The sequence below is a fragment of the Gilvimarinus algae genome, assembly GCF_030518215.1.
Lineage (GTDB): Bacteria > Pseudomonadota > Gammaproteobacteria > Pseudomonadales > Cellvibrionaceae > Gilvimarinus > Gilvimarinus algae.
Map to the genome: position 1 here is coordinate 1 of NZ_JAULRT010000027.1, position 57671 is coordinate 57671.

Below are 57671 nucleotides of genomic sequence, written 5' to 3' on the forward strand. Positions count from 1 at the left end.
CCGTATTACCCTTTGTGGTTGTCATAATAGCCCTTACTTGCTAAATTCGGGCTTTGAAGCCCATTCGACTGTTCGAGTTTAAATCGGGTCGGAGAAGCATCCAGGCTTGTTAACGGTATCGAGTACCTGGCATGCATCGGATTACTTCTCCGGTAACTAGTTGCCGCTAGCTACGGGCTTCAATTTACCCGCCAACAGTCGCAAGGAACAGCGTTTCTATGAATATTCAACCATACAAGGCTATCAAATTGACGGCTTTTCCGTCGCTTGTTTTGTGGCTTAACGCTACGCTACCACAAAACAATCAACTCCAAAGCCGCAATTTATAGCGGCGTTAGGCAGTAAAACTGACGAGAGGTTGAGAAAGATGGCTCTGATTATCGGACGACTTACGATTGCATGGGCAACGGTGGTACTGTTCCTCATCTTTGGCGACTCGTGGCTTACTGATCTCAGCTCTACGCTACGTTCGTCTATGCTATTTGTTTGGCTTTTCGCTGTCATTCTGTGGTGTGCTTCTGGGGTCGTTAAGGAAGCAGACCACCTTGCCGAACTACTCGGTGAGCCCATCGGAACGCTCGTTCTCACACTCTCAATCGTGATAGTCGAAGTCGTACTGATTGCTGCTGTGGTGTTTGGCAGCGAGGCCGCGTCGACTCTTGGGCGCGACACGATGTTTGCAGTCCTTATGATCGTGCTGAACGGGGTCGTCGGTCTGGCCTTGCTCTTAGGTGGGTGGCGTCACCGCGAGCAAGCGTACAATCTCCAAGGGGCAGTAGCCTACCTCGCCGTTATCATTCCGCTGTCGGTGATTGCGCTCGTCCTGCCTAACTTCACGCAAGCAGAACCTGTAGGCAGTCTGACGACCACACAAGCAGCTTTCTTTTCCGTATTTACTATAGCGCTCTATGGCATTTTTCTGATGATCCAAACCGGACGCCACCGGCTGTTTTTTGTAGACTCCCTCAAAGAATGCGAAGTGGCAGACGACGGGAACACAAAAATCGAGAGGCATGGTTCGGCGGGTCGCGCGATCGGGGGGCATACGTGCTTACTTGTCCTTACGATGTTACCCATCGTGCTTTTGGCCAAGCAACTCGCCATGTTGATTGATCATGGCATTGTCGTGCTTGGTGCCCCTCCTGCACTGGGCGGGGTACTCATCGCCCTCATCATATTTACACCGGAGGCAATCGTTGCGCTGCGGGCTGCGCTCGATAATCAGCTGCAACAATCTATCAACTTGTGTCTCGGCGCATCCGCATCAACCATTGGTCTGACCGTGCCAGCGATTCTCGGCGTCGGTATCATAACTGGAAAAACGATGGTGCTCGGTCTCGACCCGGCTGGCATGACACTGCTTGCTCTTACGCTCCTACTCTGCTCGCTCACTTTCTCCGGACCTCGCACAACCGTACTAGAGGGGGCCGGGCACTTGGTCATCTTCCTTGTCTACATTGTTTTGATCTTCAGTCCCTGAGGCGACCGGGATTGCCTAATTGCAGTATTAAGTGGATGGACGAGAACTACATACTTCCCGGCGAGTTGATGCTGCTTTTCGCGGTTTGGTATTTTCCGCCACTGGCACTTTGCCTTTCGATCCAAGCTTGGCATTTTCGCCTATCTAGCTTGTGGCGCAAAGCTCGTCGAGATGTTCTGATTGCAATGTTCGGCACTGCCATAAGCTCAGTTATAATTGGCTTTCTAGCATTGCCTGTGCCGCTTCCTAGATGGCTGGGTGTGTCAGATAATCTTATAGTGTTACCTTTAGCTTTTCTAATTGTATTTGTAGTTGGCACTGGGTTTGGGGGTTGGGCACTTAGGCATGTGCGTATATCCACTTAACAAGTGCTTCTTGGCGCCTGCGCCTGGGGCTTCCGTTCCACTAACGCTACACTGCGGCCCCATAAGTAGGCGTCAAGCTACCAAGGAGTCTTTAGTGCGATACCTAATCATGGCCATGCGAACCCCCCGATTCCAGCAGTCGGTCGTTGATGCTCATAAGCAGTTTTTGGCCCAACTCAAAGCCGATGGTGTCCTCGAACTCGCAGGCCCGTTCACCGACAAGTCTGGTGGCGCATACATCGTTTCGGCTAGAGATCTAGAAGCGGCGCGGGCCATTGCATTGAGTGACCCGGTTCATACGAGTGGGTCATCCGAGGTATCGGTATACGAGTGGAATGCCGTCTAGTCGCCTAACAATAAAATTCTGTTGCCCCGTGGGCGTAGAGCACCTGCAAGCTTGCGCCCCCTATTTTGGCTCACACGTCAAGATGAGCACTTCCCCATTGGAGCGGAAAGCCCGATAAGACCCGACCGGCAATTAGAAATCTGGAATCCACCCCATGCCAAGTATCCGAGCAAAAGCTGTCTGTGTATTTCGCCACCAAGACACCACTTTACTTTGTGAGGGCTATGACCCCTTCAAAGATGAACACTACCTGACACCGATTGGCGGCGGCATCGAGTTTGGCGAGACCTCTGAGCAGGCGGCTCGACGTGAAATCCGGGAAGAGATCGGCACCGAGATTGATAACCTAACGCTATTGGGCGTACTTGAAAACCTGTTCACATTTGAGGGCAAAGCCGGGCACGAAATTGTTTTTGTTTATGAAGCCAGCTTCGCCGATGCGGCTTTTTATAGCAAAACTGACATCCAAGGTGTCGAGTCAAACGGTGCTGCATTTAAGCTGCGGTGGTTCAATCAGGCGCAAGTTAATAGCGGCGCCCTAAAGATTTGCCCGGCGGGGCTGGCCGATATAATGTGCGACGAGGCCACACAAACGCCCGCTCATTAAGATGAGTACCTGCAAGACCACCGCTTAACTCATTGATTTTATTGAACTGTCATAGCCGTTTCGCCTATATTTCGTGGGCGTGTCGTTTTGCCAGGCCCTTACTTCGGTAACACTGGGGCCACCTCAAGCAGCAAGGGTAGAGTCATGATTGTCAGAAAACTTCGCCTTAAAAAAGGTTGGTCACAGAGCCAGCTGGCCGAGATGACGGGGGTAACCACCCGCACCATTCAGCGGGTAGAACAAGGCCACCGTCCAAGTATGGAAACCTGCAAAGCTCTTGCTTCTGTGTTTGAGGTAGACCTATCTCTATTACAACCGGAGGACGAGCAGATGCAAGACGACACCGAATTAAAGCTGGATGAACAGCGCGTGCTCCTGTACGCCAAGCGCATGAAGGAGTTTTACGAGCACCTGATCACCTACCTGATTTTGGCGGCTGTGTTTCTCTTTATGTTCCACGGAGAGCCGGTGGTTTACATCGTCTTCGCGGGCCTGGGTGTCGGGCTGGTGGTGCATGGCCTGATCGCCTTTGAGGTCATCAGCTTTATGAGCCCAGGCTGGGAGCGGCGCCTTGCCGAGAAAAGGCTGGGGCGCAAGCTGTAAAACCTCACTAGATCAGCCAGTACCTCTCAAGCGGGAACGGGGCTTAGCCGCACGCCAGCTAAGCTCTGCCCAAACAACCTTAGAGTACCCAGCGGGGAGCCCATGCCGAATAATGCATCCATCACAACAACCCCACCCGACTCACCAACAGAAAGCCAGATCAAAGACGCCTGCATGGTCATTTTACTGACGGTGCTGCCGGTTACCCTGGTTCTTGAGGTCGTCATTATTCATGCGGTGATCTCTGCGAACACCTCCTCTGAGCTACCGCTCCGGCACGCTCAGTGTATGCGCCCACAGGTAGAGAGATATCTAAAGGACAGTTATTAGGCAACGTCAGCCGCTATTTCAAAATGGAATTATAGATAGAAAATTTTACAATGACTGGCATTGAATCAGTAACGCTGCCGAAGCTCGGCTTGAGCCACTTGGAGTTTTTGTGCGCCAATTCTCATCCTGACCAACCTGCTTAATTTTTATATCCAGCCCAGTGATCCATCAGTTTCGACCCGCGTACCTCCCACGGGCTCAGTACAAATATTGAGTTGTCTTCAGGTCTAGCTGCGCTCCGCGGCTGGCCATTTTTGGCTTTTTGGCTCTATTCACTTGGTGATTGCCAGTTAGCCGTCTTGTAAGGGAGTTTTACTATGAGAATACCCACCCTGGCGCCGCGGCAGGCGCTCAAGCATTTTCTTATCGTCGCAACAGCATTTGGCGTATCCGCCTGCGGCAGTGACAATGATGACACCCCCCTTCCAGACCCCGAGCCCACACCGGAAATATTGAGTTATGACGTGATGCTTGAGGGCAACCAGGAGGTGCCCATGGTAGAGACCGAGCAGTCGGCCATGGCTTCGGTTACTGTGAATGAAACCGACATGATGGTGATGGCCGAAATGGACCTGAGTGAGGTTGACGGCGTTACCTCGGCCCACATTCACAGCGGTGAGGTTGGTACCAATGGTCCCGTAGCGTTTGGTTTTTCAGACGCCGACGAAAATGGTGTATGGGAAATTGAAAATGAATCCATCACATCAGAACAGCACGAAGGTTTACTCTCAGGTCAGTGGTATATCAACGTGCACACCGACAGTTTTCCCGACGGTGAGTTACGCGGACAACTCCTCACCGACACCCAAAGCGTTCATGTCTTCACTTTATCCGGGAAACAGGAAGTGCCTGGCGTTGAAACCGATGCTCACGGCCAGGGTTATCTGTTGCACGACAGTGACGATGATGCGCTGACTCTTAATGTATGGACCTGGGATCTCACCGCGACCGCAGCCCATATTCATCATGCCGAGGCTGGCATAAATGGCGATGTCGTTGTGGGCCTGGAGGCAAGCACCGACACCGAAGGACTGTGGCAGTTACCGAGCGATGCTGTGCTCGGCTCGGATGCAATCACCGCTTTAGGCATGGCCAACTTGTACGTCAACGTACACACCGATGCCCATCCAGAAGGAGAAATCCGTGGACAGATACTGCCCGCGAATTACTCACTGGTGCTTTTTGATCTTTCTCCAGGACAAGAAGTGCCACGCATTGACTCCGAAGCCACCGGCTTGGGCTATGCGACCCTCAACACCGGCTCGGGGGGCTTGCGCCTCAACGCCTGGGCCATGAATATGGAGACATCAGCCGCCCATATCCACCAAGCCCCTATTGGTGAGAATGGAGATGTGGCAATTGGTCTTGAAGAGAGCATGGACCACGATGGACTTTGGCAAACGCCGGAGAATACCGCTTTGGACGCAGACACTCAGACCTTGCTGCTCTCCGGCGGCCACTATGTCAACATGCATTCGGAAAGCTTTCCAAATGGTGAAATCCGCGGTCAGATTACACCTGCCCCTTGGGATGTACTTGCCTTCTCTTTAAGTGGCTCTCAAGAAGTGCCAGCGTTAGACACCCAGGCGGAGGGCGATGGGTATGCCATGGTCAATACTGTTGCTGGCGATATTATGCTGGTTGTGCATACCCGCAACCTTGATACAGCCTCAGCGGCGCACATTCACGCTGGTATCGCTGGTAGCAATGGCGATGTCGTGGTGGGACTGGAGCAGGATGAAGGCAGCGTTTCAACCTGGCGACTACCAGCCGATACGTCTCTGGACATGGAGACCTTGGCGCAACTTTTGGATGCTGGGCACTACGTCAACGTGCACTCACCAGAAAACCCTGGTGGAGAAATTCGCGGGCAAATACTGACCCCCATGCACGTTATGTTTCCTCTGATGCTTTCCGGCGATCTCGAAGTACCTATGGTAGAGACTTCGGCATCGGGCCAAGGCGCTTTTACCCTGAATACTCACACCGAAAGTCTGCGCGGAGCATTCACAACAAGCGGCCTAACCAGCACAGCCGCCCATATTCACCAAGCACCAGCAGGTGAAAATGGTGATGTCGTGCTCGCACTTGACGCTACCGACGAGGGGTATATGGTGCCTGCGGATACCATGTTAACCGATGAGCTTGAAGCTATTATGTTGGATGGCGGGCATTATGTGAATGTTCATAGCGCCGCCTTTCCCAACGGTGAAATTCGCGACCAGATCGACCTGTAACAGAACGACCCAACCTGGGGGCGAATTTATCGCCCCCTTATCCTTTCCTGAAGAACCGTATTCAACCCATCCTAAAAAGCATCTTATCAGCCATTATCCAGCCTTTACGTGTTCTATAATTGTTAGACAGGACAGGCGGGTTACACGGAACTGAGTGACGTTCCCCTTTTAAGAGACTACGAGTAATAGAGCGATTGATATTTCGCGACTATATACGAGCAGACTTTCCAAAGATAAAAAAGCGAACATCATGCCTGAGCCCGATCCAGATAAAACCCTACCCTTTGCAACACCTCAAGCGCTGGCGCATTGAGGGAGTTGACAACAAGCTTCGAAAACTCAATGATGCGGAGGGACGCGCATTCTTCTGCAAGCTGAAAGCCGACTTTCCAGCAACTGGCGCCAGTGAAACGGATGCTTGATGTCAAGTGCCATGTCCAGAGCCTGCTTTCTTACGCAAGCCACTGCCGGGCAATAATCCACGACCCGCTGTCTGACCCGTTGCAGGGCGGAAAACTTTGGAGCCTCCATGACCAGTAAACCAAAAGCCGTTAAAGAGTACCTCTCTTCCAAGCCTAGAGAGGTACAACAAAGGCTAGAAGAGCTGCGTTCTTACTTGCAACTGGCTGATCCAAAAGCGAAAGAAGAGCTTAAATGGGGAAAACCGGCGTTTACAAACAACGGAATCCTTTACGTGTACGCGGGCCTAAAGAAACACATCAGTCTCCACCCCACACCGTCTGTGATAGCGGCTTTTCACGAAGATCTGAAAGGATACACCTGCTCAGAAAACACCATTCAGTTTCCATTGGACAAACCGATACCTAAAGCGCTTGTTATTAAGCTTGCCAAGTTTCGAGTATTTGAGAAACTCGAGAAAGGAATCGGCTGGAAGTGAGAAATCAAAGTTCATCGAAACCACTAAAAAAGCGCCACACAAATGTGGGGCATTCCATTCTCTCCGCAACGGACCCAATCAATAACATCAACCACCTTAGGGATAGCTATTAATGGATCTGCTATTTTTGCTTTTTGTATTTCCGCTGGCCATTCTCATCGGAGCCATTATTTTATCGTTAAAGTATTCGTTTTTAGGGGCCACCATATCATCGGTTATCGTCACTGTCTATTTCCATATTCTCGCGATGAAAATGAATGGCTATGGCAACCCGACAGGCTATAAAAGCAATATTAGCGTATTCGCTCAATTGCGGGACGACATGATCGTTCTATTGGTAAGCTTGGTACTTTTTAGCGCAATCGTTTTTATCAAAAAGCAGATAAAGTAAAGATAAGGGACACTGTCAGACAAACCACAGTTAGGAATTGATGTAATCGGGAACAGAAAGTGACAAATACCAGATCAACCTCCACACAAGGAACGATTCGTGGCCTGGAACGACCCGGCGATGACTTTCCGTTTCATGCCCATCAGACAGTGACTCTTTCTGTAAGTCAGTGGCTAATTGTTCTCGCGGCTGTGGGCGCAGGCTTTGCTTGCCTGACCGTTAACGTACCGGTTCTGACCGGTGATTTTGGGCTTCTCATTCGCACTTTGTTGTTTCCGCTGGTACCGCTCGTTACCCTGCGCGTGGTGGCGGGTCGCCACTGGCTGGGCTTGTTTCGCCGCGTGCGAGGCGCCGACGTGGGCTTGATGCTGGGGTTTGCGCTTTTGAATCTACTGGTCAGCTCTTTGGTAGGCTTACTGGTAATGAGTCTGTATGGCGCCGATTTGAACCTGGCCGTGCAGGCACTGGCCAGTCAGAGCACCGCAGAGAGAGAATGGTTTTTCCTGCGCAGCCTCCCCCAGCTTTTTGGCGAGGAAATCCTCACGGTTCTGCCCTTCCTGGCGGTTCTCTACGTCGCCCATGACCGGCTTAATTTCACCCGAACCCAGTCCGTCCTGCTCGCTTGGCTGATTTCTTCTGTTCTTTTTGGCCTGGTACACCTGCCGACGTATAACTGGAATCTGATCCAGTGCCTCCTCGTTATCGGTAGTGCGCGTCTGGTGCTGTCATTGGCCTACATTCGCACTAAAAATATATGGGTTTCTACGGGCGCACACATTATCAATGACTGGACCATCTTTGGCATCGTACTGTTGTCTTCGCCCTCTTAGGCCGTCTTCGGTCACAGGTGGCCGAAGCAGGATCTAGCAAATGGCAGTTAACACCACACATTCGGCGCCATTCTCCTCTACAACACTCCTAAGTGCCCCTTGATGGTGTATTCTGACCACCACTCATTATTAGAGTATTCGGTGAACAAAAAGCTCTTCTACTCTCGGTAAAGCACAGGGAAGCCCAATGAAAAAGCAGTCTGTTGTAACTACTTTACTACTTTCGGCCATGGCAATGGCCAACTCCAGCTATAGTCAGCAAAGTACCCTTCCTCTGACAGGCCCTTACCTTGGACAAAAATCACCGGGCGCAGTCCCCCAAGTGTTCGCGCCGGGCACAGTCTCCTCTGCAGGCTGGGAAACGGGGGGCGTATTCTCACCCGACCTCAAAGAGTTCTATTTCATTCGGAAAAACCAAGAAAGCAACCAGCAGGAGATTGTTGTAATAGAAAATGAAGGCAGCCGCTGGAACGAATCTGTTTTCTCTCCCAGAACAGGAACCCCTCTATTCTCTCCAGATGGAAACACCATGCATCTGGGCACACGTTATAGAACGCGCACAGCAGACGGCTGGTCTGAAATGGCTGAGCTGGACCCGCCACTGAACAACTATCCAATCATGCGTTTGACGGCCTCCTCGGAAAAAACCTATTTTTTTGATGAGTTTAAGCAGGATTTAACAGGCGACATTCGCTACTCAAAAATCGTCGATGGCAAGCATCAAGCCCCCCAATTGCTAGGCAGCCACATCAATAGCGGCAAGAGTTTTCACCCCTTTGTCGCACCTGACGAGTCTTATTTGATTTTCGATAGTAAGAGAAGCGGTGGCTATGGCGATTCCGATCTTTACATCAGCTACAAGCTAAAAAACGGATCATGGAGTAACCCAATTAATCTAGGCGAGAAAATTAATACGGAAGGCTGGGAAGCGGTAGCAAGCGTTACATCGGATGGAAAGTACATGATATTCAATAGAAACCCGACTCCAGGCAATCACGAGAATGTCGATATATTTTGGGTCAACGCGGACTTTATTCAGTCTCTTCGGCCAAAACCGTAATTGCCCACTGAACGCGACCGCCCTATAATTCTTTACCTAATAATCGCCGCCGGACCATTGTTAAGAGGGAATACCATGACCCACCAAGAAAAAGTAAAAGGCCCTGCGTCGTATTTCCCTGCCATAGAGAAAAAGTACGGCCACCCGATAGAACACTGGCTTGACCTACTTCAGCAACAAAGGGCCATGAAACATATGGAAATGGTGGCTTGGCTAAAGAATGAACATGAGCTCGGTCATGGTCATGCGAATGCTTTGGTCGCCCATTTTAGAAAGCAGGAGGGTCTGTAAGACAGACTCATGCCATAGACCATCGTTATGCCAGAGCCCGATCCAGATAAAACCCTACCCTTTGCAACACCTCAAGCGCTGGCGCGCTGGCTTGAAGCGCACCACGCCAGCGAAAGCGAGCTGTGGGTAAAGATTTACAAGAAACACTCCGGCACCGAGAGCGTGACCTGGGACGATGTGGTGATTGAAGCGCTGTGTTGGGGCTGGATAGACGGCGTTAAAAAGTCTATTGATGAACAGGCGTATTGCCAACGCATCACCCCCAGAAAAGCCCGTAGCAGCTGGTCAAAACGCAATAGAGACCACGCCGAGCGCTTGATCCGTGAGGGCCGAATGACCGACGCGGGTTTGACACACGTTCAGGCTGCCAAAGCGGACGGCCGATGGGACAACGCCTATAAGGCAAGCGAAATGACCGTGCCCGAGGATTTCATTAACGCACTAAAAAGCAGGCCCCAAGCCGAACAGTTTTTTAACACACTGAATAAAACCAACCGCTATACCATTGCGCATGGACTCACCAGTGCAAAAAGGGCTGACACCCGACAAAGGCGTTTTGATCATTTTATCGAAATGCTTGAGTGCGGTGAAAAGCCAGGTTAGCCCAATCAGCAGTGCATGAAGTGGCATGCAGGTGCCGCAGTTTCACTGCCGCCCTCCTTTAGCTAACAATACCCGTTTTAGGTACACTTGTGCGGGCTTTTCGACCCAGCGGTGTATCAGCCAGGCAGCGAGCAGCATAAACAACACCACAGCGGTAATCAGCACAGGCCCTGGCAGCAGTTCATGCCAGGCATTAAACATCATAAACCCAACATTCTCATGCAATAGGTACAAGGGGTACGTCAGCACGCCCAGATAATAAAACCTCGGGTCACGCAGCAAACCGGTTTTGCGCAGAGCGACGACGGATAAGAGCGCATAGAACGCCAAGGTGGCCCCGACGGTGACCCAGGCTTTAAACTCCACCTGGTAAAAGTCGGTGAGCATTTGCGCAAACACCTGGTTCTGGCGAATGCAAAAAATCACGCTGAGTACCATTAACACGCCATAGCCCCAGTGGAACCCCCGTTCGCGTATCAGGTACAGCACACAGCCACAGGCAAAGTAGCCCGCCCAATGTGGAAAGCCCGCGACAAAGGTCTCGACACTGCTCGCGAGCGAGGTGCTTAGCCCGATAATGGATGCCACCAGTACCACGCCACAAAACCAGGGCAGGTAGCGAACCCAGCGCAGCCACACCATGATAAGCACCAGGGCGTAGAACTTGAGCTCAATCCATAAGGTCCAGTAAACACCATCCACCAGCGGTACATCCAGCCCGCTCTGGAGCATAGTCAGATTGATCAGCACATCCGTCCAGGGGAGCTGAAAAGCCTCTTGCGCAAACACCACGGCTGCGCCTGCGGTTAGCAACACGCACAACCAGTAAGCTGGGTACAGGCGAATAAACCGCGAGAGGACAAATTGGCGTGGCTCGCCATCTTTGGCGCTAAGCAATATCACAAAGCCACTGATGATAAAAAAGAAATTGATCCCCAAGTACATGTACCTGCTGACCACCGCAAAGGCGTCGGCACGAGGCTCGGGGGAAAAATTCAAGGCCGAACCGACAAAGGTGTAGTGAAAGAGCATCACCAAAACCGCCGACACCAGTCGCAACAGATCTATTTCATAATAACGCGCGTTTGCCACCGTTCACACTCTTCCAAGTTAAACCGGCAGTGTAAGTGAACGTTATCAGTCATTGACAGTTAATATAGGTAAAACTTGCTTAACACTAACGCCGCGCCTTTCTGCCGCTGCCAAAAAACGACCTAACCTCGGAGATACCCTGACTTTCTGCAATCAGGTAATATTCATCCACCAACACCAAAAAATACTGTAACCCTGACAAGGCCCGCTGTATGACCCATGCCCGTTCACTCTGCCCCCTGATTTTTTCACTTTCACTGTTTGCCAGCGCGTCAATGCCCGCGGCGGCGGAGCAGTGGCAACCGCTGCTGGACGCCGAGCTCAGCCAATGGCGCACTTACCTGGGCTTTCCCAATCCCGGTACCGAGGTCAGCGGCTTGAAGCGCGCCGATACCGGGAAATATCTGGAGCCCGTCGGTTATGATCGTGATGAGTGGCAGGTCTTCAGCACCCGCACTGACAGTGGTGAACCGGTACTGCGCATTTCTGGTGAGATTTACGGCGGTATTTTTACCCACAAGAACTACGGCAATTATCACCTGCGCCTGCAAGTGAAATGGGGCGAGAAAAAATGGCCCCCGCGAGAAGAGCTGCCGCTGGATACCGGCATTTTGTACCACGGCACAGGCGAGCATGGCGTGGACTACTGGCGTGCCTGGCCACTGTCGCAGGAGTTTCAGATTGTCGAACAAGGTGTAGACGGGCTGACCGGTGACTGGTGGAAAATCGCCTACTCACAAATTAATATTCGCTGCGCCGCGGAAAACGACGATACCCCACACCGCTATTCCCCGACAGCGCCTCTGAAAACCTTTGGCGGCGACCAGGCCCCGATTACCTGCCGTGCGAGCCACGACAATGAAAAGCCCAGCGGTCAGTGGAACACGCTGGATTTGATTACCTACGAAGACAAAAGTCTGCACATTGTCAACGGCGAAGTCGTTATGGCACTGAGCGGCTCGGCTTACCCGAGCGACGAGGGCATTCAACCGCTGACGCAGGGGCAGATTGTCCTGCAAAGCGAAGCCGGTGAAGTCTTTTTTCGGCGAATTGAGTGGCAGCCGATTACCGGTATACCCGAGGCTTATCGCTCCTATTTTGAGCAGTAGACACTCATGCAGCTACGTGTAAAAGTAAGATGATTCATTACAGCACGGACAGCACACTGACACCCGACGCGTTTATCGATTTGCTCAAGCGCTCGACCCTGGCCGAGCGCCGGCCGATTGCGGACGCAGCATGCATTGCGGGCATGCTCACCAACAGTAACTTGTTGGTGAGTGCCTGGGACGGGGGTGTATTGGTGGGCGCGGCACGCTCGGTCACGGATTTTCACTACGCCTGCTACCTCTCCGACCTGGCCGTGGCGCAATCGCACCAGAGGCAAGGGATAGGCAAAGCGCTGATTGAACACACGCAAGCGAAGCTGCGAACTGGCTGCAAGCTGATTCTGATTGCAGCGCCCGCGGCAGACACTTATTACGAGCCACTGGGCTTTGAGCGCAACCCGCGGTGTTGGGTTAAATAGCCTGTCTGGTTTCTATATCATCACGCAGTTTTTGCACCACTCGCTGGAAAGAGCGCTTCCAGGCAAGGTTTCGGCCGACACGATCGTCCGCGGCGTAGGAGCTGGACTTTATTTCCAGGCCGTCTTCAATGACAGCCACCAGCTTACCGGTTTGTGACTCCACCAGTACCGCCTGAAACGTTAAGGTGCCTACGCCCAATCGGTTGCGCGACTCGCCCACGGTGTCCAGCGCATCTTCGCGGCGCATGGAGGTGGGCATAAAATCTTTCATCCGGAACTCAATGGCCAGAACATTAGGCCCCCCTCGCTGAGTGGCTTGCAGGACATCAGAGCGCTTGAAGGTTTTTTGAATGTAATCATCAAAAAACTGGCAGATTTCATCCATTTCTTCAAAGGTGGACTTTTCCCAGGAGGCTATATACTCGTTGTTGCCGGCGCCGGTGAGCGCCATACGATCAAAGGTCATGGGAAAGAAAACCGCCTGATCGTACTGGCTAAAATCGGCCGTGGTATCGTAAAAGAAGGTGGAGAATTCAGAATCCTGCCAAAGCGCAAAATTTTCTATTTTTGAGCTCGGCATGGTGGTTGCGACAGGCCCGCTGTCGGCGCTGCCCGTTCCGGCGGCTTCATTGGCAGTAGCGGCTGGCAGCCATAAGAGGGCAAGCAACACATTGCTGGCGAGAAACGCTGTAAGACGGTGTTTATGCGGTAAAACGTAAGCTGGGCGATACGACATGGGGCGGCTCCCGATGTTTTTAACACAGAAGCTTACCCCCTAAGTGCCGGGTTGACCAGCGGCCGCAGGCCGAGCCTGCGGCCTTGAGTCATTAGCTCTCGGACTCTTCCGGCGCGTCGGCCTGAATCAATTCGTTTACAGCTACCGTAATGCGCTGGCGCAGGGTTTCGCTCTCGTTGGCGGCGCGCGCAATCTGCTTGTACTCGTTCAGGCTCAGGCCAGTGTCGGTAATCGCCGATTGCATTTCATCCTGAGCTTGTTGTTGCAGCTGCTGGGACTTTTCCGCGTCTTGCGTTTGCTGCAGTTTGGCGCCGTATTGCTGGCTGAGGGTTTGCACCGCCACATAGGCATCGGCAAAGTTGTCCACCTGCTGATCGCTCACATCCATTTGCGGGGCGGCCTGCTCAGGCGCAGCGGGCATGGCTGGAGTTTGCGATTTTTGCTCTTGCGCGAGAACCGCGGTCGATGACAGGCTGGCGGCGACGAGCGTACACAACAAGGTTTGCTTTACAGCTTTCATACTAGACTCCTTAAGTCTCCAACAATGATCTTGAGACTAGCATTTACGCAGGAATCATGCCGGCCGCTAACTCCTTGATTTTATTGCGTGTTGAGCAATGCAAGTGGCTGTTATTGTAAATAACGCAGACGAGTCCCTATAAATCCTACACAAGGTGAGCAGCTACTTTTGCCCAAGTGTCTGTAGCATCCAGTGTAGGGCTCGCTGTTCATCCAACGGCTGGGAGAGCGATGCCATGGCCGCCTCGCAAACGGTCACGCCAATACGCTCGCGGCGCCAATCCATCAGCGCCTGTGCGTAATCGCGGGTAAACTCGGGGTGACCCTGAAAGGTCAACACACGATCGCCGATACGTGTCATGGCCACCGGACACCGCGCTGTGCTGGCCAGTATCTCGGTGCCCGGTGCGCAGTCAGTGACCTGATCTTGATGGCTTGAGAGCAAGTTGAACACCTCGCCCTCAGGCCCATAGTCAACGGCTGCACCGGTAAGGCGGTTAGCGTGCACGCCCACGCACCAGCCGCCGGCGGCCTTTTGTACCCGCCCGCCGAGCGCCTGGTGAATGATTTGATGGCCAAAGCAAATGCCGACCAAAGGCACGCCCAGCTCAACCAGATCGACGATATTCGCTTTCAACCGATCGATCCACGGGTCTGAGTCATAAGCGGCGCTTTGGCTACCGGTGATCAAGACCCCCGCGTAGCCTGCAAGCGATTCGGGGTAAACCTCGCGATTAACGTCAAAGCGGGCAAAGCGCAGAGCCGGGTTGATCGCCCCCAGGCTTTTGATAAACATATCCGGATACTGGCCATGTTCACGGGCCAGCGACTCGGCAATGGTATCGGTGTTGTAAATGGCGATGGGTTTCAAGGTTGTCTCCGCCGCTAAACGCGCTCTGTGATGAATCTTAACAAACCACGGGTTGGCCTGTGCGGCCCAGTGACTTATGCTCGCAGCAATTCCAATAAAAAAGGTAGTTGCCCATGCGCCCGTTTTTTCGTTTATCCGTTGGTGTAGCCTTACTCGGCCTCAGTGCCTTCAGCCATGTGTGTTTGGCGCAAGATCTCTGGAACGGCAAACGCGCCGCCGTGTCGCTGACCTACGATGACTCGCTGAATATTCATCTGGACAGTGTGGTGCCCGCGCTCAATAAGCACGGTTTTAGAGGCACGTTTTACGTCACCATTGCCCCCGAGCCTTTTGCCAAACGCCTGAACGAGTGGCGCGCCGTGGCTGAGCAAGGTCATGAGCTCGGCAATCACACGCTCTTCCACCCCTGCAACGGCCAGGGCCCGGGGCGCGAGTGGGTGAGCCCGGATCGCGACCTGTCCAGCTGGACAGTGGCGCGGATGAGTGCACACATTCAGGCCGCCAATACCACACTCGAGGCGCTGGACGGTAAAACCGAACGCACCCTAGCCTACCCCTGCGGTGATACAACCGCCGGCGGCGAGTCTTACATCGAGCAGATAAAACCCCTGTTCGTCGGCGCCCGTGGCGTGGTGATCGGTTACCCCACACCTGAGCAAGTCAACCGCTACAATATCGCCGCCCACATGATTCACGGCCAGAGCGGTGAGCAACTGACCGCTCTGGTGGACGAGGCCATAGAGCGCGGCGCCCTGGTGGTGTTCTTGTTCCACGGTGTCGGCGGCGAGCACAACCTCAATGTGAGCGCCGAGGCGCACAACCGGTTACTCGATTATCTGAGCACTCACGGTGACCAACTCTGGGTCGCGCCCATGGTGGACATCGCTCAGTTTCTGAAAGCTAAAGAGTAATCACCACATGGCCCTGCTTCAGGCCGGATTCCACATAGCGGTGGGCTTCGGCCAGCGCCTCCAGCGGCAGGACTTTATCGATGGCCGGGCTGATTTTCCCGGCGGCGATCAGCTCGTGCATTTGCGTTAAATGTTCGGGCCGGTAGTCCGCAAAACGCGTATGAATGGTTTGCGCCGAACGTTTGTTGCGCCGGCTGGCGGCTATCATGGCCGAGAGTGTAGGCGCGCCCAGTACATAACGCCCCTGCGGCGTCAGGGCAGACAAACGGTGCTCGCTGACGGCGCGGCCAATGACATCAATAATGACATCGTATCGATCTTGTTCCGCAGCGAAATCCGTTTGCCGATAATCGAGCACAACATCCGCACCCAAGCGGGTCAGCATGGGCAGCTTTTCAGCGCTGTCGACACAGGTGACCTCAGCGCCCCAGGCTTTAGCAATTTGCAGCGCGTAGGTACCAATGCTGCCGCCCGCGCCATTGATCAGCAGGCGATCGCCGGCCTTAAGGTCGGCCATCCGTAAAAAATGCAGGGCATTGAGCCCGCCGGTGGGAATCGTCGCCGCCTGCATGGCATCAAAGCCGGGCGGAATAGGCGCAATGGGATAGGTCTCGGGCAGACACAGGTACTCAGCGCAGGCGCCAAAGCGCATCAGGGTAGCGGCGTAGACTTTATCGCCGGGGGCAAAGCGGGTAACTGCCTCGCCCACCGCAACCACCTCACCCGCAAGCTCCTGGCCCTGGACCTTGCCAGCGCGCGGGCGGAAGACTCCCAAGTATAAACGCATGGCCCAGCGCAGGAACACCGGGAAGTCCATCCGCCGTGCCTCGCAATCGCCGGCGGTGACCGTGGTGGCCGCGACCTTGATTTTAATCTCGTTGGGTTTTGGCTCCGGCTCTGGCCGCTCTTGCAGTTCAAATGCATCGGGGCCGCCGTAAGCGGTCCATACCATTGCACGCATAACGCTTCCTTTTTTTTTGCGATCAGCGCACAAACAATACCTGATCGGTCACCAGTACATCCAGCATCAGGATGCGCGTGTCCGAGAGGGCAAGGGCGTAGGTTTTGCACATATCGCCACTGCGTATATCGCGGTACGCCTCGGAGACCACCAGCTGCTCCACCGGTAAATGGCGAATGCCGGTCAGGCGGGGAAAGTAGGGCCGGTGGCTCCAGTTGCTGCCGATAAAGGCAGGCTCGGTGTGCACGCTGCTGCCGGCCAGTTCAAAGTTGGGCGAGATCTGCGTGCCCTCGTAGTTGCACAGGTAAAAGCGCAGTATGCCCAGTTTTTGGAAGGCATGGGCCGACATGGTGTCGTGCACTTCATGCACGGCATCGGCGGCGTTGAGCCAGTCTTTTAAGGTGCGCAGTTGTTGCTCCACGGCCAGCTGATGGCGGTAGCCGCGCTCGTGAGTAGCCGCCTTACGGCTCAGGTAGCGCGCTTTTAACTGCTGGGTTTGCTCAGTGTAATGGCGCGAGCTATCGGGCTCGGGCTGGGCGGCATCATAGAGCCAGCCCTGCACCAGATCGGCGCCGCACTCGACGGCAAAATCAAACTCATCGTGGGTTTCGACCCCCTCACAGACAATCTGGCAGCCGGCGCGCATGGCCATGGAGGTAATGGCCAGGGCAATATCCGCCGCCGCGCCGCCGCGGGAGGCGGCTTTGAATAAGTCCATATCCAGCTTGATCAGGTCGGGCTCGAGGGCAATGATGCGGTCGACTTGCGAGGCGCCCGAGCCAAAATCGTCCACCGCTACCCGCAGGCCGTGGCGCTGATACTCTCGGGTCAAGCGCCGCAGGTTTTCCAGCTCGCCACTGCGCTCGGTGACCTCGATCACCACCTGGCGCGGATCGACACCCAACTCCTCGATCATGCGCAAAGTGGGGATGACGTTAATGTCCGACAACCGGTCCACCCACACGGGGGAAATATTCAGGGCAATAAACTGCCCGCTGTTTTGCGCCGCCACCGTCTGCAGTGCTTTTCGGCGCACGCTTCTGTCCACCGCAAGCACCCAGTCTTGCGGATAGGCATCGCCAAAAAACAACGCCGCGGCAGACTCTATCTCGCCATTTGCACCGAGCCTGCGCGCCAGCGACTCATGTCCGGCGACGCGGCCGCTCTCCAGTTCAACAATGGGCTGAAAACAGGGGAAATAACTGTCGATGGCGGGAAGCGCGTCCCGCTGGGGCTTAAAGGGCTTCATAGCAGCATGATCAAACTTCATGGATTCCACACAATGCCGACCCGCCTATGCCCAATAAGTGTGCAGTGCAAAGTCTCGCTGTTGAACAAGTGACAGACCCCAACGCAGGAAACGTACCAATAATTTATGCGCCAGACTCTGCAGCTTGCGGTACGCCAACGGCAAGCGCGCCCCACAATGGCGCAGCAGTGCGTGCAGGCGCCCTAAAACGGGCGCACCCAGAGTAAGCCGCTGCTGGCTATTGGCCCACGCTAACCAAAACTTTGCCAAAGTGGCGCGCCTCATCCAGACGCCTGAAAGCTTCAGCGGTATCGGCCAGAGGATACACATGATCCACCTGGACCTGCAGGCGCCCGGCCTGCACCTCGTTCAGCAAGCGTTCAATACCGCTATTGGGCTTGAGCGCAACAATGCGAAGATGCCGCTTGTGCCGCCAGCGATAAAAGGGGGACGCCACCAGCAGTGTTAGCAAATGCCTGATCTGGCCGCCGACCGTGACGTAGACTCCACCGTCTTTAAGCGCCCGAGCGTAAGCCGATGGCAGCCGATTGGTCTTTACGTCAAGCACCAGATCGTAGCGCTCTTCAAGGCGGGTAAAATCCTGAGTTTGATAATCAAGGACATGGTCGGCGCCCAGTGTCAGCAAACCATCGAGCTTGTTGGCACTGTCCACGGCCGTTACCCGTGCGCCCAGTTGCTTGGCCATTTGCACGGCAAAGCAGCCCACGCCGCCCCCGGCACCATTGATCAACATCGACTGACCCGGCAGCAGCCGACCGACATCAAAAAGCCCTTGCTGCGCCAGCAGCCCCGCCTGAGGCAGGGCTGCCGCTTGCACAGCACTGAGCGTGTCAGGCTTGACGGTTAATAGCGACTCACTCACGCAAACATACTCCGCCAAACCGCCCCAAGTGCCGCTGATGTCACCGACCAATGTTTCGCCCAGAGCGAATTGAGTCACGCCTTCGCCCAAAGCCTCGACGACACCGACCACATCAGAGCCGAGTATCTGCTTGTGCGGCTTGAACAGGCCAAACATCACTCTGTTGACAAAGGGCGTCCCCTTTAACGCTTGAAGATCCCAGTCGTTGAGTGCGACCGCCTGCACGCGCAGCAGCACTTGCCCAGGCTCTGGGACAGGTTTATCGCGCAGAGAGAGCTGCAGCTGCTCAGGACCGCCATAGCGGGTAAAGACCACTGCCTGCATCTGTCGCTCTCCTTAGGTCGTGAGCGGCGTCAATGAAGACGCGAGCCATTGGGTTTGTTGACGGCTGAACCACGCGCTAAGGTTCCACAGCGGCGCAGTTGCGCCCCTGTTGCTTGGCGCGGTAAAGCGCACGATCTACGCGCTCGAGCAGAGTATCCATGGTGTCGTCGGCTCTTACGCGGGTCACGCCAACGGAAATGGTCACCGGGCCCACCTCGGCAAAATCCTGCGCCTTGACCACGGCCCGGATACGCTCGGGAATGGTCTGCAAGGCCTGCCCCCCTGCATCGTCCAGCAACACCAAAAACTCCTCACCGCCCCAGCGAATCACCGCACTGTCATCGCGCAGGGTCTTGCGCACTCGCCGAGCCAGCTCCTGCAATACCCGGTCGCCCACCGGATGGCCGTGACGGTCGTTAATATCTTTAAAATGGTCAATATCAAACAGCACCACCATGCCCGCCTCGAGCCTGGAGAGAAACTGCTTGAGCAAGCGCATCCCCGCGTGGCGGTTGTACAGCTCGGTCAGGGCATCGTGCTCGGCCAGGCGCTGCATTTTTACATGGTCGTATTTCAGTCGTTCCAGTTGCTGGTTGGCCCGCTGGTAGAATGGCGCAATCACCAGCAGCAGCAAAAGCGCCGGGCCAAAGGTGAGTAGCATTTCTTTACCGCGCGGGGACCAGAGCTCCTCCGGGTGCAGCCAGAGGTAAGCCAGAATCGGCAGGCTGATCAGCCCCCAGGCCAGCAAAACCACCGCGAAGGCGCTGCGCGGTGGAAAGAGCACAATCACCAGCATGATCAATAAGAGCAGCAGGGAGGTGATGGGTGGAAAGATGGTTACCAAGGTGATGGCCGGGTCGCGGTAGGAGACAATGGTGTAGTGCCAGGCCGGGATGACCAGTGCCAGCACGCCCAGCGCCACCACCAAGCGCACGATGGACAGACTCCAGTTCGGGCGCAACAGTGCCGCCAGAGTCAAACCGGCAAAGGCGCAGGCCATGGCCGGTGGCAGGATCAAGTCCAGCCACTGCGGCTGTGGCTCCAACCGGTGCAGAATCGTCGCCAGGCTAGCGAGCAAGGTGACCGCGGCGAGCAGCCAGACAAGCGCTTGACGAAACCCCGGCTCACTGTTGTGCGAATAAAACATGGCGGTTAGGGCCTCGTGACACAGTCTTTGTTGGTGGCGCAGTATAAAACGCCTCTGGTCGGGTGTCTCACCCGCACGCCATATCCCAGGACTATCAATAAAGACGTAAAGATAGTACGAGCCTGTAAAGCGCGGCGGTTTTTCATCGCCTTGTCATACGCAAGCGAAAAATTCTGGCCAAAACCCAAAAAGCTGGACATTTAAGCCCATTTGGTATTGGCAATTGCCACCCCCCTCGCTGTACAATGCCGTCCAATTTTTGGCCTAGATTAACGAGTATCGAAATGACAGACCTTAGTTTATACAGAAACATCGGTATCTTCGCCCACGTTGACGCGGGTAAAACCACCACCACCGAGCGTATTCTCAAGCTCACCGGTAAAATCCATAAGCTGGGTGAAGTGCACGAGGGTGAGTCCACCACCGACTTCATGGAGCAGGAAGCTGAGCGTGGTATTACCATTCAGTCGGCGGCCGTTACCTGTGAGTGGAAAGGCCACCGCTTGAACGTGATCGACACCCCCGGACACGTTGACTTTACCGTTGAGGTATACCGCTCGCTGAAAGTACTGGATGGCGGTATCGGTGTTTTCTGTGGTTCTGGCGGTGTTGAGCCCCAGTCAGAAACCAACTGGCGCTATGCGAACGAGTCAGAAGTTGCCCGTGTGATCTTCGTGAACAAGTTGGACCGTATCGGTGCCGACTTCCTGAACGTTGTTGAGCAGATCAAGAAAGTCCTGGGCGCCAAGCCTCTGGTAATGACACTGCCCATCGGCCGCGAAGACACCTTCAAGGGTGTGGTTGACCTGTTGACTCAGCAAGCCTATGTGTGGGACGAAACCGGCCTGCCCGAAAACTACCGCATCGAAGACGTTCCGGAAGACATGAAAGACGATGTCGCCATGTACCGTGAGCAGCTGATCGAAACCGCCGTTGAGATGGATGACGACCTGATGATGTCTTACATGGATGGCGAAGAGCCTTCTGTTGAAGACCTCAAGCGCTGCATCCGTAAGGGTACTCGCGATCTGGAATTCTTCCCCACTTTCTGCGGCTCTGCGTTTAAAAACAAAGGCATGCAGCTGGTGCTGGACGCCGTTGTTGACTACCTGCCGGCCCCAACTGAAGTTGACCCGCAGGATCTGACCGACGAAGAAGGTAACCCGACCGGTGCAAAAGCCATCGTTAGTGCCGACGAGCCGCTGCGCGCTCTGGCGTTCAAGATCATGGATGACCGTTTCGGCGCCCTGACCTTCGTACGCATCTACTCTGGTAAACTGAACAAAGGCGACACCATCCTCAACTCCTTCACCGGCAAGACCGAGCGTGTGGGTCGTATGGTGGAGATGCAGGCCAACGAGCGTAACGAGCTGAGTCACGCCCAAGCCGGTGACATTATTGCCATCGTGGGTATGAAGAACGTACAGACCGGTCACACCCTGTGTGACCCCAAGCACCCCTGTACGCTGGAAGCCATGGTGTTCCCCGATCCGGTTATCTCCATCGCGGTTGCGCCGAAAGACAAAGGCTCTACCGAGAAAATGGGTATCGCCATCGGTAAAATGGTTGCTGAAGATCCCTCGTTCCGCGTAGAAACCGACGAAGATTCCGGTGAAACCATCCTGAAAGGTATGGGTGAGCTGCACCTGGATATTAAAGTGGACATCCTCAAGCGTACCTACGGTGTGGAAATGGTGGTTGGTCAGCCTCAGGTGGCTTACCGCGAAACCATCACTCAGGCGATTGAAGATTCTTACACCCACAAGAAGCAGTCCGGTGGTTCTGGTCAGTTCGGTAAAATCGACTACCGCATCAAGCCCGGTGAGCCAAACTCTGGCTTCAAATTTACCTCCACCGTTGTGGGCGGTAACGTGCCTAAGGAATTCTTCCCGGCCATCGAGAAGGGTTTTGCCGGCATGATGCAAAAAGGTCCGCTGGCGGGCTTCCCGGTGCTGGACGTTGAAGTTGAGCTGTTCGACGGTGCCTACCACGCGGTTGACTCCTCGGCCATCGCCTTCGAAATCGCCGCCAAAGGCGCTTTCCGTCAGTCTATGCCCAAGGCCGGCCCGCAAATGCTGGAGCCGATCATGAAGGTAGACGTGTTCACGCCGGACGATCACGTCGGTGACGTTATCGGTGACCTGAACCGTCGTCGCGGCATGATCAACGGTCAGGAACCAGGCGCAACCGGCATCCGCGTAAAAGCCGAGGTACCGCTGTCTGAAATGTTCGGTTACATCGGCCACCTGCGTACTATGACCTCTGGCCGCGGCCAGTTCTCCATGGAGTTCGCACACTACGCGCCCTGCCCGCAGAACGTGACCGAAGAAGTTATCGCCAAGGTCAAAGCGCGCGAAGCTGAAAAGTAAGCAGCGCCGCGCCCTTTAACGGCGTGTTCTAACAAAAAAGCCCCGCTGGAAACAGCGGGGCTTTTTTTACGTCTTTAAGTCACCAGGTCCGAAAACTAAACTCTTATTCCGGGAACACCTGGCTCCATTCTTTTTTCATATCCACCAGTAGCCAACCGCGCTGCTTGCTCTCATCCATGGCCTTATCCAACTTGCCAATGTGGGATGTGCGGTCGTAGGCCCACTCGCGCTCGGCATCGGTGTGGTGAACAATCACACCCAGTCTCGGCGTTTTATCCGCTTCACTGCGCGCGATGGTGGTGTACTGCAGCATCTGCATATCGCCATCGGAATTGCCCACCGCCATGATCGGGCGACGGCCAATGTACTGATAAATACCAACGGGTTTGCCGACTTTGTCATCCATCAATACCAATTTGGGCTCTTTCACGATGGTGGGCACGCCGTCTTTCATGTCAAAGCGGGCGCCGAGGGTAGTGCCCACGACTTGCTCGGGAGGAATGCCGTAGCTCTGTTCGGCAAAGACGCGGATAAAATCGATGCCGCCACCGGAGACGATAAAGGTTTTGAACCCATTGGCACGCAAGTAATCCAGCAATTCCAGCATGGGCTGATACACCATCTGCGTATAGTGCTTACCGGTGGTCGGGTGCCTGGCCGTTGCCAACCAGTCGCTCACCGCCTGGGCAAACACCTCTGCCTCGACATTAGCATGAGAGGCAACCAGCAGCTTTTCCAGCCCCTCCATGCCCGAGGCCATAACGCCTTTCATGTCGCCCTCAATGGCACTTTTGTAAGGCTCTGCCTTGCGCCAATCGGGGTTCTTGTCGGCCAGCGCTCGCACGCGTTCAACCGCGAACAGGCCCTGAAAATACACCGGCTGCTCAGCCCATAAGGTGCCGTCGTTATCAAAGGTGGCGATCCGCTCTGGCTCGGGCACGAAGGTAGCCGCACCGGGCTTGGTGACTTGGGTAACAAATTCAATAATCGCTTTTTTTGATGGCCCCTCCTTCCACGAAGGCAGCGGGTCCGAGGCCGCCTGGCTCAGCATCGACAGTGACACCAACCAAATCATCAACAGCGCTTGCGCGGGACGAACCAAAAAACCTTTCATACTACCTCTCCCGAAATATTCCGTTTTGCGTGGTAACGAGGGCGGCGGCCGATCCGCTGCCAAGGGTTTTCAGACGACGCACCGAAGCGCCGGCCCATCAGTATAGACCGACTGCTATATCAGGAGGACACGTGGCCCTGTGCCTAGTGATTTTTGGCGCGTGATGTGAGCTTTCCACCCAAATACCGCGCAAGCACCCTCAGCGCGGCATGGCTTTCGGCACCATCAGCGGGCGTTCTAGCCAGCGCTCGAAGCGCGGCTGAATCCGGTCCAGGTGCTCCGACCACCAGGCGGCGTTGAGCTCCAGTGCGCTTTCCATGTGCGCATTGGCCGTGGGCAGGCGCTCGCGCAGGCTTTCATCCAGCAACGCCATGGACGAGCGCCGCATGGGACCGTAGGGAATGTACCGGGCCTGAGCCGCGAGGCTCTGGGTGTTGGTGGCGTAGCGCACAAACTCAGCGGCCAGCTCGGTGTTGCGACCGTTTTTGAGCACACCCCACACGTCGTAGTACCACACTTGATGATCCCATAAAATGTCCAACGGCTCGCCGCGCTCAACGGCCGCTGCGATACGGCCGCTGTACACTGACGACATGGCCACCTGTCCGGTCTCCAGCAAACGCACGGCCTCCTGGCCGGTCTCCCACCAAACCAAATGCGGCTTTAACCGATCCAACACGGCAAAGGCCCGATTCAGCCCCTGCTCGGTTTGCAGTACCTGATACACCTGCTCGGTAGCGACGCCATCGGCGATCAGCGCCCACTCCAAATTCCCCTGCGGAGATTGGCGCAGCCCGCGCCGGCCCGGAAACTGGCTCAGGTCAAAAAAATCCTCCAGTGTTTTAGGCGGCTCACTAAAACTGCCGCGCCGATAACTCACCACGGTAGAGCCAACCACATTCCCCACGCCGCACTCGGTAGCGCGAAGATTGATAAAATCCTCCGATGCAGACGTGCCATCGGGCGCCGGTGGCAATTTGGCAAAATCGATTTTCTCGAGCAGGCCCTCGTTGCAAGCGCGAATGGCGTCAAACAGCTCCAAGTCCACCACGTCCCAAGTCACATTCCAGGCGCGCACCTGCTGGCGGATCTGATCGATACCGCCACTGTACTGAATGACATTGATACGGTGCCCGGTGCTCTGTTCGTAGGGCCGAATAAAGCCCAGCATCTGACTTTTCACGTAGGCGCCATCCCAGGAAACCACGTTTAACGAGTCCGCGCCTGCACTTAGCGTGCAAGCACTCATCAGCCCAAACAGCACCCCGCGTGTTGCGCGCATACGTCTCACCAGTAATAGCCTATGTTGATGTTGAAGCGGCCCTGCCAATCGTCTTCACCGCCACCGGCCAGCGAGCCCTGGCCAAAATAGGGCATGTTTTTCGCGAGAATATAATCGATGTAAGTGAACAGCGGGCCGGAGCCAATGGCGCAGCCGGTGGTGTTGATTTCGGAATCGGTCGCACCGGCGATGGACTTGTCCAGGCGCGAGTAATCGTTGTAGCAAGTGACACTGTCCAGCAGCGGCCAGGAAACGGGCAGGTTATAGGCCAAATTCGCCACCCATACACGAGCGTCGCTGTCGATGTCATAGCTGCCGGCAAAGGCGCCTACGCGCACCACAGAGTCGTCCACACCGGCTGGGTCGGCGGCGCTATAGCGATACTGGGCGCTCTGCAATTGCAGACTCCAGCGCCCGCACCGGTTATCCAAATGCGCGGCGCCCGCCCAGCGGTCGCCGCGCTCCTCGGACAGGGTGTTGTACATCTGCCCGGCCTCCACGGAGGCGCCAAGCTGCGTCTCGCAGGCGGTAGTCTCGCCGAAAGTATAAGCCAAACGCGCATTGAGCTGATTCACCTCCTCGTTCTGCTGCTCACCCACGCGCACCAGATCAAAGCCGTAACGATCGAGATTGGTCGCATCGTTAAACTCTTCGTTTTTAAAAAACGCAAAGTGCATTGACCAGGGGCCGCGCTCGCGCTGGTATTTGATGCCCATGTCGTAATCATCCGCCAGACCGACGTAGTAGGGCACGCCGGCCCAGGCGTTGTGCGAGGCGTAGGGAAGAATGCCAAACGGCACTTGAGTGATACCCAGCTGGAGTTGGCTGGCATCTTCAAACTCATAGCCGACCCAGCCGTGGTGGAGCACACTCATATAGGGATAAAAACGATACTCGGCCGAAATGAGTACATTATCTCGCTGGCCATCTACATTGAAACGAAACACATCCAGCCCGCTTTCACCGCGCTTGCCCACGGAGGCATCAGCATCTTCCTGATACAAGAGGTTAAAGCGCAGAGCACCGCCGACCTTGATGTCTCTTTTCGGCGACTCGCGCGACGCCTTTTTCTCGCTCACCTGCTCGCTGCCAATGGTTGCGGTATTCAGCAGCTGTTCTTTGATCGGGCGGCGCTGCTCCAACACTTCAATGCGCGCCTTAAGGGCCTCGATTTCGGCTTTTAACACCTCCGTGGACTCATCGGCAAAGCCGTTACCGGAAAGACCCAACGCCGCCGTCATAAACAGAGCCCTGGCTGGGCACAACCAGCGCATGAGACACCTCCCGTGTTATGTCTTTTGATCCGAGCCAGCCTGGTCCGGCCGCCCGTCATCCACGCCCGGCGCTTCTTCGGGTGGCTCGGGCGGGGTACTCAACAGATCATCATGCTCCTCCATCCGCCAGGGCAAGCTCGCCGTGGAGATGTGCAGAAAGTGCAGGTGCTTTTCAAACTGATCAAGAATATCGGTAATGATGTCCTGCTGGTCAAAGCCAAACACATCGTAGGACTGGCCGCCGCGGCGCAAAAACACCTCGGCCCTGTAGTAGTGGCGCTGATCCTCGTCACTGGAAGGCATTTGCGGATAAGCGTAATCGGGCAGCACATGCTCAAGCACGCGGATTTCATAGACAAAGTCCACATGCTCTTCCTTGAACACTTCAAGATAACGGCGGTTATTCTCGGTGTCCTCATGAACCTTTGCCTGCCAGCCCTCTTTTACCAGCTCACGCTCAACGCGAAACATCGCTTTGCGAACCGTGGTGTCCATAAATTCCTGCACTTGATCGCGGCTGGGAAAGTTCACCAGCCCGTGCAAGCGCTGGCGCCACAATCCCCGGCCGCTGGTACCGCTATAACGCTGATGAAGATCCGTTTTCAGGCTTTGCTGATGGTGCCCCTCGATGACCAGTGCCCGCCACATGCCAAAAGCAGACACAATCATAATCAGACTAAACGGCAGTGCGCTGGTAATGGTCATGGTCTGCAGCGCACCGAGACCGCCGGCCAAAAGCAAAGTGGCCGCAACCACGCCCTCGGCCGTTGCCCAAAACACTCTCTGCCATACGGGGGTATGCAAAGCTCCGCCCGAGGCCAGCGAATCAATCACCAATGAGCCCGAATCCGAGGAGGTGACAAAAAACGTAATGATTAACAAAACGGTAATAAACGAGACAATGGAGGTCAGCGGCAAAACCTCATAGAGTTTAAACAGGGCGATAGCCTGATTGCTTTGCACTTCGGCAATAAGCGCAGTGTAACCCTCATTCATGATTTCATTGAGCGCCGTGTCGCCAAACACCGAAAACCACAAAAAGGTAAACAGCGACGGCACCAGCATCACCCCCACCACAAACTCGCGAATGGTGCGGCCGCGACTGATCTTGGCAATAAACAAGCCGACAAAGGGCGCCCAGGCTATGGTCCAGCCAAAGATAAACAGCGTCCAGTTACCGATCCAATCGCTACGCGAATAGGCCTGCAAATTAAAGGTTCGCTCGACAATATGATTGAGATAGCTGCCGGTGTTTTGCAAAAACGTTTCCAGAATATGCACCGAGGGCCCCACCACAAAGACAAACAGCATGAGCGAGATCGCCAGTACCATATTGAGAATAGACAGGCGCTTAACCCCTTTGTCCATACCCGCCACCACGGAGAAAATCGCGAGCCCGGTAATCGCCATAATGCAAATGATTTGCACCGTGTGACTCACGGGGACCGCCGGCCACAGATAGTGAATACCCGCGTTGATTTGCGTGACCGACAAGCCCAAGGTGGTCGCGATACCAAACATGGTGCCGAGGATGGCAAACACATCCACAGCGTGGCCAATGGGCCCATAGATTTTATCGCCCACCAACGGGTAGAGCGCCGAGCGAATTGACAACGGCAAACCGTGACGAAAAGCAAAATACGCCAGCACCAGCCCCACAAGACCGTAGATCGCCCAGATATGAAAGCCCCAGTGAAAAAACGCGATTTGCATGGCTTGCTTGGCCGAGCCCACCGTTTGCGCCGCTCCTTCCGGTGGCGAAGCGTAGTGCAGCACCGGTTCGGCCACACCAAAAAACAAGAGCGCGATACCGTAGCCTGCGGAAAACAGCATGGCGAACCAGGCGGGAAAACTGTACTGCGGGTCGGCGTGGTCCGGTCCGAGTTTGATATTACCCCAGCGGGTCATGGCAACGCCGACAATAAACACCAGAAAAAACGCCACCGACAACATGTAGAACCAACCAAAGGTTTCGGTGATGTAGGTCAGCGTGACTTTAAAAGCGTTGCCAGCGAGATCGGGATTGGCAATGGTGCCAACCACCAGCAGCACCATAACCACAACAGCGGGAATAAAAACCGGAATCAGTACCGTGGAGCCGGATTTGCCGGTGGGCTCAGTCATAGATCCATCCTGGGGTCTGTTACTTTAGCACCAACACAGCCTAGCACCATCGAACCCGCATTGCACCCTGGCCTCTGCCAGTGACTGTGGGCATTGGGAAATGCGAGAGGGACGAATCAAAAATTCGCTCTATCGTTGACGTGACGCCTAATTCTTATGAAAGCGCCGCTTGTGCAGCAACTTATACACTGAGCAATACAGCTGCTGGCTCTGATCCGATTCGCTGTTCGCGCTCGCCCTCAGCGACATCAGCGTCTCTGAACTGTATTTAACCCAAGAATCACCAGTGCTAGGCGAATAAGCCCTGAGGTGAACCGCTCCATCAGGCAGGGGCGCCTTGCGCCATTAAAAAACTCAATCGCTCGTCCACCCGGCCCGGCGCAATATCCAGAATTTCTGCGGTTACCACCGTGTGCACGACAAAGGGATCTTGCGCCGTACGCGCCTGCAACGCTTCAAGAGAGGTATTGTGCGCGACAATGGCGCCACCTATACCCGGCCTCAGGCTGCCAGCCAGGAGAAACACCTCATCGGCAAAGCCCTCTTTTATCCACTCATTGTGAGCGGCCATATAATCGCCGGCTCGATCACGATTCTCGGAAAACCTCAGCAATATCACGAACATGATTCACTCCTTTTTCGTTGTTTATTCCTGCTGCGCAGCAAGCTGAGTAAGCCACTTGCACATACCGTCGATCTCTCGCTGCACAAACGCTTTATCGCGGTAGGCACTGGCCAGAGTCGCAACCCCCTGACTAAACGCCAGGACATGCATGGCAAGCTCGTCCGCTTTTTCAGGCGCCTTTTCCAAAGCGATAAACTGTGCCTTTAACCACTGGCGAAACAGCGTCAATACCTCACTCGCCTGCTTCTTCGCCGGATGATCGAGCTTGGAGAGCTCGGTTGTCAAAGTGCCCACAGGGCAACCATATAGACGAATCTTTGCCCAGTTGGTTGTCAGGATTTTTACAAAGCAGATGATGCGATCGAGCGGTGAGCTTGCCTGCTGCTCCCACTGGCGCAGCAGTAAGCGGGTATTGTCCAAGCGCCGCTCGATAACGGCTCTGAGGATGTCGTCTTTGCTTTTGTAGTGGTGATAGAAATTGCCGCGAGAGATCCCTACCGCTTCGGCAATGTCGCGAAATGAGGTGTGCTCATAGCCCTGCCGATAAAATAAATCATCCGCAGCCGCCACTATGCGCTGATCTGTTGCCTTGTCTGCCATATTCTCAACTTGGGACGACTGTCCTAATTTTTAGAAATATAGGACAACCGTCCTATACAGTCAAGCAGTTCGCGCACACTAAGAACACACTGCCTGGGGTAGCTACCGGGTCGTAAGCTTGCTTCAGCACACCCGTCTCATTGTGCAAGCCTTAAAGGCTACGGCGCTGCAAATCAAACAAATGCCGCTTTTGCTCGGTCAGCGCGAGAAACTTCTCCAGCTTGGCCGGCTTGTTGGGCCCCAGGCGGTATACGGCGGAGATCGTCAAGCCGTCGCTCACCCAGCCGGGTAGCACCTCGACAAGGCGGCCGCTGTGCAACTCATCGCGCACCACCAGCCAGGGCAGCTGGGCAATGCCCATGTCGCTGAGCAACACGTTTTTCAGGGCCTCCATATCCGCGCACTGGAACTGTTTGCGCATGGATACGGAGTAAGACGCTTCGCCGTTTTGCATGCTCCAGCTGGAAAAAGGCTTGTCAAACACTTGCAGGGAGAGATGAGCTGAGAGGTCTTCTGGCCGCGTCACCGGCGGGTGCTCGCTCAGATACGCCGGGGTCGCCACCATGACCCGGTTGGCAAAGCCCAGCGGTTTTTCAATCAGGTGGTCATCGCGATGGCCACCCATGCGAAACGCCAAATCCAGCCCTTCTTTGAAAAGGTCTTCGTAGTCGTAAGACAGCTTAAGCGACACCGACACCTCAGGCCATAGACGCAAGTATTCGGGGATTAACTCGCGCGCCAGGTAGCGCCCCAGAGCCGGCGGCGCTGCCAAACGCAGCTCGCCGCTCACCCGCGTTTGCATGCCCTGCACGTCGGACAATATCAGGGCCGCCTCCTCCAGCAAGCTAAGAGCACGGCTGTAGAGGATCTGACCGGCCTCGGTTAGGCGCACCACGCGTGAGGAGCGCTCAAGCAGCGAGACGCCCAGTGTTTGCTCAAGGCGTGAGACGGTTTTACTCACCACTGACTTGGGCTGCTGCAGCGCCTCGCCCGCCCGAGTAAAGCTTAAATGCTCGGCCGTGGCGACAAAAATGCGCAAGCTCTTCAAATCTATTGTTTCTAAATTCATAACATTCGGTTTCATCAATGGCGATTGTTGCCAACAAAAAAGATTTACATAATAGGCGTTCACGCCCCATCGCACTAGACAAAGGAGGAGTTATGATCAAAGCCTACGCCGCTCAAGGCGCCGGAGAAGCACTTGCGCCCTTTGAATACGACCCGGGCCCACTGGGCCGGGATGAAGTGGAAATCAATGTGGACTCCTGCGGCCTGTGCCACAGCGATATCAGCATGCTCGACAACGAATGGGGGTTTACCCAGTACCCCTTTGTCCCCGGTCACGAAGTGATAGGCACAATTGCCAAAGTGGGCTCTGACGTCGCCAACCTGAAGTCGGGTCAGCGCGTTGGGCTGGGCTGGCACAGCGGCTACTGCAATGACTGTCAGACGTGCAACTCTGGCGATCACAACCTCTGCGCCAGCGCTCAGCCGACCATCGCCGGACACCACGGAGGCTTCGCCGAAAAAGTGCGCGCTCAGGCAAAAGCCGTGGTGCCCCTACCCGAGGGGGTAAACCCCGACACAGCCGGCCCGCTGTTTTGCGGCGGCATCACCGTCTTCAATCCTCTGGTGCAGTTTGATGTGCCGCCCACCGCGAAAGTCGGTGTTATTGGGATTGGCGGGCTGGGGCATATGGCCGTCAAGTTTCTCAACGCCTGGGGCTGCGAAGTCACCGCTTTCACCTCCAGCGACAGCAAGAAAAAAGAGGCCTTGGAAATGGGCGCACACAAAGTGCTCAACTCTAAAAGCGCGGGCGAACTGGAGGCCGCGGCAGGCTACTTTGACCTGCTCCTCTCCACTGTAAACGTGAAGCTGGACTGGAACGCCTACCTCAACACGCTGGCGCCCAAAGGTCGCCTGCATTTTGTCGGCGCCACGCTCGAGCCTCTGGATATTGGCGCCTTCAGCCTGATCGGCGCTCAACGCTCAGTATCGGGCTCGCCCGTCGGAAGCCCGGCGACCATCAAAAAGATGCTCGACTTTGCCGCGCTTCATCGGATTGAGCCGACCACCGAGTACTTCGCCATGAGCGAGATCAATGAAGCGATTGCCAGGTTGCGCGATGGCAAAGCTCACTACCGCATTGTGCTGAAAAACTAAACCCGAAAGGCCGGCGGCTCGCACTGCGAGTCACTGGCCGCGAATCAGGCGCGCACGACTGTCTTAGTCGCGCTCCACTTTGATGGTGTCGGAGCGCACCCAGCCCCTGTCCTCCATACAGCCGTCGCGACCGGGAACGGAACCTGGATTCGCCGACTCACAGGCGGCAAAGTCGTCCTCGTAGCCCTCGCGCTCACCGTCTTTGATGTATCCGGGCTTGTAGTGAACACCCGAACAGGCCGCCAAGAGTATCGCCGCCACTGCCACACCGACCTTTTTCATAGAATCTCCTGTTACTGTGATTGAAAACCCGCGGGCCCGATGCCGAGCCCGAGACCCTTTAAAAGGTTGAAGTCATCGCCACCTGATAGTCAAAGGTGCTGAACTATTGCGGCGCAACAACACTGAACTCGCCCGCAGGCGCTGCCGGCTGCCAGGCGGCCATTCGCTCCAGTAGCCACTTCGGCGCATCCAAAGCAATATCATGCCCGGCGGTGTCGTGCACCACCAAAGCGGCCGACAAGTACTCGGCCAGGCGCACAGAGCACTGGTGGCTGACCATGCGGTCCGCTTTGCTGGTGGCCACCAACACCGGGCAGCGGGGTTTTTGCGTAAGCTGATAGCGACCCGCGGCCTTTAGCTGGCGCAATAGGTTTGCCTTGCTCACCGGCCGCTGGCTCTGGATCTCCTGCCACGCCCGTATCAAAGCTTCATCGTCACGGCGTATATTGCTCACCATGCGAACAATGCGCCGCTCGCAGCGAAGGGCGTCTTGATCGAACAAGCACACCAGTACCGTCTTCAAGCTGGCTACCTTTAGTCGCTGCCGGATCGGGCTCAAACGGCTACTGGCGTTAGCCAGCACCAACGCCTGAACACGCTCGGGCTCATGCACTGCCCAGTCGAGCGCGACCATACCACCCAGAGAAATGCCCAGCAGCGAAAAGGGCTCCCCGGCAGGCAGTTGCTGCATGAGCTGCTCCGCTGCCGCTTGGCGCAGCCCTTCAATGGACTCCGGCGAGCGCTCTCGATATAAGCGACCGCTGCCGGGCAGGTCCAGGCAGATTACCCGGGCGCCCAAGGTTTGCGCACAGCGCTCGGCAAAGTCGCCCCAGTGGGCGGCCTCGCGCCCGAGCCCCCTCAGCAGCACCCAACAGGGCCTGGAACTGTCCGTCATTGACCAATCTCCGATCGTCTTGTGCCATTGTCCATTTAAGCCGCCGCCGCGTATCAAGAAAGCTGTGCGGGTAACGCAGTGCCCTCATTGGCGCATTTTTAATAAATGCAGCTACACTGTGTTATAAGGGTAAGGCCTGCGAAGAGGCCCTCAACATCTCTACCGAGGTCTTATGCTGTCCAGCTTTTTCACCACCGAGCACGACCCTGCCTTGATTCTCAGTGGTGTCTACAATGGCAAGCTGGTGGCGCTGTCAATTTGCACGGCCATCTTTGCCAGCTATTTTACGGTCTATTTACTGGATCTCGCCCAGAAAACCCCTTTTGGCTCCTACCGCAAGGTGGCCAGGGTGACCGCGGCCGTGCTTATGTCCGGTGGCATTTGGAGCATGCACTTTATCGGTATGCTCGCCTTTTCCCTGTGCACACAGATCAGCTACGACCCCACTATAACCTTTTTATCCTTTCTGCCGGCGCTGCTGTCCTGCCTGTGCGCTATTTTTTTACTCTCGCACAAAGCCAACCTCATATCGCTGAGCCAGGCGGCCGTGCTGCTCGGCGCGGGCATAGGGACCATGCACTACAGCGGCATGGCGGCAATGGAGCTGGCGCCGCTGCTGCGCTATGACCCCGTGACCTTTGCGTTGTCGATTGTGGTCGCGGTCGGACTGTCGTTCGTCGGGCTTTTCTCTCGCTTTTATCTACCCCGTTTTATACCCGGGCTCTCTTACCAGCAGAGCCGGCTAATCTGCGCGCTGGTACTGGGGCTGGCAGTGTCGGGTATGCACTATATGGGTATGCTGGCCACACGTTTTATCAGTACGGGCAAAGCCGCTGCGGGGCAGGGCGTGGTCGACTCGGAGCTGTCTTTTATCGCCATCAGCGTTGCCTGCGCCACCGTGCTGCTGACCGCGATAGTAGCGGCTATCAATTGGCTGGTTCGCTACCGTTTGCTGCTCGCGGAAAAGTCGGCCAGCGAATCGCGAATGAGTGCCATATTGTCCACGGCCGTCGACGGGATTATCACCATTGACCACAGGGGGCGGATTCTCAGCGCCAACCGCTCGGCCGAGAAGATTCTGGGCTACACCGACGCCGAGCTCATTGGTCAGAGCGCCGGGCTTCTGACATCGGGGGGCAATGCTCAAGCGGCCCTTTGCCAAATCGATGACAGCCCCCCTGATCTGGCAGACTATATCGGCCGCAACCGCGAAGTGACAATCGCCGACAGGCAAGGGCGCAAGGTGTCCATTCGCCTCGGCCTGGGCAAGGTCCAACAGCCCACGCAAACACCGCTCTACGTCGCCTTTATTACTGACCTGACCGAGCAGAAAAAGCTGCAACAAAGCTTGCTCGAAAAAGAGCAGCAGTATCGCTCGCTGATGAACAACCTCCCTGGCGTTGCCTTTCGCTGCCAAATTAACGAGCAGTGGAGCATGATTTTCGCGAGCCCCAGCATTGCAGAGCTCACAGGCTTTGCCCTGGAGGATTTTCTCTCGCGCAAAATTGAAATGGGCGATCTGATTTGCAAAGACGATGAAGCCACCATTGAGGCCGCCATCGGCCAAGCGATTGCCAATAAAACATCCTACTCTCTGGAGTACCGCATCACCCACCGCAATGGGCATACCCTGTGGGTGCTTGATCAAGGTTGCTTTACGTTTGACGACGACGGACAACCCTTGTGGATTGACGGTGTCCTGATTGATATCACCGAGCGACATGAGTATGAAGAGCAATTGAAAATGGCCAAGACCGCCGCCGAGCAAGCCGCCCAGGCCAAGCAGGCTTTTCTTGCCAATATGAGCCATGAAATCCGAACACCGATGAACGCCATCATCGGTTTTAGCGAAATTTTAATGGAGAGCCCGCTGGAGAAAGATCAACAAAGCCACCTGGCCACCATCAACCACTCGGCGCGCTCGCTGATGCATCTTTTAAATGACATTCTCGATTCTGCCAAGCTGGAAAAAGGCAAACTCAGCATCGAGCCCGAGCACTTTGCTATTCGCGATTTGCTCGACACCCTTGTCTCCACTTTCTGGCTCAACGCCAAGCAAAAAGGCATTGATCTGCAGCTCGACATTGCGCCCGATGTAGCCGAAGTCTACTACGGCGATGCCAATCGCATTCGTCAGGTGTTGACCAACCTAATCGGCAATGCCGTGAAATTTACCGAGCGTGGATCCGTCATGGTGCGGGTGAACCAAACACACAATGACGAGCTGTATTTTGCCGTAGAAGATACGGGCATTGGTATTGAACAGGAGCGTATAGACGCTATCTTCCACCCCTTTGAGCAGGCCGATAACACCATGACCCGCCGCTTTGGCGGCACAGGCCTGGGCACCAGCATCAGTAAGCAACTGGTCGAACTCATGGGTGGCCAGCTGGCGGTCATCAGCGAGCCAGACAAAGGCAGTCGGTTTTTCTTTAGTCTGCCGCTGGCCAGGGGCGATGCCAGTCAGCTGCCTTCGGCGCCGACCGATCAACTCGTCCAGTTGCCACCGCTGAATATTTTGGTGGTCGATGACATTGAACAGAATCTCGAGCTTTTGTCACTGCTGCTATCGCGCCACAACCACCGGGTCATGACCGCCGCCAATGGGTTGGAAGCGCTGGCGATGTTCGCCAAGAACACCTTTGACGTAATTCTTATGGACATCCATATGCCCGAGTGTGACGGCATACTGGCAACCCAGCGCATACGCGAACGCGAAGCTCACACGGGGGCGGCGCGCACCCCCATTATTGCGCTCACCGCCAGCGTTCTGCAGCAAGACAAAATAACCGCGCAGCAGGCCGGCATGGACGGCTTTGCCACCAAGCCGGTCAACCCCAGTGAGCTCAACCGGGAAATCGCCAATGTGTTAGGGCTGGCAACCGATCACCCCAGTGCAACCGCACCCGGGCGCTCTCACACGGCCATTGATTTTACCCAGGGCGAACTGCTCTGGGGCAGCCGCGCCAAACAACTTGAGCAAATAAACGAGTTTTTTCACGCCCAGCTGGGCGCACTGAAAAGTCTCTGCGAGCCGCCTTACCCAGAGCCCCCAGAGGCGAAAGCACAACTACATGCACTCAAGGGCGTCAGCGGCAACCTCGGGTTAACTCGCCTGAGCCAACTGCTGGCGACGCTCGAAAGCACGCAGGACAAGGAGCTCTACCAACGCACTGCTCAACAAATACTGGACGAAACCGGCAACATACGCGCGCTACTGAATGACAACCGCCCAGAAGCAGCGGCACACGCAGAGCCAAGCGACAGCCTGCCCCCTGAAGCCCTTGCGCAAATAACCACGCAACTTCTGCAAAAAGCCGAAAGGGCCGAGGTGGACGAGACGCTGCTACATACCTTGCAAGCGCACAGCCCCGTGCAGATAGCCCCTTTGGTGGCGCAAGCCATCAAAGCCTTTGAAGAGTTCGAGTTCAGCGCGGCCAGTGAACAGCTGTCCGCTATACTGTCCGCAGTCAAGGCGTTGTCGACGGAGCCAGAGTGATTAGCCACACAGAGAAACCGCGTATTCTGGTGGTGGATGACGAACCCACCAACCTAAAAGTCATGCAGCGCGCGCTGGCGGAGCACTATCGCCTGTCTTTTGCCAAGTCGGGTCAGGCAGCTCTCGAACTGGTGGCACAGGAAGCACCCAAACTGATATTGCTGGATGTCATGATGCCGGGGATGAGCGGCATCGAGGTGTGTCAGGCACTGAAAAGCCAAGCGGACACGCGTCATATCCCGGTTATTTTTGTAACGGCCCTGAGCGATGATGACGACGAATTTGCCGGCTTCGCGGTCGGTGCTGTGGACTATATCACCAAGCCAATCAAACCGGCTCTGGTGCGCGCCCGCATCAACACTCACTTATCTTTAGTGCAAGCCGAGCAGTTAAAGCGCGCCCACGTGGACCTGGTGCACCGGCTTGGCAGCGCCGCCGAATACAAGGATACGGATACCGGCGAACACATCATCCGCATGAGCAAATACAGCAAGGCTCTGGCGCTCGCCTATGGGATTAACGAAGAGTATGCCGAGCTGATTCGCCAGGCGGCGCCCATGCACGATGTGGGCAAAATCGGCATCCCGGATGCGATACTGCTAAAACCCGGTCGGCTGACTGAAGCAGAGTTTACGCAAATCAAGGAACACACGACCATTGGCGGGAAAATTCTGGAGAACTCCGACTCGCCGCTGATTCAGCTGGCGCACCTGCTGGCTATGGAGCATCACGAAAAGTGGGACGGCAGCGGCTACCCACGAGGCCTGAAAGGCGAGGCCATTTCCATAGAGGCCCGCATTGTCGCCATTGCCGACGTATTTGACGCATTAACGTCCAAACGCCCCTACAAGGACCCCTGGCCGGAAGAGCAGGCTTTTGCCTGGATTGAAGAGCAAGCCGGCTCGCACTTTGACCCGACGCTGGCCGAATGCTTTGTGTCCATCAAGGAGTCGCTGCTGCAAATTAAGCGCAACCACAGCCGCTAACGGGCTTGGAGCTCGGTAATATGCCAGAGCTCTCCTGCTGGCCCCCACAGGTACACGACTCTCCCCCAAGGCTCGTTTTTGATGGGCTCGAACCTGAAATCGTGTCCCTCGATAGCGGCAACCGTGCGGTAGGCCTTTTCAATGTCCGGCACAATCAGTTGCAGCATCAGATTTTCGGCAAAGGCTTTGTCATAGTAACGCTGGAGGAAGAAGGTCGACTTGCCGAGTTCAAAAATGGACAAGTCATTGGAGGCTTTCGACATGCGAAAGCCCAAGGCCTGATAGAAAGCCTGTGAAGCCTCGTAGTTTTTACTCGGGATAAATACCCGAATATCGTCAACGTCCATCCTCGCTCCTTTATGAGCAGCTCCAGGTAAAAACCGGCAAACCACCTGCTAGGAAAGCAGTGTGATAACCTCTTGTACGGCCTGGGCATCGGCATCCGCGACTTTTTTCCCAAAGCCCATAAACCCGCCTTTTGGCTGGGCAATTTTCTCCGCCAGCTGCCGCAAGAATTCCAGATACTCGTCGCCATTGGCGTGCTGAAAATCCGATTGTAGCACCGACCTTGACTCAGCGATGTCCCGCTTAAGGTCCAAAGCCCCCTGCTCCATCAAGCTAAAGTAGTGCTCTGCATTGTTCACCGCCATCTGAATACAGGCTACCACTAACGGGTTTTTCGATTTAAGCCCCTCGCCCAGGGTGGCGACAAAAGCATCCATCTCCTTGGCATCGATCCTCCCGTCAGCGGCGGCAATTTTCTCAAAGATCGCAAAAGGTGCCCGGCACAGCGGCTGAATCAGCTCTTCTGTATCATTGCGTGCGCCCTCAGACAGGGTTATTCGGTAGTCCAGCTCGCCAGCCACTTTTACATTACCGTGCTCTTCATACTCGGGTGCCAGGGAGTATTGCTGAACAAAATTAAACGCTCTACCGGAAATACCGCAGCCCGCCTCGACGACAATAGAATCTCTTTTATGACCATCAAAGGTGGTAAAACCATCTTGGACGATGGCGTAGGCCACCAGGTCATCGGCCAGCTTATCGATAGCGGCCTGGGCCATAGACGAAACCTCGTCCGGTGCTTTTGTGGCGAAGCGCTTAATGCCGCTTTTTCCGTTTTTCGTCAGAAAAAGTGCAAAGGGGGTAAAGCTCTCCTTGGTTGTTTTCATACCTTCGGCGGCGAAGTCAATCGCCTGTAGGCCGGGGCCTGCTGACTCTCATTAAGTCCAGCCTGTTTCGGCTAAAAATTTGCCAATCAAGGCAAGAGGAGTGTTGTTTGGTGGTTCCAAATAAGCGACGACTAACGCAGAGTGGCGGATTTTTAGCCGTAACCCGAAGGGCTGGGGCCAGTTTTGCCACCAGCGTTGTTGCCGCTCTCTTATTTGGAACAACCAAACTTCGTTCACGGCGCCTAGCTGGAGACAAAACTGGCTTCCAGCAGGTGTATTTAATGAGAGTCAGCAGGCCCCACTTTCATACCTTGCTCGGACAGCAGCGCTTGCTCAGTCATAGTGATTCCTTTTCTCTTCGTCTCCCTTGAGGCGGCCTTTAGCAGCGCCGCCGCACCAAGGGCTCTCTATTTAACGTAAAACGGGAAATTGGCGTTACCCACCTTGCCCTTGCCATCGTAGGTGTAGGAGAAAATCCGGTAATCCCCCCGCTCTTTGGGAGCGGCGAACACCAGCTTACCGCCCGACTCTGAGATAATCTCCACAGGCAGTTCATCGGGTTTTTGCTCAAAAGCGCCGCCCTGGCTTCGGGTTTGCACCTCTTTCATCAGTACCCACTCATAGCGCAGCGGATCTGCGTCAGGTTCGGTCACCTCTACGGTCAGCTCGGCGCGCTCGCCCGGCTTGAGATAGACGTTTTGTTCGGCCCGCTGACCGTTCAGGGTAATGCTCATTGCCAGGGGCGCACGATTGTCGGGGTACTCGCCGGTCCAGTAACGGGCCAGCTCGTCGATGCGTGCATTGGGCTTGCCATCGGCGTTGAACATGCCGTACCAGGTCGGCGTGCGCTCTTGCTTCTGGCCCCACAAAAAGGCATAGGACCCGATCACCTGACCGGTAGGGTTGCCATCGAAGGCTGAGCGCATCCGCTCAGCTAAGGTTTTGGCCTTGATGCCGCTGGGCTCCTCAATCTCGCGACCCCACTCAGTGGCTGGTCGCTCCCAGTGCCCGATGGCGCCGTACTCGGTGACCATGTAGGGCTTGTCCACCCCCACCTGGCGGATGATTTCCGGCAGGTTAGCCACATCGGCATAGAGCTGAACGGAAATAAAGTCTACCTCTGGCGTGTATTTGAGAGCCGTTTGAATGTGATCCCGGGAGGCGCCGGCAAAGGTGTAAGTCACCGGGTGATGAGGGTCTTCGCGGTGGATGTACTCGATCATATCGTTGATGGCCACGTACACCTTGGGATTGACGTCTTTTAGTGAGCCGTCATCGTTGATAAGCAGGTTCGGCTCATTGGCGACCACCCAGGCGAGCAGATTGGGGTGATCCTTGTACTTTTGCACTGCCGCTTTGAAACGCTCAAACTGCTCGGCGACGGCCGCTTCGTCGTTGTAATCAAAGCCGTGCAGCTCTTTTTCGGTGTCAAAGCCCATGGCCACCATGATGTCGTGCTCCGCGGCCGCGGCCAGCACCTCATCGGCGTCGCGCGTACTCCAGGTGCGCACGCTGTTGCCGCCAATCTCCACTAACAGTGGGAAAGACTCGATGGACGAACCGCCCACCCCTTTGACGTCAAAGGGCTCGCCGTTGACCGTGAGCTGATACACGCCCTGGTGTTTAACGATGTCAACGTCTTGAGGGCCGGAGCCGGATTTGTCGGCCGCCTGGGCACAGACACTGGCGGACAGAAGTGCCGCAAAAGCGGTACGGAGAAAAGTGCAGTGGAGCATACATCTACCTCTATTGTTTTTTGCCATCAAAGCAGATTCAACAGAAGCACGCGCCCCACCTAGCCCGCAGAGATAAAGTGGGACGTTCAATTGCCGCCGGGGAAACCCGAACCTCGCCCACTTTAGAGCAGTCAGGCCCCGCCGGCGGGAATTTCGGGCTCGACCAGCTTGGCCATCAGCGCCAGGGACTCCTGCCAACCGAGGTAGCAGGCCTCGGGCGGGATCATATCCGGCACATTCTCCTGAGTAATGTGCACCTCGGTGCCGCAGGAAACAGCGGCGAGGCGCACCGTCAGGAGCATTTCACCGGGCAGCTGCTCATCGTCAAAACGGTCAGTCGAGCGAATCAGCTCGCCCGGTACCAATTCCAGGTAGCACCCGCCAAAGGTGTGACTTTGGCCGTTTGAGAAATTGGTGAAGGACATACGAAACCGGCCGCCTTCGCGGGCATCCAGCTCATGCACTGTAGCGGTAAACCCATTGGGCGGATTCCACTTGGCAATGGCAGCCGGTTCAAGAAACGCTCGGTAAACCCGCTCGGGCGGAGCCTGAAAGACGCGGTGTAGCTTGATGGTGTTGGGCACGGTGGCACCTCCTGTCTGTTAAGAGTCTTTCCCTATCATCGAACGGTGATCGAGCTTTTCGACATCGAAGCTACTAATTATCCTCCAAACGGGGAGCCCAAAACGCAAAAAGCCCCGCAGAGCGGGGCTTTTTGGCTAGGGCAGACTTCGCGAATTTACTTTTTCGCGCGCTTGCGCTCATTTTCAGTGAGCAGCTTTTTGCGCAGGCGAATCGACTCGGGGGTCACCTCCACCAGCTCATCGTCCTCAATAAACTCCAGCGCCTGCTCCAGGGTGTGCTGAATGGGCGGTGTGAGAGTCAGCGCTTCGTCCGTGCCGGCGGCGCGCACGTTGGTCAACTGCTTGGCCTTGGTGGGGTTAACCGCGAGGTCGTTGTCGCGCGAGTGAATACCAATGATCTGGCCTTCGTAAATATCCGCGCCATGACCCAGGAACAGGCGGCCGCGGTCCTGCAGGTTGTACAACGCATAGGCCAGGGTCTTGCCCTTGACCATGGACACCAGCACGCCGTTGTGGCGGCTGACCACTTCACCGGCCTTCACCGGACCATAGTGATCAAAAATGCTGGTCATAATGCCTGAGCCGGAGGTCATGGTCAGGAACTGACCGCGAAAACCGATCAGGCCGCGCGAGGGAATCAAAAACTCCAGCTTGATGCGGCCCTTGCCGTCCGGCTCCATGTTGGTCATTTCACCACGGCGCAGACCCAGCTCTTCCATAATGGCACCTTGATGCTGCTCTTCCACATCAATCACCACCTGCTCGTAGGGCTCGTGGATTTCGCCGTCCACTTCTTTCTGAATCACCTCGGGGCGGGACACGCCCAGCTCAAAGCCCTCGCGGCGCATGTTCTCGATCAGCACAGACAAGTGCAGCTCACCGCGGCCAGACACCACAAATTTGTCGGGGCTGTCGCCTTGCTTTACCCGCAGCGCCACATTGTGGATCAGCTCCTGATCCAGACGCTCCTTGATGTTGCGGCTGGTGACAAACTTGCCCTCTTTACCGGCAAAGGGCGAATCATTGACCTGGAAGGTCATGCTCACCGTGGGCTCGTCTACAGTCAGTGCGGGCAATGGCTCGACGTTGTCGGGGGCGCACAGGGTGTCGGAGATGTCCAGGCCATCAATACCGGTCAAGCAGACGATATCACCGGCGGTGGCGCGGTTGGTGTCGACACGCTCCAAACCGTGGTAGCCCATTACCTGCAGCACTTTGGCTTTTTTGGTACCTCCGGCGCGCTTGGCCACCACCACTTGTTGGTTAGGGGATAGACTACCGCGCTTAATGCGACCAATACCGATCACACCCACGTAGCTGTTGTAATCCAGCGCTGAAATCTGCATCTGGAAATCGCCGTCCACATCCACATTGGGCGCCTTGACGTGCTGGGTAATCATTTCAAACAGCGGGGTCATGTCGTCGGCCAACTGATCCGGCTCCGGGCCGGCCACACCATTGAGGGCCGAGGCGTAAATAATCGGAAAATCCAGCTGCTCGTCGGTGGCGCCCAGGCGGTCAAACAAATCAAACACCTGATCCACCACCCAATCGGGGCGCGCACCGGGACGGTCAACCTTGTTGATAACCACAATAGGGTTCAGCCCCTTTTCGAAGGCTTTTTGCGTCACAAAGCGGGTTTGCGGCATGGGGCCATCGACGGCATCCACCAACAGCAGCACCGAGTCGACCATGGACAGCACCCGCTCCACTTCACCGCCAAAGTCGGCGTGTCCGGGGGTATCCACGATGTTGATACGGTATTCATTCCAGCGGATGGCAGTGTTCTTCGCCAGAATGGTAATGCCGCGTTCACGCTCCTGGTCGTTGGAGTCCATGATGCGCTCGGCGCCTTCGTCGCGTCGATCGAGCGTGCCGGATTGGGACAAAAGCTTGTCCACCAGCGTGGTCTTGCCGTGGTCAACGTGGGCGATAATAGCGATATTACGCAGATTGGCGATGTCGGATTGGGTGGTCACAATGTGGTCTCAATGCGTTGGGAAATGGCGGCGGCGTCTGTTGGGGCCGCTGAAAAGGCGCGCATTATAACGATCTAGGGTGACGACAGGAATCAAAAAGATCAGTTTTTAGGCGTTTTTCCGCAAAACCTTTACAAACCGAAGTAATTGGTGGCCTCTTCACCGTCTGGCCCGATCTGTTCTTCGCTGTCGCCGGCGAACTGAAAGCGCTCGATCTTGCCGCTCTGAGCGTAGACAAAACAGCTGACAAAGAGCTCGCGGGTGGGGCCGACGCGGTCGGAGTCGGCGTAGATATCCGCCTCGATAAAGATCTTGAACAGCCCTTCTTCATCGTCGCGCCGGCTGCTGCGACTGTCCACATGCAGCACCCGGATGCGCCCTGAGAACTTGCGCTGCATATGCTCCTTGCAGACCAGCTGGGCGTCGGTCATGGTGGCGTGCTTGTAGTTGAGCCCAATGGCCTCGCCCATCTTCTGGCCAAACTCACCCATGGGCACACCGGTAAAGTAGAGGGTGGAGCCAATGGACAGAACAATAATGCCGGCGGCGATCAGAATAAAAACGATGAGCTGCCCCAGGGGCGTTTTCCGTGACATACAGCGGGTCTCTAGGGCCGGTAGACACCAATATTGGTGTGTCCATCATCCGCCAGGTGCGAGGCGTGCAACTGGCTCATAATGCCCTTATCACAATACAAAAAGTAGGACTTGTCGATATCCAATTGTGCCAGCGCCTTGTTCAACGTGTAAAAAGGGATTTTCAGTACAGGCGCATCGGCCAGGGCCAGCGGTTTTAACGACTCCTCATCCGGGTGACGGATATCAATCACCACAGCGCCCGGCGGCAACTGGTTAACCACCGTCAACTCGACAGAAGCGTCTACAGACTCGGCCAGCTCGCGCACATCGGCCACCCGGTACTCGGACACCGCCTGCTCCAGCACGGCAAAGTCAAACTTTTCCTCGGCCACCTGCACCTTGTCCATCCGCGCCCGGGTGGTCGGACGCACCGAAATCACCCCACAGTACTCTGGCATACTGGCGGCGAAGGTCTCGGTACCTATGACCCGAGAGATATCGATGATCTCGCCCTTGTCCATGGTGATCAGCGGACGCAGCACCAGAGTGTCGGTGACCCGGTCGATCACACTCAAATTCGGCAGCGTCTGGCTGGACACCTGGGCGACGCTCTCGCCAGTAACCAAAGCCGGTAACTTGAGGGTCTCGGCTACCTGGCTGGCGGCGCGCAGCATCATGCGCTTGAGCACCACCCCCATATAGGCGTTGTCGACGTGTTGCAGTATTTCGCTGACCACCCCTTCAAAGGGCACGGTAATAAACTTCACCGGGTGGGAGGCGCCGTACTTGTGCCAGAGAAAATAGGCCACTTCCTTCACGCCTAGCTCGTGCTGACGTCCGCCGAGATTAAAAAAGCAAAAGTGGGTGCGGATACCGCGCTTCATGGTGAGGTAGGTGGACACCGTGGAGTCAAAGCCACCGGAAATCAGCGACAGGACCGACTCCTGCGAGCCGAGCGGAAAACCACCGAGACCGGGGGTTTGGCTGGAGACCACAAACAGCCGCTCGCCCTTGATTTCCAGGCGCACGGTCACATCGGGTTTGCGCAGTTCAACACCGGCATTGTCCGTATGCTGGGCCAGGCCACCGCCCACGTAGCGTTCCACATCGTTGGAGCCAAACTCATGGGTGCCGTTGCGTTTGACGCGCACACAGAACGTCTTACCAGCCAGTTTGCCGCGCCAGCAACTGAGGGTATCCTCAAAAATCTGCTGCAGATCCCCCAGGGGAAACTCCAAAACCCGCAGAAAACTGCCAATCCCGGGCGTGTGAGCCAGCACCTCGGCCACCCGCGCCTCGCGCCGGGCCGCCTCTTGCGGCTCCAGGTCTCCGTCGTCGGCCCAGACTTCGACTTTCTCCCAATCGCGATCGACCTTGATGCCGGGCCCGATCTCGGCCACGAGCAGCCGCAAGTTGTCGCGCAGCTGCTTGATAAAGCGTTTGCGCACCGGCGGACTCTTGATAATTATTTCCGGGAAGACCTTGACGATGAAATGCATGAGAGCCTACTGTAAGCGCGCGGTAAAAGCGCGACATTATAATGCAAGGGCGGGGGCGAAACAAAAGATCGCCAAATGCGACTTGCACCATAATGAACCACTAATACGTGCATTCGCACCAATTTGGTTCGCGCCACTTCTGCGGGAGCTGAGCTTGTGAGTCGCAAACCTCGCCAAATCGAGCGGGGAGGCCACCTCAACTAATGGCACAGTTCTTGCCCTAACCCCGGGACACGAATGAGTCGCCCGGCTCAAACTCCTGCTTGAGCGCAGTAGGGTGCAAACACTGGCAGAGCCATGGCCCCGCCAGTCGGTTTAATTTTTAATGTTAACGTCCTTTGCCCGTAGGCTTTATAATCCCGAGCCCGCAGGCATTACAAATTGGAGGCATTCAATGTCTAAAACACTGGAACTGATCAAAGAACACGAAGCTCGCTGGGTTGATATGCGCTTTACCGATACCCGCGGTAAAGAACAGCACGTCACCATCCCGGTTTCCGCCTTGGACGACAGCTTTTTTGAAGAAGGCAAAATGTTCGATGGTTCTTCCATCAATGGCTGGAAAGGTATTAACGAGTCGGACATGATCCTCATGCCCGATGACGAAACCTCTGTTCTCGATCCGTTCTCTGAGGACTCTACCGTTATCATCCGCTGCAACATTGTGGAGCCTTCCACCATGCAGGGTTACGACCGCGACCCACGCTCTATCGGTCTGCGCGCTGAAGAGTACCTGAAGTCTACCGGTCTGGGTGACACCGCTCTGTTCGGCCCCGAGCCAGAATTCTTCGTCTTTGACAGTGTTCACTGGGCAAGCGAAATGGGCGGCGCCTTTTACAAAATCAAATCCGAAGAAGGCGCCTGGTCTTCCGGCGACACTTTCGAAGACGGTAACGCCGGCCACCGCCCACGCGTAAAAGGCGGTTACTTCCCCGTACCTCCGGTCGACTCTCTGGCTGACCTGCGCTCTGCCATGTGTAACGCCATGGAAGCCATGGGCCTGGAAATCGAAGTACACCACCACGAAGTGGCGACTGCCGGTCAGTGCGAAATTGGTGTTGGTGCCAACACCCTGACCAAAAAAGCCGACGAAGTGCAAATCCTCAAGTACTGCGTACACAACGTGGCCCACGCCTACGGCAAAACCGCGACCTTTATGCCCAAGCCGCTGATCGGCGATAACGGCTCTGGTATGCACGTTCACCAGTCTTTCTCTAAAGACGGTGTTAACCAGTTTGCCGGTGACGACTACGCTGGCCTGTCTGAAACTGCCCTGTTCTACATCGGCGGTATCATCAAGCACGCCCGCGCTCTGAACGCTTTCTGTAACGCCTCTACCAACTCCTACAAGCGTCTGGTACCTGGCTTTGAAGCCCCGGTTATGCTGGCCTACTCTGCGCGCAACCGCTCTGCGTCTATCCGCATTCCGTTTGTGACCAGCCCGAAAGCCAAGCGTATCGAGACCCGCTTCCCCGATCCGACCGCCAACCCCTACCTGTGCTTTGCAGCTCTGCTGATGGCCGGTATCGACGGCGTTCAGAACAAGATCCACCCAGGTGAAGCCGCCTCTAAAGACCTGTACGACCTACCGCCGGAAGAAGAAGCGCAAATTCCAACCGTTTGCTCAAGCCTGGAGCAGGCTCTGCAAGCACTGGAAGAAGACAACGACTTCCTGCAGGCCGGTGGCGTGTTCTCGAAAGACTTCATCGATTCTTACATCGCCCTGAAGCGCGAAGACATCCAGCGTCTGCAAATGACTCCACACCCTGTTGAGTTCGATATGTACTACAGCGTCTAAGTCAGAGCCGGCACCTTGTGCCAAAGCTCACAAAAGGGCCCGGTCAGCGATGACCGGGCCCTTTTTCTTTGTCGGTGAACGCGTTATCTTTAAGGCTCATTCGGCACTGACGGACCCCACCATGACCCGCACGCTCCTGCTACTGATTGCCTGTTTGAGTTTCGGCGCACGCGCCGAGGTGTATAAATCGGTCGACAAGTACGGCAATGTCACCTACACCGACGACCCGAGCAAGGCCGCCCGCAGTGGCGAGACAACCGAGAAGGTCCAGGTGCGCCCTACCAATCTGGTGCCGGGCGGTAAGCCCATCGATCTGACCGACGAGACGCAAGAGGAACCAGAGCAGGAGTACCCGGACTATCAGGTGCAGATCGTCAGCCCCACCAACGAGTACACGGTCACCGCGGGGCAGCGGGATCTGGTCATCGCCGTGAGCACCCAAGTGCCCTTGCAGGCGGGCCACCGCTTTGCGTATTACATGGACGGAGAACGGCTCAATACCACCACGCTCAACAATCACTCGATTCGTGAAATTTTCCGCGGTCAGCATACCCTAAGAGTCGATGTGGTCGATGCCGATGATCAAACCATCACCAGCAGCGAGAGCGTCACCGTGTTTGTGCACCGCCCGTCCATCAACTGACACCCGCAAGCCCCAGCCCCGCTCAACCAAAGGCGTGCAGCCTGCACGCCCTCAAACAACGCATAAGCACTAAAATTGTGCAAAAATAAATGTATTCGCGCTATGCATACGGCGAAAACGCCCATTTTTCGCGCCTTTTTGCGTTGGTTTGCTTATTGCATAGTGCACCTTCATAAACCACCGCACAGCGGCCCCTTGGAGTATTGAACGCCTGTGACACCCCGAGACATTCACAAGCCTCTGCTGGACAGCCTGAGCACGGCCATCATTTTGCTGGACAGCCACCTGCAGCTGTGCCACATGAACCCAGCGGCCGAGGCATTGCTCTCTATCAGTAATGAACGCTGTCAGGGGGAGCCCATTACCCACTTTTTCCACGAGTCCGCGGAAACTCCGGGTGAACTGCTGCACGCGGCCAACAACGCCAATCACTACACCAAGCGCCACGCCGAATGGCAGCTGCTCAACGGCGAGCAAATCACCGTGGACTACACGGTCACCCCTTTCACCGACAACGACGGCCTGGTCATTGAAATCCTGCCGATAGATCGCCTTTTGCGCATTTCCCGCGAGGAAATGCTCACCTCCTCTCAGGAGACAACGCGGGTATTGATTCGGGGCATGGCCCACGAGATCAAAAACCCGTTGGGCGGTATTCGCGGCGCGGCCCAGTTGCTGGCCCGCGAGCTACCCAACAACGACCTGCAAGAGTACACAGGCATCATCATCGATGAGGCCGACCGGCTGCGCAACCTGGTCGATCGCATGCTCGGCCCGAACCAGTTACCGGAAATGGGCAGCGTGAACATTCACGAGGTGCTCGAGCGTGTGGCCACCATGATCCGCGCCGAGAGCGACGATGGCGTGCGTATCGTGCGCGATTACGACCCGAGCATTCCCGACATTCACGGCGACAAGGAGCAGCTCATTCAGTCACTGCTGAATATTGCCCGCAACGCCATGCAGGCCATGACCGAGCAGGGCACCCCCAACCCGACGCTGACCCTGCGCACTCGGGTGCGACGCCAATACACCATTGGCCGCCAGCACCACCCGCTGGTGGTGCACATGGAGGTCATCGACAACGGTCCGGGCATACCCGAGGACATGATCAAACAAATTTTCTACCCCATGATTTCCGGCCGCGCCGAGGGCACGGGCCTGGGGCTGACTATTTCACAGCACTTGATTCACCAGCACAACGGCCTGATCGAGTGCCACAGTGAACCGGGAGAAACGCGCTTTGGGCTGTTTCTTCCCATGGAACCCACTTCGACTAACCCTACACCTGTGAGAAATCGCCATGCAGAAGTCTAATCGCGTATGGATTATTGATGACGACCGCTCAATCCGCTGGGTATTGGAGAAGGCGCTGCAGGGCGCCGGCATCGATACCCGCACCTTCGACACTGGCGATGCGGCGCTGCACCAGCTGTCACGCGAAGTGCCAGACGCTATTGTCAGTGACATTCGCATGCCGGGCGTCGACGGCCTGGGCCTGTTGTCCACGCTGCACACCAACCACCCCGAAGTGCCGGTGATCATCATGACCGCCCACTCGGATCTGGACAGCGCCGTGGCAGCCTATCAGGGCGGCGCTTTTGAATACCTGCCCAAGCCCTTTGATGTGGACGAGGCCGTCGCGGTTATGCAGCGCGCACTGGCCCACGCAGAGGAGCAAAAAAGCGAGCGGGTGCACACCAACACCGTCGAGATCGACACCGAGATCATTGGCGAAGCGCCGGCCATGCAGGAAGTTTTCCGAGCCATTGGCAGGCTGTCACAATCAAACATCACCGTACTGATCAACGGCGAATCCGGTACCGGTAAAGAGCTGGTCGCCCGCGCCCTGCACCGCCATAGCCCGCGGCGCAATGAGCCGTTTATTGCCCTGAACATGGCCGCCATTCCCAAGGACTTGATGGAATCCGAGCTGTTCGGTCACGAAAAGGGCGCCTTCACCGGCGCCGCCACCCAGCGCCAGGGCCGCTTTGAGCAAGCCAATGGCGGCACGCTGTTTCTGGATGAAATTGGCGATATGCCGGCCGAAACGCAAACCCGATTGCTGCGGGTACTGGCCGACGGCGAGTTCTACCGCGTGGGCGGCCACACCCCGGTGAAGGTGGACGTGCGCATCATTGCCGCCACCCACCAAGACCTGGAAAACCTGGTCACCGACAACCGCTTTCGCGAAGACCTGTTCCACCGCCTGAACGTGATTCGCATCCACATCCCCAAGCTCGCCAACCGCCGCGAGGACATACCCAAGCTGGCGCAGTTCTTTTTGCAAAAAGCCGCGGGCGAACTCAACGTGGACACCAAAATTTTGCTGTCGGAGACCGAGGACTTTCTCTGCAGCCTGCCCTGGCCCGGCAATGTGCGCCAGTTGGAAAACACTTGCCGCTGGATCACCGTGATGGCCTCAGGGCGCGAAGTGCACACCGAAGACCTGCCGCCCGAACTGATGGACAACAAAGAGGGCAACGCCCCCGCCGATGACTGGGAAAAGGCACTGCGCCACTGGGCCGATCAGGCACTCGCCCGCGGCCATCATCAGTTGCTGAGCGAGGCCGTGCCCACCTTTGAGCGCGCTCTCATTGAAACCGCGCTCAAGTACACCGCCGGGCGCAAGCGGGACGCGGCCAACCTACTCGGCTGGGGTCGCAACACCCTGACCCGCAAGCTCAAAGAACTGAACATGGCCGGCGGGGACGATCCGGCCTGATCACCACCTCCGGGGTGCACCGCGCCCCGGCTCGCTGCGCCAAAGGGCGCCGCCTCTGACGCCCAAGCCTGCACATGCTACCCTGAGCTAAAACGACGGGGGCCCTCAGAACGTGGAAGCACTGACCGAACAATTTGTCGCCTTTATGTGGGGCCTGCCGCTGATTCTGCTGTTGGTCGGCGGCGGCCTGTTTTTTCTTGTCTACAGCCGCGGCTTGCCCTACCGCCATTTTCGCCACGGGCTAAGCATCCTCACCGGCCGCTACGACAACCCCACCGATCAAGGTACCCTGAGTCATTTCCAGGCGCTCTCCACAGCGCTGTCCGGCACCCTTGGGCTCGGCAATATCGCCGGCGTGGCTCTGGCAATAGCGGCGGGTGGTCCCGGCGCCGTCTTCTGGATGTGGCTGACGGCCATTGTCGGCATCGCCACCAAATTTTTTACCGCCACCGCCGCGGTCATGTATCGCGGCCAGGATTCGCTCGGCCAGCTGCAGGGCGGCCCCATGTACGTGATTCGCGAAGGCCTGGGTAAAAAATGGCTGTGGCTCGCCTTTTTCTTCGCCTTCGCCGGCCTGTGCGGCACCCAACCGATTTTTCAGATTAATCAGCTGGTGGCCATGCTGCGGACCTCTCTGGCCTACCCCTTAGGGCTGGCTACTCAGGAGGCCCACTTCGCGTTTGATGTGAGCGTGGGCCTGATTAGTGCCGCTCTGGTTTTCTGTGTCATCAGCGGCAACTTACCGCGAATCGGCAAGGTAACCGCCAAGCTGGTGCCCGCCATGGTGCTGGGTTACCTGTTCATGACCGCGGGCGTCTTGCTCACCCACATCGGCGAGATTCCCACCGCTTTCGCCCTGATCTTCAACGATGCGTTTACCGGTCAGGCAATCGCCGGCGGCGCGCTGGGCAAGGTGATTCAGGTAGGCGTAAGCCGCGGCGCCTTCTCCAATGAGGCTGGCATAGGCACAGAGTCCATGGCCCACGGCGCCGCCAAGACCAACGCTCCGGTGCGCGAGGGCCTGGTGGCAATGTGCGGTCCGGTAATCGATACCCTTGTGGTCTGCACCTGTACCGCACTGGTGATCTTAATGACTGGCGTCTGGCAAAGCAGCGAAGCGGACGGCGTCGCCTTGACGGCCACTGCTTTTGCTTCAACCTACGGCAGCCTCGGGTCAGTGCTGCTCACCGTTATGGTGTTTTTCCTGAGCCTCAGCACCATCATGACGTTCTGGTACTACGGTGCCAAATGCCTTGGTTTTATGATCGGCGCCGAGCGCCAACATCACTACATCTGGCTCTACTGCCTGCTGATTGTGCTCGGTAGCATCGGCTCGGTCACCGCCATTTTTAATTTCCTGATCGGTATGTACGCCGCTATGGCCATACCGACCATGGTTTCGGCGCTGCTGCTGTCACCAAGGATTATGGCCGAAGCCCGCCGTTATCTAAACGACCTTAGGGAAAAGCCCTGACATGAAATTTTCCAAAGAAGAGAAAGACATACTGACACAAAAAATCCAGTGGTATTTTCGCGAGGAACTCGACCGAGATATCGGCAGTTTTGACGCACAGTTTTTACTGGATTTTTTCAGCGAGGAAATTGGCCCCTACTTTTACAATCGCGCGCTCTATGATGCGGCCGCACTACTGACCGACAGAATGGATTCTCTGACCGATGCGCTGTTTGAAATCGAAAAAGTGACGCAGTACAAACGGTGATTAAAATTCTTAGTGCCGACTACGGCAACCCTCAACACAGCCACGACATTCTTGCACTGCTGGACGCCTATGCGCGCGACCCTATGGGTGGCGGGAAACCGCTGACGGACTTTGCCCGCGCTCACCTGGTCGCCGGGCTGGCCAATCACGGCGGCATAAGCCTGCTCGCCTACCGCAATAACCAAGCCATCGGATTGCTCAACGGATTTGAAGGATTCTCCACCTTTTCCGGTAAACCGCTCATCAACATCCATGATCTGGCGGTGCTTAGGGAGCATCGCGGCCAGGGCGTTGGTCAAGCCCTGCTGAGCGCGATAGAAGCAATTGCCCGCGAACGCGGCTGCTGCAAGCTGACGCTCGAAGTATTGAGCGGCAATGCCGTCGCCGCCGGAGCCTATCAAAAATTTGGCTTTAGAGGTTATGAGCTCGACCCGAGCGCAGGCCGGGCCGAGTTTTGGGAGAAGAAACTTTTGTGAGAAAACAGGAGGCAGCTTTACCAGCCGCCTCCCGCGGGCTCGCTTATCAGAACCGCCAGTTGAGCTGCACACCCAGAATATCCACTGAGCTGTCAAACTCACCTGCCAGGGTCGCCTGAGTCCCCACCGGGGTGGTTTCGGTTTCGAGCAGCTCGGCATCGTCCACCATCAGATGGGCGTAGCTGACATCCAGAGACAGGGTTTGAGACAGGGGCCAGTGAAAGCCGGCAGCCAGCCAGGTACGGTCGGCGTCGGGAATGCGCGCACTGACGTGCTCGGGATTATCCTGCGGTGTCTCATCAAGTGCCACGCCGAAGCGCCAATTAAACTCACCGGGCGCGCCTAGAGTGGCGCCGAGTGCGTAGCGCATGGTGTCATCGTAGCGCAGATCGAGCTCGTCCACCGGCGCGCCGTTGTCGGATTTGACCACGCCAATGGCTTGGATGCTGCTCCAATTGGTTTGGGAGATATCCGCGTGAAGGGCAAAAGAAGGCGAAAGCCGCTGACTGATGCTCAAGGTCAGGGTATCGGGGAGCTCCACCTCCGCTTCAATGTCTCCCTCAAGCATGCTCAATGCGCCGGCGCAAAGGGTCCCGGTGGTGGGAGCAGGTGGTGCGCCTGTGGGATAACCGGCGCCCGGTGCGCAAGCGGCGTTGTACTCAAAACTCGCGTCACCCTCGAGCTTGTAGTCACCGCCCTGACGCCAGAGCAAACCTATGCTGGTGTTCTCCGAGGGGGTGAACAAGACACTGGCGTCGAGCAGAAAATCATCGTCGTCGCCTTTGATCTTCGCACTGCTGTCGGTCGCCGTATTCGGCGCCAGGCCAAGGCTTGAGTCCACCTGATTTTCCAAAGTGGCCTCAATGGTCTGGTAGTTCACGCCCAGGCCAATAGCGAAGGCATCGCTGATCGCCCAGGAGGTAGTGACATTAAAGTTCACCACCTCAAGCTCACTGTCGGTGGCAGAGTAGCGACCCACCCAGTCCTCATCAAACCGGCTCGCCAGGCCGAAAGGCGCGTTGATCCCCACACCCACCGCAAAACCGCCGGACAGGGGGATCACCGCATAGAGGTTGGGAATATAACCGTACTCCTCCGTGGAGCCGTCGGTGCCAGGGTAAGTGGAACCGTTGTCGGTAAAGGTGGCATCGGTGGCCACCACGTTCAGCCCACCTGTGAGGCTCAGCCCCTCAAGCTTACTCATGCCCGCCGGGTTAAAAAAGACCGTGGTGGCATCGGTGACGTCCGAGGCCGTGCCCGCAAAGGCCTTACCCAGCTGGGCCGGGCTTTGCTCAAGCAGTTGAAAAGACGCACCGTAAGACAGTCCCGACAGGGACGCCATGGCCGCAACCAGTGAAACTCTTTTAAAATTATTATGCATTGATCAATCCTCGTTTAGATACATCTGGACATAATTCGAAGATGCTCTAAGCGTAGCAGATACCCAGAAAAAGTCAGCCACAGGCAGCGACCCAGATCACAGTGCCACCTTTATTCGGGGTAGATCATTCCTTTGCCGCCGGCGGGGTCCAGGCCATGGGAACCAGCGGCTTGTCGGGTTGGGCCATAAAGTGTGGCGACATAATCTGCAAATCGGCACCGGCAAACTCATCCTGAATGTGTTGATGCAGCTCGGACAACACCGCCACCTGCGCCTCGGGGTCGTCGATGTGCACCAACAGGCGATACTCCACATACCAATCGCTCAGGGCGGTTTGCCGCACCTGGGGCTCAGGGGTTTCCCGCACCCCCTCGGTTTTTGCCGCCGCGCTCAACAGCAGGTGATGCACCTGGGGCCAAGGCGTGTCGTAACCAATGGTGACCGAAGTGGAGACGATCACCCCGTCGGGCTTGCTCAGGCGAGTATAGTTGGTACTGGTGGCGTTGAGCAGCACGGCGTTGGGAATGGTGATTTCTTCTTTTTTGATGGTTTTGATCTTGGTGGACAAGACTCCCACGGTGGTCACTGTGCCCTCGTACTCGCCGATGCGCACATACTCGCCCGGCTGAAACGCCCGGCTGTAAACGACAATGAGGCCGCCGAGCACCTGGCTGACAATCCCGGCCGAGCCCAGCGAAACAATCAAACCGATAAACACACTCACACCCTTGAAGGCCTCGGTGTCTGAGCCGGGTATATAGGGGTAGGCCACCACAATCGAGAAGAGCCACACCAGCACGACAATAATACGTCGGGTCGCTTTGGCGGTTTCCGGGTCAAACAGGGGGGAGCGCAGGCGCCCGCGCTCGATGCGCAAAAACAGATTGCGCACGATCTCACTGACCCCGGAGGCCATCCAGAAAATCAACACCACCATCACCAAGTCGGGAATGGAGTGCAAAATCGCCAGGCCAATGTCGGAGGCAATACCGACAATATAGTCTGTCAGGCGATGACCAAAGCCCTTGGTAAAGGGAAACTGACGCAGCACATAGGTCAGCCACAGATAACTGAACAGGGCGATAATGCCGAACAACAGCAGCCTGGCAATCCCCGTCAAGAGCATCATCACATAGGGCATCAACTGGATGCCGCCCACCTGAATCAAGCCGCCCGCAAGCTTGGGGTTGTGGTGGGCCTCCAACCAGCTGAGCAGCCGCTGCCGGCCGCGCTGGAGCAAAAACACCAACAACACAAAGCACGCCGTCGCCAGCGCCGAATAGAGCAGGCCAAACAGCAGCACCTTCGGTCGGGCCTGGGCGTCGCGGCGCTCAAGCCACTGGCGCAGGTTGTCCATCACCTGCTCAGCATAGGCCTCCAGGCCAACACCCATGGGCGCATCAACCGTCAAGAGCCCGATAATTCGCTCGTCGTTCACCATCACCCAGCCGCCGCGATACTGCTCTTCGATGACGGGCACAAACTCAATGCGATAGTGCGGCGCCACCGCAATAGCCCGCACCCGCTCCTGGGTATTGGCGACGCGGCTGACGGGAGAGAAATGCCGATAGGGCGCACGAAAGGTGGCGATCTCGATGCCCCACAAATTGAGGGGCGCCGGCTCAATCAGCGACAAGCCATCGGGATCTTCCTCACCCGGAGGCTCTGGTGTTTCCGTTGCCTGCGCCCAGAGAGTTGCACAAAAAAATACACACAGAAACAGAAACCAAGAAGCCACCCTTGCCATACAAAGGTTCCCTGAAGGTGAGATTCTCTGGAATATAGCACAGCCTGCTAGCGAATTTTGCGAGCTCTGATATAGCTAAACCACAAAAAGAAGAGGCTGCCGAGAAAAAAACCAATAAAGGTTACAACAATGGCCGCCATCTGCAGGTTATTTGGCGCGGTATCGACAATCGCTTGCGCCCCTTCACTCAGCCCAGCCGAAGCTGTCTTGGACTGTAAATCAAGCAAGAAACCCGAAACCACTTCTCCATTAACCCTGAGAATATTGACGACAAACAGGGTAAAACCAATGTACAACAAGCTGACGATAAGGGTCATCACCAAGTTGAGATAGCGCGCCCCCAGGTGCGACAGGGCGATGATGCCAAAAGACACACTGGCCCAGAACTGCATGACCTCCCAGGTTCGGTTCACGTATTCACTGGTCAGGTAGACGATTTCGTATTCTGTCATAGACGCTCCTTGCGGGTATTAGCCTTATTGTTTTGCGTATTATGGCACGCCTGACAACAATCGCCTGTTGAACTCACGGGCGCTGAGGTTCCGCTCATGATCGTCAAGCGTCAAGAAGGGTTAAGCCGTGTTTGCGCTGTCAAAAGCGGTTGGGTTTGATAGTAGACTGGCCTCTCTGATAACTCACTATGGAGAGCCGTCATGAGTGACACCTCACGTCGACAATTTCTCGCAGGCGCCGCAACCGTTGGCGCCGTCGCCTTCGCCGGAGGCGCCGGCGCCGCCCAGAGCAAGAAAACCATGCCCCCCTTACTGCACAATGTGTATTTCTGGCTGAAAAACCCGGACTCCGACACTGACCGGGACGCGTTGATTGCCGGGCTGAAAACCCTGGCCGCCATTCCCACAGTGCGCGAGATCAGTATTGGCGTGCCCGCCTCCACCGAAAAGCGCGAGGTGGTGGATAACTCCTATCAGGTGTCTGAGCTGCTGATGTTTGATGATGTCGAGGGGCAAAACGCCTATCAGGTGCACCCCATTCACAAAAAGTTTGTGGATGAATGCTCCCACCTGTGGGAAAAGGTCGTGGTCTACGACTCGATCGCGGTTTGACCCAGGCACCCGGCGGGTGCCACCCCAAACCAAAACGGCGCCTAGGGCGCCGTTTTGGTGACATCCATCGGGGTTTAGAGTGCCAGCGGCCAGCCAACGGCCAACACCGTCACAGTGGTTACCCCCACCAAAAGGCTCATGGGCAAGCCCGCCTTAATAAAGTCGGTAAAGCGATAGCCCCCGGGCCCATAGACCATGAGGTTGGTCTGATAGCCAAGCGGTGTGCTGAAACTGGCTGAGGCCGCCATCATCACCACCAGCATAAAAGGCTCTGGGTTCAGACTCGCCTTTTGCGTCATCTCCAGCACCACCGGCACCATCAAAATTGCAGCGGCATTGTTGGTGATGGATTCAGTCAGCATCCATACCGCCAGATAGGTCAGCACCAGAATCAGCAGCGGGTGCCCCATACCGATGGTCAACAACCCCTCGGCCAACCATTGAGCCACACCGGTTTTGTACATGGCGTTGCCCAGGGCAAAAGACGCGGCGATGGTCAGCAGCACTGTCGGGTCGAGGCTTTTTTGCGCCTGTTGGGCCGAGCAGCAGCCGGTAACCATCATGGCGGCCGCCCCCAGCAGGGCCGCATTAAGCATGGACAGCAGACCCAGCGCCGCCGACAGCACAATAGCGACCAGAATCATCCAGGAGAGATAGGCCCGCTGATGGCGCGGAGGCTCTGTGCCCAGGTCGCTGACGAGCAAAAAGTCCTTGTTGTACTTTTGCCGACTGACAAACGCGGGACGCGCTTCCAGTAACAGAGTGTCGCCGGGCTTGAGCTTGGTGGTGCCGAGATTTCCCGGTACCCGCTCACCATTGCGTGCTACAGCCAGCACCGCGGCGCCGTAGCGCTCGCGAAAGTGCGAGTCGCGCACGGTTTGGTTAATACAGTGGCTGTGGGGCGAGATCACAGCTTCCACCAGGCGCCGCTCGCGCCGCTCACTGGCCAGCGTCAGCTCGCCATCGGTCGAGGGCACGATGCCTTTAATGCGCAGCAGGTCGGAAATGGCCTCGGTATTGCCGGCAAACACCAGGCGGTCGCCCGCCTGCAACAGTTCCTCCGAGCTCACCGCTGGCACAATAGCGCCCTGGC

General features: G+C 56.2%; 54 protein-coding genes (1 of these 54 running past the window's edge). 26 read left to right on the plus strand and 28 right to left on the minus strand.

What is annotated here, in order from left to right; translation table 11 throughout:
• Nucleotides 1-367 precede the first annotated feature (367 nt).
• The 11 genes from QWI16_RS00350 to QWI16_RS00395 all read left to right on the plus strand — a co-directional run bounded on the left by QWI16_RS00350 (nt 368) and on the right by QWI16_RS00395 (nt 10041).
• Nucleotides 368-1480: a calcium:cation antiporter gene (locus QWI16_RS00350; RefSeq protein ID WP_302710721.1), complete on the plus strand. Its 1113-nt coding sequence runs from the start codon at nt 368-370 to the stop codon at nt 1478-1480.
• Between the two features lie 474 nt (nt 1481-1954).
• Nucleotides 1955-2191, plus strand: a complete 237-nt coding sequence (locus tag QWI16_RS18700) for a YciI family protein (RefSeq protein WP_368045272.1) — start codon at nt 1955-1957, stop codon at nt 2189-2191.
• A gap of 154 nt (nt 2192-2345) precedes the next feature.
• Nucleotides 2346-2798: an NUDIX hydrolase gene (locus QWI16_RS00355; protein WP_302710722.1), complete on the plus strand. Its 453-nt coding sequence runs from the start codon at nt 2346-2348 to the stop codon at nt 2796-2798.
• Nucleotides 2799-2942: 144 nt separating this feature from the next.
• Nucleotides 2943-3401: a helix-turn-helix domain-containing protein gene (locus QWI16_RS00360; RefSeq protein WP_302710723.1), complete on the plus strand. Its 459-nt coding sequence runs from the start codon at nt 2943-2945 to the stop codon at nt 3399-3401.
• Between the two features lie 647 nt (nt 3402-4048).
• A complete protein-coding gene (locus QWI16_RS00365; RefSeq protein ID WP_302710724.1) occupies nt 4049-5968 on the plus strand; it encodes a CHRD domain-containing protein in 1920 nt (639 codons plus the stop codon).
• 529 nt (nt 5969-6497) lie between these two features.
• Nucleotides 6498-6866, plus strand: coding sequence for an iron chaperone (locus QWI16_RS00370; RefSeq protein ID WP_302710726.1), 369 nt, complete (start codon nt 6498-6500; stop codon nt 6864-6866).
• A gap of 112 nt (nt 6867-6978) precedes the next feature.
• The gene (locus QWI16_RS00375) at nt 6979-7257 is read left to right on the plus strand and encodes a hypothetical protein (RefSeq protein ID WP_302710727.1); all 279 of its coding nucleotides are present in this window, start codon (nt 6979-6981) and stop codon (nt 7255-7257) included.
• Nucleotides 7258-7316: 59 nt separating this feature from the next.
• Nucleotides 7317-8087, plus strand: a complete 771-nt coding sequence (locus QWI16_RS00380) for a CPBP family intramembrane glutamic endopeptidase (RefSeq protein ID WP_302710728.1) — start codon at nt 7317-7319, stop codon at nt 8085-8087.
• A gap of 187 nt (nt 8088-8274) precedes the next feature.
• Nucleotides 8275-9147: a TolB-like translocation protein gene (locus QWI16_RS00385; protein ID WP_302710729.1), complete on the plus strand. Its 873-nt coding sequence runs from the start codon at nt 8275-8277 to the stop codon at nt 9145-9147.
• 75 nt (nt 9148-9222) lie between these two features.
• Nucleotides 9223-9438, plus strand: a complete 216-nt coding sequence (locus QWI16_RS00390; protein ID WP_302710730.1) for a DUF4287 domain-containing protein — start codon at nt 9223-9225, stop codon at nt 9436-9438.
• Nucleotides 9439-9465: 27 nt separating this feature from the next.
• Nucleotides 9466-10041, plus strand: a complete 576-nt coding sequence (locus QWI16_RS00395; RefSeq protein ID WP_302710731.1) for a YdeI/OmpD-associated family protein — start codon at nt 9466-9468, stop codon at nt 10039-10041.
• 42 nt (nt 10042-10083) lie between these two features.
• Here QWI16_RS00395 and QWI16_RS00400 read toward each other — a convergent pair whose 3' ends face one another.
• Nucleotides 10084-11133 (minus strand): acyltransferase family protein, encoded by a 1050-nt coding sequence (locus QWI16_RS00400; RefSeq protein WP_302710732.1) that lies wholly within the window; start codon nt 11131-11133, stop codon nt 10084-10086.
• Nucleotides 11134-11345: 212 nt separating this feature from the next.
• Between QWI16_RS00400 and QWI16_RS00405 the strand changes: the two genes are divergently transcribed.
• Nucleotides 11346-12242 carry a 3-keto-disaccharide hydrolase gene (locus QWI16_RS00405; RefSeq protein ID WP_302710733.1) on the plus strand — a complete coding sequence of 299 codons (897 nt, stop codon included), beginning with the start codon at nt 11346-11348 and terminating at the stop codon, nt 12240-12242.
• A gap of 29 nt (nt 12243-12271) precedes the next feature.
• Complete coding sequence (locus QWI16_RS00410; RefSeq protein WP_302710734.1) at nt 12272-12661, plus strand: GNAT family N-acetyltransferase; 390 nt, start codon at nt 12272-12274, stop codon at nt 12659-12661.
• Here QWI16_RS00410 and QWI16_RS00415 read toward each other — a convergent pair.
• The 3 genes from QWI16_RS00415 to QWI16_RS00425 all read right to left on the minus strand — a co-directional run bounded on the left by QWI16_RS00415 (nt 12654) and on the right by QWI16_RS00425 (nt 14787).
• Nucleotides 12654-13397: a DUF3313 domain-containing protein gene (locus QWI16_RS00415; RefSeq protein WP_302710735.1), complete on the minus strand. Its 744-nt coding sequence runs from the start codon at nt 13395-13397 to the stop codon at nt 12654-12656. The two genes, QWI16_RS00410 and QWI16_RS00415, sit on opposite strands and share 8 nt — an antisense overlap.
• A gap of 91 nt (nt 13398-13488) precedes the next feature.
• The gene (locus QWI16_RS00420; RefSeq protein ID WP_302710736.1) at nt 13489-13917 is read right to left on the minus strand and encodes a DUF4168 domain-containing protein; all 429 of its coding nucleotides are present in this window, start codon (nt 13915-13917) and stop codon (nt 13489-13491) included.
• 162 nt (nt 13918-14079) lie between these two features.
• Complete coding sequence (locus QWI16_RS00425) at nt 14080-14787, minus strand: glutamine amidotransferase-related protein (RefSeq protein WP_302710737.1); 708 nt, start codon at nt 14785-14787, stop codon at nt 14080-14082.
• 113 nt (nt 14788-14900) lie between these two features.
• Between QWI16_RS00425 and QWI16_RS00430 the strand changes: the two genes are divergently transcribed.
• Nucleotides 14901-15698 (plus strand): polysaccharide deacetylase family protein, encoded by a 798-nt coding sequence (locus tag QWI16_RS00430; protein ID WP_302710738.1) that lies wholly within the window; start codon nt 14901-14903, stop codon nt 15696-15698.
• Here QWI16_RS00430 and QWI16_RS00435 read toward each other — a convergent pair.
• The 4 genes from QWI16_RS00435 to QWI16_RS00450 all read right to left on the minus strand — a co-directional run bounded on the left by QWI16_RS00435 (nt 15688) and on the right by QWI16_RS00450 (nt 20262).
• Nucleotides 15688-16659, minus strand: coding sequence for an NAD(P)-dependent alcohol dehydrogenase (locus QWI16_RS00435; protein ID WP_302710739.1), 972 nt, complete (start codon nt 16657-16659; stop codon nt 15688-15690). The two genes, QWI16_RS00430 and QWI16_RS00435, sit on opposite strands and share 11 nt — an antisense overlap.
• A 22-nt stretch (nt 16660-16681) precedes the next feature.
• Nucleotides 16682-17929, minus strand: coding sequence for an EAL domain-containing protein (locus QWI16_RS00440; protein WP_302710740.1), 1248 nt, complete (start codon nt 17927-17929; stop codon nt 16682-16684).
• Between the two features lie 217 nt (nt 17930-18146).
• Complete coding sequence (locus QWI16_RS00445; protein WP_302710741.1) at nt 18147-19115, minus strand: NAD(P)-dependent alcohol dehydrogenase; 969 nt, start codon at nt 19113-19115, stop codon at nt 18147-18149.
• Nucleotides 19116-19191: 76 nt separating this feature from the next.
• Nucleotides 19192-20262, minus strand: a complete 1071-nt coding sequence (locus QWI16_RS00450; protein ID WP_302710742.1) for a GGDEF domain-containing protein — start codon at nt 20260-20262, stop codon at nt 19192-19194.
• 284 nt (nt 20263-20546) lie between these two features.
• Between QWI16_RS00450 and fusA the strand changes: the two genes are divergently transcribed.
• Nucleotides 20547-22631 (plus strand): elongation factor G, encoded by a 2085-nt coding sequence (fusA, locus tag QWI16_RS00455; protein ID WP_302710743.1) that lies wholly within the window; start codon nt 20547-20549, stop codon nt 22629-22631.
• A gap of 103 nt (nt 22632-22734) precedes the next feature.
• Here fusA and QWI16_RS00460 read toward each other — a convergent pair whose 3' ends face one another.
• From QWI16_RS00460 to QWI16_RS00490, 7 genes are all read right to left on the minus strand, one after another.
• Nucleotides 22735-23745, minus strand: a complete 1011-nt coding sequence (locus QWI16_RS00460) for an HAD family hydrolase (protein WP_302710744.1) — start codon at nt 23743-23745, stop codon at nt 22735-22737.
• A gap of 199 nt (nt 23746-23944) precedes the next feature.
• A complete protein-coding gene (locus QWI16_RS00465; RefSeq protein ID WP_302710745.1) occupies nt 23945-25027 on the minus strand; it encodes an ABC transporter substrate-binding protein in 1083 nt (360 codons plus the stop codon).
• Between the two features lie 5 nt (nt 25028-25032).
• Nucleotides 25033-26301, minus strand: coding sequence for a porin (locus QWI16_RS00470; RefSeq protein WP_302710746.1), 1269 nt, complete (start codon nt 26299-26301; stop codon nt 25033-25035).
• 15 nt (nt 26302-26316) lie between these two features.
• Nucleotides 26317-28425, minus strand: coding sequence for a BCCT family transporter (locus QWI16_RS00475; protein WP_302710747.1), 2109 nt, complete (start codon nt 28423-28425; stop codon nt 26317-26319).
• Nucleotides 28426-28747: 322 nt separating this feature from the next.
• Nucleotides 28748-29050 carry a YciI family protein gene (locus tag QWI16_RS00480; protein ID WP_302710748.1) on the minus strand — a complete coding sequence of 101 codons (303 nt, stop codon included), beginning with the start codon at nt 29048-29050 and terminating at the stop codon, nt 28748-28750.
• Between the two features lie 21 nt (nt 29051-29071).
• Nucleotides 29072-29650, minus strand: a complete 579-nt coding sequence (locus tag QWI16_RS00485) for a TetR/AcrR family transcriptional regulator (protein ID WP_302710749.1) — start codon at nt 29648-29650, stop codon at nt 29072-29074.
• Nucleotides 29651-29801: 151 nt separating this feature from the next.
• A complete protein-coding gene (locus QWI16_RS00490; RefSeq protein WP_302710750.1) occupies nt 29802-30719 on the minus strand; it encodes a LysR family transcriptional regulator in 918 nt (305 codons plus the stop codon).
• 92 nt (nt 30720-30811) lie between these two features.
• Between QWI16_RS00490 and ahr the strand changes: the two genes are divergently transcribed.
• The gene (gene ahr, locus QWI16_RS00495) at nt 30812-31813 is read left to right on the plus strand and encodes an NADPH-dependent aldehyde reductase Ahr (RefSeq protein ID WP_302710751.1); all 1002 of its coding nucleotides are present in this window, start codon (nt 30812-30814) and stop codon (nt 31811-31813) included.
• A 63-nt stretch (nt 31814-31876) separates the two neighbouring features.
• Here ahr and QWI16_RS00500 read toward each other — a convergent pair whose 3' ends face one another.
• Both QWI16_RS00500 and QWI16_RS00505 read right to left on the minus strand, forming a co-directional pair.
• Nucleotides 31877-32095: a hypothetical protein gene (locus QWI16_RS00500; protein WP_302710752.1), complete on the minus strand. Its 219-nt coding sequence runs from the start codon at nt 32093-32095 to the stop codon at nt 31877-31879.
• A gap of 103 nt (nt 32096-32198) precedes the next feature.
• Nucleotides 32199-32990, minus strand: a complete 792-nt coding sequence (locus tag QWI16_RS00505) for an alpha/beta fold hydrolase (RefSeq protein WP_302710753.1) — start codon at nt 32988-32990, stop codon at nt 32199-32201.
• A gap of 172 nt (nt 32991-33162) precedes the next feature.
• Here QWI16_RS00505 and QWI16_RS00510 point away from each other — a divergent pair, with 172 nt between their 5' ends.
• Both QWI16_RS00510 and QWI16_RS00515 read left to right on the plus strand, forming a co-directional pair.
• Nucleotides 33163-36489 carry an MHYT domain-containing protein gene (locus tag QWI16_RS00510; RefSeq protein WP_302710754.1) on the plus strand — a complete coding sequence of 1109 codons (3327 nt, stop codon included), beginning with the start codon at nt 33163-33165 and terminating at the stop codon, nt 36487-36489.
• Entirely contained in the window at nt 36486-37475 is a 990-nt protein-coding gene (locus QWI16_RS00515; protein ID WP_302710755.1) for a response regulator, read from the plus strand. The genes QWI16_RS00510 and QWI16_RS00515 overlap by 4 nt, the downstream gene beginning before the upstream one ends.
• Here QWI16_RS00515 and QWI16_RS00520 read toward each other — a convergent pair.
• From QWI16_RS00520 to thiI, 7 genes are all read right to left on the minus strand, one after another.
• A complete protein-coding gene (locus tag QWI16_RS00520; protein ID WP_302710756.1) occupies nt 37472-37822 on the minus strand; it encodes a VOC family protein in 351 nt (116 codons plus the stop codon). The genes QWI16_RS00515 and QWI16_RS00520 overlap by 4 nt on opposite strands.
• Nucleotides 37823-37870: 48 nt before the next feature.
• Complete coding sequence (locus QWI16_RS00525) at nt 37871-38647, minus strand: hypothetical protein (RefSeq protein WP_302710757.1); 777 nt, start codon at nt 38645-38647, stop codon at nt 37871-37873.
• Nucleotides 38648-39054: 407 nt separating this feature from the next.
• The gene (locus tag QWI16_RS00530; protein WP_302710758.1) at nt 39055-40383 is read right to left on the minus strand and encodes a glycoside hydrolase family 2 TIM barrel-domain containing protein; all 1329 of its coding nucleotides are present in this window, start codon (nt 40381-40383) and stop codon (nt 39055-39057) included.
• Between the two features lie 131 nt (nt 40384-40514).
• Nucleotides 40515-40967, minus strand: a complete 453-nt coding sequence (locus QWI16_RS00535; RefSeq protein WP_302710759.1) for an SRPBCC family protein — start codon at nt 40965-40967, stop codon at nt 40515-40517.
• A 155-nt stretch (nt 40968-41122) separates the two neighbouring features.
• Nucleotides 41123-42946, minus strand: a complete 1824-nt coding sequence (gene typA / locus QWI16_RS00540) for a translational GTPase TypA (RefSeq protein WP_302710760.1) — start codon at nt 42944-42946, stop codon at nt 41123-41125.
• 131 nt (nt 42947-43077) lie between these two features.
• A complete protein-coding gene (locus QWI16_RS00545) occupies nt 43078-43542 on the minus strand; it encodes a hypothetical protein (protein ID WP_302710761.1) in 465 nt (154 codons plus the stop codon).
• A gap of 11 nt (nt 43543-43553) precedes the next feature.
• Entirely contained in the window at nt 43554-45023 is a 1470-nt protein-coding gene (gene thiI, locus QWI16_RS00550) for a tRNA uracil 4-sulfurtransferase ThiI (RefSeq protein WP_302710762.1), read from the minus strand.
• A gap of 394 nt (nt 45024-45417) precedes the next feature.
• Between thiI and glnA the strand changes: the two genes are divergently transcribed.
• The 7 genes from glnA to QWI16_RS00585 all read left to right on the plus strand — a co-directional run bounded on the left by glnA (nt 45418) and on the right by QWI16_RS00585 (nt 52386).
• Nucleotides 45418-46821 (plus strand): glutamate--ammonia ligase, encoded by a 1404-nt coding sequence (gene glnA / locus QWI16_RS00555; protein ID WP_302710763.1) that lies wholly within the window; start codon nt 45418-45420, stop codon nt 46819-46821.
• Between the two features lie 49 nt (nt 46822-46870).
• Nucleotides 46871-47464, plus strand: a complete 594-nt coding sequence (locus tag QWI16_RS00560; protein ID WP_302710764.1) for a DUF4124 domain-containing protein — start codon at nt 46871-46873, stop codon at nt 47462-47464.
• 213 nt (nt 47465-47677) lie between these two features.
• On the plus strand, nt 47678-48781 hold the full coding sequence (gene glnL / locus QWI16_RS00565; protein WP_302710765.1) for a nitrogen regulation protein NR(II): 1104 nt from the start codon (nt 47678-47680) through the stop codon (nt 48779-48781).
• Nucleotides 48768-50189 (plus strand): nitrogen regulation protein NR(I), encoded by a 1422-nt coding sequence (gene glnG / locus QWI16_RS00570; RefSeq protein WP_302710766.1) that lies wholly within the window; start codon nt 48768-48770, stop codon nt 50187-50189. Before glnL ends, glnG begins: the two co-directional genes overlap by 14 nt.
• Before the next feature lie 112 nt (nt 50190-50301).
• Nucleotides 50302-51663, plus strand: a complete 1362-nt coding sequence (locus QWI16_RS00575) for an alanine/glycine:cation symporter family protein (RefSeq protein ID WP_502552979.1) — start codon at nt 50302-50304, stop codon at nt 51661-51663.
• A gap of 1 nt (nt 51664) precedes the next feature.
• Nucleotides 51665-51910, plus strand: coding sequence for a DUF2164 domain-containing protein (locus QWI16_RS00580; RefSeq protein ID WP_302710767.1), 246 nt, complete (start codon nt 51665-51667; stop codon nt 51908-51910).
• Entirely contained in the window at nt 51907-52386 is a 480-nt protein-coding gene (locus tag QWI16_RS00585) for a GNAT family N-acetyltransferase (protein ID WP_302710768.1), read from the plus strand. The genes QWI16_RS00580 and QWI16_RS00585 overlap by 4 nt, the downstream gene beginning before the upstream one ends.
• 46 nt (nt 52387-52432) lie before the next feature.
• On the opposite strand, the gene QWI16_RS00590 is transcribed toward QWI16_RS00585, so the two are convergent.
• The 3 genes from QWI16_RS00590 to QWI16_RS00600 all read right to left on the minus strand — a co-directional run bounded on the left by QWI16_RS00590 (nt 52433) and on the right by QWI16_RS00600 (nt 55966).
• Nucleotides 52433-53767: an OmpP1/FadL family transporter gene (locus tag QWI16_RS00590; RefSeq protein ID WP_302710769.1), complete on the minus strand. Its 1335-nt coding sequence runs from the start codon at nt 53765-53767 to the stop codon at nt 52433-52435.
• A gap of 124 nt (nt 53768-53891) precedes the next feature.
• Nucleotides 53892-55514 (minus strand): mechanosensitive ion channel family protein, encoded by a 1623-nt coding sequence (locus QWI16_RS00595; protein ID WP_302710770.1) that lies wholly within the window; start codon nt 55512-55514, stop codon nt 53892-53894.
• 47 nt (nt 55515-55561) lie between these two features.
• Complete coding sequence (locus tag QWI16_RS00600; RefSeq protein ID WP_302710771.1) at nt 55562-55966, minus strand: hypothetical protein; 405 nt, start codon at nt 55964-55966, stop codon at nt 55562-55564.
• 201 nt (nt 55967-56167) lie between these two features.
• Here QWI16_RS00600 and QWI16_RS00605 point away from each other — a divergent pair, with 201 nt between their 5' ends.
• Nucleotides 56168-56578, plus strand: a complete 411-nt coding sequence (locus QWI16_RS00605) for a Dabb family protein (RefSeq protein WP_302710772.1) — start codon at nt 56168-56170, stop codon at nt 56576-56578.
• A gap of 74 nt (nt 56579-56652) precedes the next feature.
• Here the strand turns inward: QWI16_RS00605 and QWI16_RS00610 are convergent, their stop codons facing one another.
• Nucleotides 56653-57671 carry the 3' portion of an SLC13 family permease gene (locus QWI16_RS00610; protein WP_302710773.1) on the minus strand. 751 nt of this gene lie beyond the right edge of the window, so 1019 of the gene's 1770 nt are visible here — the last part of the coding sequence; its start codon lies off the right edge, out of view; it ends in the stop codon at nt 56653-56655.

Bases quoted from the DNA above. Each gene is read 5' to 3' on its own strand.
- QWI16_RS00450 (WP_302710742.1), bottom strand. From the start codon at position 20,262: ATGTTTTATTCGCACAACAGTGAGCCGGGGTTTCGTCAAGCGCTTGTC.
- QWI16_RS00485 (WP_302710749.1), bottom strand. From the start codon at position 29,650: ATGGCAGACAAGGCAACAGATCAGCGCATAGTGGCGGCTGCGGATGAT.
- QWI16_RS00590 (WP_302710769.1), bottom strand. From the start codon at position 53,767: ATGCATAATAATTTTAAAAGAGTTTCACTGGTTGCGGCCATGGCGTCC.
- QWI16_RS00520 (WP_302710756.1), bottom strand. From the start codon at position 37,822: ATGGACGTTGACGATATTCGGGTATTTATCCCGAGTAAAAACTACGAG.
- QWI16_RS00435 (WP_302710739.1), bottom strand. From the start codon at position 16,659: ATGCGTGCAATGGTATGGACCGCTTACGGCGGCCCCGATGCATTTGAA.
- QWI16_RS00370 (WP_302710726.1), top strand. From the start codon at position 6,498: ATGACCAGTAAACCAAAAGCCGTTAAAGAGTACCTCTCTTCCAAGCCT.
- QWI16_RS00395 (WP_302710731.1), top strand. From the start codon at position 9,466: ATGCCAGAGCCCGATCCAGATAAAACCCTACCCTTTGCAACACCTCAA.
- QWI16_RS00365 (WP_302710724.1), top strand. From the start codon at position 4,049: ATGAGAATACCCACCCTGGCGCCGCGGCAGGCGCTCAAGCATTTTCTT.
- QWI16_RS18700 (WP_368045272.1), top strand. From the start codon at position 1,955: ATGGCCATGCGAACCCCCCGATTCCAGCAGTCGGTCGTTGATGCTCAT.
- QWI16_RS00445 (WP_302710741.1), bottom strand. From the start codon at position 19,115: ATGCAGGCAGTGGTCTTTACCCGCTATGGCGGTCCTGAGCAGCTGCAG.
- glnG (WP_302710766.1), top strand. From the start codon at position 48,768: ATGCAGAAGTCTAATCGCGTATGGATTATTGATGACGACCGCTCAATC.
- QWI16_RS00500 (WP_302710752.1), bottom strand. From the start codon at position 32,095: ATGAAAAAGGTCGGTGTGGCAGTGGCGGCGATACTCTTGGCGGCCTGT.
- QWI16_RS00580 (WP_302710767.1), top strand. From the start codon at position 51,665: ATGAAATTTTCCAAAGAAGAGAAAGACATACTGACACAAAAAATCCAG.
- QWI16_RS00475 (WP_302710747.1), bottom strand. From the start codon at position 28,425: ATGACTGAGCCCACCGGCAAATCCGGCTCCACGGTACTGATTCCGGTT.
- ahr (WP_302710751.1), top strand. From the start codon at position 30,812: ATGATCAAAGCCTACGCCGCTCAAGGCGCCGGAGAAGCACTTGCGCCC.
- QWI16_RS00605 (WP_302710772.1), top strand. From the start codon at position 56,168: ATGAGTGACACCTCACGTCGACAATTTCTCGCAGGCGCCGCAACCGTT.
- QWI16_RS00355 (WP_302710722.1), top strand. From the start codon at position 2,346: ATGCCAAGTATCCGAGCAAAAGCTGTCTGTGTATTTCGCCACCAAGAC.
- glnA (WP_302710763.1), top strand. From the start codon at position 45,418: ATGTCTAAAACACTGGAACTGATCAAAGAACACGAAGCTCGCTGGGTT.
- QWI16_RS00470 (WP_302710746.1), bottom strand. From the start codon at position 26,301: ATGCGCTGGTTGTGCCCAGCCAGGGCTCTGTTTATGACGGCGGCGTTG.
- QWI16_RS00510 (WP_302710754.1), top strand. From the start codon at position 33,163: ATGCTGTCCAGCTTTTTCACCACCGAGCACGACCCTGCCTTGATTCTC.
- QWI16_RS00545 (WP_302710761.1), bottom strand. From the start codon at position 43,542: ATGTCACGGAAAACGCCCCTGGGGCAGCTCATCGTTTTTATTCTGATC.
- QWI16_RS00375 (WP_302710727.1), top strand. From the start codon at position 6,979: ATGGATCTGCTATTTTTGCTTTTTGTATTTCCGCTGGCCATTCTCATC.
- QWI16_RS00490 (WP_302710750.1), bottom strand. From the start codon at position 30,719: ATGAATTTAGAAACAATAGATTTGAAGAGCTTGCGCATTTTTGTCGCC.
- QWI16_RS00465 (WP_302710745.1), bottom strand. From the start codon at position 25,027: ATGCGCGCAACACGCGGGGTGCTGTTTGGGCTGATGAGTGCTTGCACG.
- QWI16_RS00410 (WP_302710734.1), top strand. From the start codon at position 12,272: ATGATTCATTACAGCACGGACAGCACACTGACACCCGACGCGTTTATC.
- QWI16_RS00415 (WP_302710735.1), bottom strand. From the start codon at position 13,397: ATGTCGTATCGCCCAGCTTACGTTTTACCGCATAAACACCGTCTTACA.
- QWI16_RS00460 (WP_302710744.1), bottom strand. From the start codon at position 23,745: ATGAAAGGTTTTTTGGTTCGTCCCGCGCAAGCGCTGTTGATGATTTGG.
- QWI16_RS00360 (WP_302710723.1), top strand. From the start codon at position 2,943: ATGATTGTCAGAAAACTTCGCCTTAAAAAAGGTTGGTCACAGAGCCAG.
- QWI16_RS00430 (WP_302710738.1), top strand. From the start codon at position 14,901: ATGCGCCCGTTTTTTCGTTTATCCGTTGGTGTAGCCTTACTCGGCCTC.
- fusA (WP_302710743.1), top strand. From the start codon at position 20,547: ATGACAGACCTTAGTTTATACAGAAACATCGGTATCTTCGCCCACGTT.
- QWI16_RS00560 (WP_302710764.1), top strand. From the start codon at position 46,871: ATGACCGGGCCCTTTTTCTTTGTCGGTGAACGCGTTATCTTTAAGGCT.
- QWI16_RS00390 (WP_302710730.1), top strand. From the start codon at position 9,223: ATGACCCACCAAGAAAAAGTAAAAGGCCCTGCGTCGTATTTCCCTGCC.
- QWI16_RS00385 (WP_302710729.1), top strand. From the start codon at position 8,275: ATGAAAAAGCAGTCTGTTGTAACTACTTTACTACTTTCGGCCATGGCA.
- QWI16_RS00350 (WP_302710721.1), top strand. From the start codon at position 368: ATGGCTCTGATTATCGGACGACTTACGATTGCATGGGCAACGGTGGTA.
- QWI16_RS00505 (WP_302710753.1), bottom strand. From the start codon at position 32,990: ATGACGGACAGTTCCAGGCCCTGTTGGGTGCTGCTGAGGGGGCTCGGG.
- QWI16_RS00405 (WP_302710733.1), top strand. From the start codon at position 11,346: ATGACCCATGCCCGTTCACTCTGCCCCCTGATTTTTTCACTTTCACTG.
- QWI16_RS00525 (WP_302710757.1), bottom strand. From the start codon at position 38,647: ATGAAAACAACCAAGGAGAGCTTTACCCCCTTTGCACTTTTTCTGACG.
- QWI16_RS00420 (WP_302710736.1), bottom strand. From the start codon at position 13,917: ATGAAAGCTGTAAAGCAAACCTTGTTGTGTACGCTCGTCGCCGCCAGC.
- QWI16_RS00600 (WP_302710771.1), bottom strand. From the start codon at position 55,966: ATGACAGAATACGAAATCGTCTACCTGACCAGTGAATACGTGAACCGA.
- QWI16_RS00440 (WP_302710740.1), bottom strand. From the start codon at position 17,929: ATGAAGTTTGATCATGCTGCTATGAAGCCCTTTAAGCCCCAGCGGGAC.
- thiI (WP_302710762.1), bottom strand. From the start codon at position 45,023: ATGCATTTCATCGTCAAGGTCTTCCCGGAAATAATTATCAAGAGTCCG.
- QWI16_RS00530 (WP_302710758.1), bottom strand. From the start codon at position 40,383: ATGCTCCACTGCACTTTTCTCCGTACCGCTTTTGCGGCACTTCTGTCC.
- QWI16_RS00595 (WP_302710770.1), bottom strand. From the start codon at position 55,514: ATGGCAAGGGTGGCTTCTTGGTTTCTGTTTCTGTGTGTATTTTTTTGT.
- QWI16_RS00480 (WP_302710748.1), bottom strand. From the start codon at position 29,050: ATGTTCGTGATATTGCTGAGGTTTTCCGAGAATCGTGATCGAGCCGGC.